55 protein-coding genes and 1 riboswitch (1 of these 56 only partly in view) are annotated in these 56,445 nt (G+C 68.3%); of the genes, 29 read left to right on the forward strand and 26 right to left on the reverse strand.

What is annotated here, in order from left to right; genetic code table 11:
- The 4 genes from ACNJ7E_RS28385 to ACNJ7E_RS28400 all read left to right on the forward strand — a co-directional run.
- On the forward strand, window positions 1-1,761 hold a 1,761-nt coding region (locus tag ACNJ7E_RS28385; RefSeq protein WP_418341288.1), incomplete at its 5' end, for an acetyl/propionyl/methylcrotonyl-CoA carboxylase subunit alpha.
- Window positions 1,762-1,829: 68 nt separating this feature from the next.
- Window positions 1,830-2,240 (forward strand): DUF1707 SHOCT-like domain-containing protein, encoded by a 411-nt coding sequence (locus ACNJ7E_RS28390; RefSeq protein WP_105424003.1) that lies wholly within the window; start codon window positions 1,830-1,832, stop codon window positions 2,238-2,240.
- A gap of 1 nt (window position 2,241) precedes the next feature.
- Window positions 2,242-2,580 (forward strand): hypothetical protein, encoded by a 339-nt coding sequence (locus ACNJ7E_RS28395; RefSeq protein WP_418341560.1) that lies wholly within the window; start codon window positions 2,242-2,244, stop codon window positions 2,578-2,580.
- A 2-nt stretch (window positions 2,581-2,582) separates the two neighbouring features.
- On the forward strand, window positions 2,583-2,915 hold the full coding sequence (locus ACNJ7E_RS28400; RefSeq protein ID WP_280782731.1) for a VanZ family protein: 333 nt from the start codon (window positions 2,583-2,585) through the stop codon (window positions 2,913-2,915).
- On the opposite strand, the gene ACNJ7E_RS28405 is transcribed toward ACNJ7E_RS28400, so the two are convergent.
- From ACNJ7E_RS28405 to ACNJ7E_RS28415, 3 genes are all read right to left on the reverse strand, one after another.
- Window positions 2,879-3,667, reverse strand: a complete 789-nt coding sequence (locus tag ACNJ7E_RS28405; RefSeq protein ID WP_280782725.1) for a tyrosine-protein phosphatase — start codon at window positions 3,665-3,667, stop codon at window positions 2,879-2,881. The two genes, ACNJ7E_RS28400 and ACNJ7E_RS28405, sit on opposite strands and share 37 nt — an antisense overlap.
- Window positions 3,664-5,007: an L-lysine 6-transaminase gene (gene lat, locus ACNJ7E_RS28410; RefSeq protein WP_418341561.1), complete on the reverse strand. Its 1,344-nt coding sequence runs from the start codon at window positions 5,005-5,007 to the stop codon at window positions 3,664-3,666. The genes ACNJ7E_RS28405 and lat overlap by 4 nt, the downstream gene beginning before the upstream one ends.
- A gap of 65 nt (window positions 5,008-5,072) precedes the next feature.
- Complete coding sequence (locus ACNJ7E_RS28415; RefSeq protein WP_011598229.1) at window positions 5,073-5,537, reverse strand: Lrp/AsnC family transcriptional regulator; 465 nt, start codon at window positions 5,535-5,537, stop codon at window positions 5,073-5,075.
- Window positions 5,538-5,748: 211 nt separating this feature from the next.
- Between ACNJ7E_RS28415 and amaB the strand changes: the two genes are divergently transcribed.
- Together amaB and ACNJ7E_RS28425 are read left to right on the forward strand one after the other, a co-directional pair.
- Complete coding sequence (gene amaB, locus ACNJ7E_RS28420; RefSeq protein ID WP_280782723.1) at window positions 5,749-7,266, forward strand: L-piperidine-6-carboxylate dehydrogenase; 1,518 nt, start codon at window positions 5,749-5,751, stop codon at window positions 7,264-7,266.
- A 30-nt stretch (window positions 7,267-7,296) separates the two neighbouring features.
- Window positions 7,297-8,301, forward strand: a complete 1,005-nt coding sequence (locus tag ACNJ7E_RS28425) for an acyl-CoA dehydrogenase family protein (protein WP_418341562.1) — start codon at window positions 7,297-7,299, stop codon at window positions 8,299-8,301.
- Here ACNJ7E_RS28425 and ACNJ7E_RS28430 read toward each other — a convergent pair.
- Both ACNJ7E_RS28430 and ACNJ7E_RS28435 read right to left on the reverse strand, forming a co-directional pair.
- Window positions 8,298-8,570 (reverse strand): LiaF domain-containing protein, encoded by a 273-nt coding sequence (locus ACNJ7E_RS28430; RefSeq protein WP_280782721.1) that lies wholly within the window; start codon window positions 8,568-8,570, stop codon window positions 8,298-8,300. The genes ACNJ7E_RS28425 and ACNJ7E_RS28430 overlap by 4 nt on opposite strands.
- Window positions 8,571-8,802: 232 nt before the next feature.
- Window positions 8,803-10,371 (reverse strand): HNH endonuclease signature motif containing protein, encoded by a 1,569-nt coding sequence (locus tag ACNJ7E_RS28435; RefSeq protein WP_418341563.1) that lies wholly within the window; start codon window positions 10,369-10,371, stop codon window positions 8,803-8,805.
- A 102-nt stretch (window positions 10,372-10,473) separates the two neighbouring features.
- Here ACNJ7E_RS28435 and ACNJ7E_RS28440 point away from each other — a divergent pair, with 102 nt between their 5' ends.
- Both ACNJ7E_RS28440 and ACNJ7E_RS28445 read left to right on the forward strand, forming a co-directional pair.
- On the forward strand, window positions 10,474-14,982 hold the full coding sequence (locus ACNJ7E_RS28440; protein WP_418341564.1) for an ATP-dependent helicase: 4,509 nt from the start codon (window positions 10,474-10,476) through the stop codon (window positions 14,980-14,982).
- Window position 14,983: 1 nt separating this feature from the next.
- A complete protein-coding gene (locus ACNJ7E_RS28445) occupies window positions 14,984-15,733 on the forward strand; it encodes a DNA-formamidopyrimidine glycosylase family protein (RefSeq protein ID WP_418341565.1) in 750 nt (249 codons plus the stop codon).
- On the opposite strand, the gene ACNJ7E_RS28450 is transcribed toward ACNJ7E_RS28445, so the two are convergent.
- Together ACNJ7E_RS28450 and ACNJ7E_RS28455 are read right to left on the reverse strand one after the other, a co-directional pair.
- Entirely contained in the window at window positions 15,730-16,461 is a 732-nt protein-coding gene (locus ACNJ7E_RS28450; RefSeq protein ID WP_280782716.1) for a DUF1353 domain-containing protein, read from the reverse strand. The genes ACNJ7E_RS28445 and ACNJ7E_RS28450 overlap by 4 nt on opposite strands.
- A 7-nt stretch (window positions 16,462-16,468) precedes the next feature.
- Window positions 16,469-17,047 (reverse strand): TetR/AcrR family transcriptional regulator, encoded by a 579-nt coding sequence (locus tag ACNJ7E_RS28455; protein WP_418341566.1) that lies wholly within the window; start codon window positions 17,045-17,047, stop codon window positions 16,469-16,471.
- 53 nt (window positions 17,048-17,100) lie between these two features.
- Here ACNJ7E_RS28455 and ACNJ7E_RS28460 point away from each other — a divergent pair, with 53 nt between their 5' ends.
- Both ACNJ7E_RS28460 and ACNJ7E_RS28465 read left to right on the forward strand, forming a co-directional pair.
- Complete coding sequence (locus tag ACNJ7E_RS28460) at window positions 17,101-18,060, forward strand: oxygenase MpaB family protein (protein WP_283333044.1); 960 nt, start codon at window positions 17,101-17,103, stop codon at window positions 18,058-18,060.
- A gap of 184 nt (window positions 18,061-18,244) precedes the next feature.
- Window positions 18,245-18,781, forward strand: coding sequence for a hypothetical protein (locus ACNJ7E_RS28465; RefSeq protein ID WP_418341567.1), 537 nt, complete (start codon window positions 18,245-18,247; stop codon window positions 18,779-18,781).
- Here the strand turns inward: ACNJ7E_RS28465 and glpD are convergent.
- Entirely contained in the window at window positions 18,759-20,501 is a 1,743-nt protein-coding gene (gene glpD / locus ACNJ7E_RS28470) for a glycerol-3-phosphate dehydrogenase (RefSeq protein ID WP_280782712.1), read from the reverse strand. The two genes, ACNJ7E_RS28465 and glpD, sit on opposite strands and share 23 nt — an antisense overlap.
- A gap of 50 nt (window positions 20,502-20,551) precedes the next feature.
- Between glpD and glpK the strand changes: the two genes are divergently transcribed.
- The gene (glpK, locus tag ACNJ7E_RS28475; protein WP_280782711.1) at window positions 20,552-22,045 is read left to right on the forward strand and encodes a glycerol kinase GlpK; all 1,494 of its coding nucleotides are present in this window, start codon (window positions 20,552-20,554) and stop codon (window positions 22,043-22,045) included.
- On the opposite strand, the gene ACNJ7E_RS28480 is transcribed toward glpK, so the two are convergent.
- The gene (locus ACNJ7E_RS28480) at window positions 22,030-23,214 is read right to left on the reverse strand and encodes an aminotransferase-like domain-containing protein (protein WP_280782710.1); all 1,185 of its coding nucleotides are present in this window, start codon (window positions 23,212-23,214) and stop codon (window positions 22,030-22,032) included. The two genes, glpK and ACNJ7E_RS28480, sit on opposite strands and share 16 nt — an antisense overlap.
- Window positions 23,215-23,383: 169 nt before the next feature.
- Entirely contained in the window at window positions 23,384-24,787 is a 1,404-nt protein-coding gene (locus ACNJ7E_RS28485; protein WP_283353417.1) for an NAD(P)H-quinone dehydrogenase, read from the reverse strand.
- A 116-nt stretch (window positions 24,788-24,903) separates the two neighbouring features.
- Between ACNJ7E_RS28485 and ACNJ7E_RS28490 the strand changes: the two genes are divergently transcribed.
- Entirely contained in the window at window positions 24,904-25,365 is a 462-nt protein-coding gene (locus tag ACNJ7E_RS28490) for a gamma-glutamylcyclotransferase family protein (protein ID WP_005239924.1), read from the forward strand.
- A gap of 19 nt (window positions 25,366-25,384) precedes the next feature.
- Here ACNJ7E_RS28490 and ACNJ7E_RS28495 read toward each other — a convergent pair whose 3' ends face one another.
- Genes ACNJ7E_RS28495 through ACNJ7E_RS28505 form a run of 3 tightly spaced genes read right to left on the reverse strand, consistent with a single transcriptional unit; the run spans window position 25,385 to window position 28,404 of the window.
- Window positions 25,385-26,536, reverse strand: a complete 1,152-nt coding sequence (locus ACNJ7E_RS28495; RefSeq protein ID WP_317569253.1) for a M20 family metallopeptidase — start codon at window positions 26,534-26,536, stop codon at window positions 25,385-25,387.
- Window positions 26,533-27,693: a M20 family metallopeptidase gene (locus tag ACNJ7E_RS28500; protein ID WP_011598215.1), complete on the reverse strand. Its 1,161-nt coding sequence runs from the start codon at window positions 27,691-27,693 to the stop codon at window positions 26,533-26,535. Before ACNJ7E_RS28500 ends, ACNJ7E_RS28495 begins: the two co-directional genes overlap by 4 nt.
- 12 nt (window positions 27,694-27,705) lie before the next feature.
- Window positions 27,706-28,404 carry an enoyl-CoA hydratase/isomerase family protein gene (locus tag ACNJ7E_RS28505; RefSeq protein ID WP_280782707.1) on the reverse strand — a complete coding sequence of 233 codons (699 nt, stop codon included), beginning with the start codon at window positions 28,402-28,404 and terminating at the stop codon, window positions 27,706-27,708.
- A 20-nt stretch (window positions 28,405-28,424) separates the two neighbouring features.
- Between ACNJ7E_RS28505 and ACNJ7E_RS28510 the strand changes: the two genes are divergently transcribed.
- Both ACNJ7E_RS28510 and ACNJ7E_RS28515 read left to right on the forward strand, forming a co-directional pair.
- The gene (locus ACNJ7E_RS28510; protein WP_105420591.1) at window positions 28,425-29,207 is read left to right on the forward strand and encodes a purine-nucleoside phosphorylase; all 783 of its coding nucleotides are present in this window, start codon (window positions 28,425-28,427) and stop codon (window positions 29,205-29,207) included.
- Window positions 29,204-30,793, forward strand: coding sequence for a phospho-sugar mutase (locus ACNJ7E_RS28515; RefSeq protein ID WP_418341568.1), 1,590 nt, complete (start codon window positions 29,204-29,206; stop codon window positions 30,791-30,793). Before ACNJ7E_RS28510 ends, ACNJ7E_RS28515 begins: the two co-directional genes overlap by 4 nt.
- Window positions 30,794-30,801: 8 nt before the next feature.
- Here ACNJ7E_RS28515 and upp read toward each other — a convergent pair whose 3' ends face one another.
- The gene (upp, locus tag ACNJ7E_RS28520) at window positions 30,802-31,425 is read right to left on the reverse strand and encodes a uracil phosphoribosyltransferase (RefSeq protein ID WP_283333037.1); all 624 of its coding nucleotides are present in this window, start codon (window positions 31,423-31,425) and stop codon (window positions 30,802-30,804) included.
- A 132-nt stretch (window positions 31,426-31,557) separates the two neighbouring features.
- Between upp and ACNJ7E_RS28525 the strand changes: the two genes are divergently transcribed.
- The 5 genes from ACNJ7E_RS28525 (at window position 31,558) to ACNJ7E_RS28545 (ending at window position 35,178) form a co-directional block, all read left to right on the forward strand.
- Window positions 31,558-31,881, forward strand: coding sequence for a type VII secretion target (locus tag ACNJ7E_RS28525; protein ID WP_283333036.1), 324 nt, complete (start codon window positions 31,558-31,560; stop codon window positions 31,879-31,881).
- Between the two features lie 2 nt (window positions 31,882-31,883).
- On the forward strand, window positions 31,884-33,074 hold the full coding sequence (locus ACNJ7E_RS28530) for a C40 family peptidase (RefSeq protein WP_418341569.1): 1,191 nt from the start codon (window positions 31,884-31,886) through the stop codon (window positions 33,072-33,074).
- 8 nt (window positions 33,075-33,082) lie between these two features.
- Window positions 33,083-33,427, forward strand: a complete 345-nt coding sequence (locus ACNJ7E_RS28535) for a hypothetical protein (RefSeq protein WP_283333034.1) — start codon at window positions 33,083-33,085, stop codon at window positions 33,425-33,427.
- Window positions 33,424-33,729, forward strand: coding sequence for a YbaB/EbfC family nucleoid-associated protein (locus tag ACNJ7E_RS28540; RefSeq protein ID WP_105420508.1), 306 nt, complete (start codon window positions 33,424-33,426; stop codon window positions 33,727-33,729). The genes ACNJ7E_RS28535 and ACNJ7E_RS28540 overlap by 4 nt, the downstream gene beginning before the upstream one ends.
- Window positions 33,730-33,933: 204 nt before the next feature.
- Window positions 33,934-35,178, forward strand: a complete 1,245-nt coding sequence (locus ACNJ7E_RS28545) for a primosomal protein (protein WP_418341570.1) — start codon at window positions 33,934-33,936, stop codon at window positions 35,176-35,178.
- A gap of 19 nt (window positions 35,179-35,197) precedes the next feature.
- On the opposite strand, the gene ACNJ7E_RS28550 is transcribed toward ACNJ7E_RS28545, so the two are convergent.
- The 3 genes from ACNJ7E_RS28550 to ACNJ7E_RS28560 are packed head-to-tail and all read right to left on the reverse strand — an operon-like array spanning window position 35,198 to window position 37,985.
- Window positions 35,198-36,283 (reverse strand): adenosine deaminase, encoded by a 1,086-nt coding sequence (locus ACNJ7E_RS28550; protein WP_280782702.1) that lies wholly within the window; start codon window positions 36,281-36,283, stop codon window positions 35,198-35,200.
- Window positions 36,284-36,292: 9 nt separating this feature from the next.
- Window positions 36,293-37,588, reverse strand: coding sequence for a thymidine phosphorylase (locus ACNJ7E_RS28555; protein WP_283333031.1), 1,296 nt, complete (start codon window positions 37,586-37,588; stop codon window positions 36,293-36,295).
- Window positions 37,581-37,985: a cytidine deaminase gene (locus tag ACNJ7E_RS28560; protein WP_280782700.1), complete on the reverse strand. Its 405-nt coding sequence runs from the start codon at window positions 37,983-37,985 to the stop codon at window positions 37,581-37,583. The genes ACNJ7E_RS28555 and ACNJ7E_RS28560 overlap by 8 nt, the downstream gene beginning before the upstream one ends.
- A 255-nt stretch (window positions 37,986-38,240) precedes the next feature.
- Between ACNJ7E_RS28560 and sdhC the strand changes: the two genes are divergently transcribed.
- The 6 genes from sdhC (at window position 38,241) to ACNJ7E_RS28590 (ending at window position 44,186) form a co-directional block, all read left to right on the forward strand.
- Window positions 38,241-38,645: a succinate dehydrogenase, cytochrome b556 subunit gene (gene sdhC, locus ACNJ7E_RS28565; RefSeq protein ID WP_005239889.1), complete on the forward strand. Its 405-nt coding sequence runs from the start codon at window positions 38,241-38,243 to the stop codon at window positions 38,643-38,645.
- Window position 38,646: 1 nt separating this feature from the next.
- The gene (locus ACNJ7E_RS28570) at window positions 38,647-39,090 is read left to right on the forward strand and encodes a succinate dehydrogenase hydrophobic membrane anchor subunit (RefSeq protein ID WP_005239887.1); all 444 of its coding nucleotides are present in this window, start codon (window positions 38,647-38,649) and stop codon (window positions 39,088-39,090) included.
- Between the two features lie 15 nt (window positions 39,091-39,105).
- A complete protein-coding gene (gene sdhA, locus ACNJ7E_RS28575) occupies window positions 39,106-40,857 on the forward strand; it encodes a succinate dehydrogenase flavoprotein subunit (RefSeq protein WP_005256984.1) in 1,752 nt (583 codons plus the stop codon).
- On the forward strand, window positions 40,857-41,636 hold the full coding sequence (locus ACNJ7E_RS28580; RefSeq protein WP_141475391.1) for a succinate dehydrogenase iron-sulfur subunit: 780 nt from the start codon (window positions 40,857-40,859) through the stop codon (window positions 41,634-41,636). The genes sdhA and ACNJ7E_RS28580 overlap by 1 nt, the downstream gene beginning before the upstream one ends.
- A 155-nt stretch (window positions 41,637-41,791) precedes the next feature.
- A complete protein-coding gene (locus tag ACNJ7E_RS28585; protein ID WP_418341571.1) occupies window positions 41,792-42,787 on the forward strand; it encodes a malate dehydrogenase in 996 nt (331 codons plus the stop codon).
- 118 nt (window positions 42,788-42,905) lie between these two features.
- Window positions 42,906-44,186 (forward strand): D-alanyl-D-alanine carboxypeptidase family protein, encoded by a 1,281-nt coding sequence (locus tag ACNJ7E_RS28590; protein ID WP_418341589.1) that lies wholly within the window; start codon window positions 42,906-42,908, stop codon window positions 44,184-44,186.
- Between the two features lie 18 nt (window positions 44,187-44,204).
- Here ACNJ7E_RS28590 and yhjD read toward each other — a convergent pair whose 3' ends face one another.
- From yhjD to ACNJ7E_RS28615, 5 genes are all read right to left on the reverse strand, one after another.
- Window positions 44,205-45,227, reverse strand: coding sequence for an inner membrane protein YhjD (gene yhjD, locus ACNJ7E_RS28595; protein WP_280782698.1), 1,023 nt, complete (start codon window positions 45,225-45,227; stop codon window positions 44,205-44,207).
- 5 nt (window positions 45,228-45,232) lie between these two features.
- Window positions 45,233-46,267, reverse strand: coding sequence for a tryptophan--tRNA ligase (trpS, locus tag ACNJ7E_RS28600; RefSeq protein WP_280782697.1), 1,035 nt, complete (start codon window positions 46,265-46,267; stop codon window positions 45,233-45,235).
- Between the two features lie 52 nt (window positions 46,268-46,319).
- Window positions 46,320-47,126, reverse strand: coding sequence for an exodeoxyribonuclease III (locus tag ACNJ7E_RS28605; protein WP_418341572.1), 807 nt, complete (start codon window positions 47,124-47,126; stop codon window positions 46,320-46,322).
- A 35-nt stretch (window positions 47,127-47,161) separates the two neighbouring features.
- Complete coding sequence (locus tag ACNJ7E_RS28610) at window positions 47,162-48,385, reverse strand: MFS transporter (RefSeq protein ID WP_280782696.1); 1,224 nt, start codon at window positions 48,383-48,385, stop codon at window positions 47,162-47,164.
- A gap of 198 nt (window positions 48,386-48,583) precedes the next feature.
- Window positions 48,584-49,807, reverse strand: coding sequence for an NADP-dependent isocitrate dehydrogenase (locus tag ACNJ7E_RS28615; protein WP_418341573.1), 1,224 nt, complete (start codon window positions 49,805-49,807; stop codon window positions 48,584-48,586).
- Window positions 49,808-50,080: 273 nt separating this feature from the next.
- Window positions 50,081-50,201: riboswitch (SAM riboswitch) on the forward strand.
- 117 nt (window positions 50,202-50,318) lie between these two features.
- Between ACNJ7E_RS28615 and ACNJ7E_RS28620 the strand changes: the two genes are divergently transcribed.
- On the forward strand, window positions 50,319-51,602 hold the full coding sequence (locus ACNJ7E_RS28620) for a bifunctional o-acetylhomoserine/o-acetylserine sulfhydrylase (protein WP_105420521.1): 1,284 nt from the start codon (window positions 50,319-50,321) through the stop codon (window positions 51,600-51,602).
- Window positions 51,599-52,723 carry a homoserine O-acetyltransferase MetX gene (metX, locus tag ACNJ7E_RS28625; protein ID WP_280782693.1) on the forward strand — a complete coding sequence of 375 codons (1,125 nt, stop codon included), beginning with the start codon at window positions 51,599-51,601 and terminating at the stop codon, window positions 52,721-52,723. The genes ACNJ7E_RS28620 and metX overlap by 4 nt, the downstream gene beginning before the upstream one ends.
- Before the next feature lie 31 nt (window positions 52,724-52,754).
- Here metX and ACNJ7E_RS28630 read toward each other — a convergent pair whose 3' ends face one another.
- The 3 genes from ACNJ7E_RS28630 to ACNJ7E_RS28640 are packed head-to-tail and all read right to left on the reverse strand — an operon-like array spanning window position 52,755 to window position 54,540.
- A complete protein-coding gene (locus ACNJ7E_RS28630; RefSeq protein WP_005239865.1) occupies window positions 52,755-53,039 on the reverse strand; it encodes a DUF3017 domain-containing protein in 285 nt (94 codons plus the stop codon).
- Window position 53,040: 1 nt separating this feature from the next.
- Entirely contained in the window at window positions 53,041-53,901 is an 861-nt protein-coding gene (locus ACNJ7E_RS28635) for a bifunctional methylenetetrahydrofolate dehydrogenase/methenyltetrahydrofolate cyclohydrolase (RefSeq protein ID WP_198602216.1), read from the reverse strand.
- A 33-nt stretch (window positions 53,902-53,934) separates the two neighbouring features.
- Window positions 53,935-54,540 (reverse strand): pentapeptide repeat-containing protein, encoded by a 606-nt coding sequence (locus ACNJ7E_RS28640; RefSeq protein WP_280782692.1) that lies wholly within the window; start codon window positions 54,538-54,540, stop codon window positions 53,935-53,937.
- A gap of 43 nt (window positions 54,541-54,583) precedes the next feature.
- Here ACNJ7E_RS28640 and ACNJ7E_RS28645 point away from each other — a divergent pair, with 43 nt between their 5' ends.
- The gene (locus ACNJ7E_RS28645; RefSeq protein WP_025432262.1) at window positions 54,584-55,051 is read left to right on the forward strand and encodes a tRNA (cytidine(34)-2'-O)-methyltransferase; all 468 of its coding nucleotides are present in this window, start codon (window positions 54,584-54,586) and stop codon (window positions 55,049-55,051) included.
- On the opposite strand, the gene ACNJ7E_RS28650 is transcribed toward ACNJ7E_RS28645, so the two are convergent.
- Entirely contained in the window at window positions 55,032-55,976 is a 945-nt protein-coding gene (locus tag ACNJ7E_RS28650; RefSeq protein WP_280782691.1) for a LysR family transcriptional regulator, read from the reverse strand. The genes ACNJ7E_RS28645 and ACNJ7E_RS28650 overlap by 20 nt on opposite strands.
- 89 nt (window positions 55,977-56,065) lie before the next feature.
- On the opposite strand from ACNJ7E_RS28650, the gene ACNJ7E_RS28655 reads away from it, so the two are divergent.
- A protein-coding gene (locus tag ACNJ7E_RS28655) for a TDT family transporter (protein ID WP_280782690.1) crosses the window boundary here: on the forward strand, window positions 56,066-56,445 show its start. It continues 670 nt past the right edge of the window; the window shows 380 of its 1,050 coding nt (coding positions 1-380); the start codon lies at window positions 56,066-56,068; the stop codon falls past the right edge of the window.

Here is a 56,445-nt window from a genome sequence, read left to right on the forward strand (position 1 = left end):
AAGGTGCTCGTCGCGAACCGCGGTGAGATTGCAGTGCGGGTGATCCGGGCCGCAGCCGATGCCGGCCTGGCCAGCGTCGCCGTCTACGCCGAACCCGACGCCGACGCCCCGTTCGTGCGCCTGGCCGACGAAGCATTCGCCCTCGGCGGGCAGACCTCCGCCGAGTCCTACCTGGTGTTCGACAAAATTTTGGACGCCGCCGCCAAGTCCGGCGCCGACGCCATCCACCCCGGCTACGGCTTCCTCTCCGAGAACGCCGACTTCGCGCAGGCCGTGATCGACGCCGGCCTGATCTGGATCGGCCCCTCCCCGCAATCGATCCGCGACCTCGGCGACAAGGTCACCGCCCGCCACATCGCCGAAAAGGCCAAGGCCCCGATGGCCGCCGGCACCAAGGACCCCGTCAAGAACGCCGACGAGGTCGTCGCCTTCGCCAAGGAATACGGGGTCCCCGTCGCCATCAAGGCCGCGTTCGGCGGGGGCGGGCGCGGCATGAAGGTCGCCCACACCATCGAGGAAATCCCCGAACTGTTCGACTCCGCCACCCGCGAGGCCGTCGCCGCGTTCGGCCGCGGCGAATGCTTCGTCGAACAGTATCTGGACAAGGCCCGCCACGTCGAAGCCCAGGTCATCGCCGACCAGCACGGCAACGTCATCGTCGCCGGCACCCGCGACTGCTCCCTGCAACGCCGCTTCCAGAAACTCGTCGAGGAGGCCCCCGCCCCGTTCCTCACCGACGACCAACGCCACCGCATCCACACCTCCGCCAAGGCCATCTGCAAAGAGGCCGGCTACTACGGCGCCGGCACCGTCGAATACCTCGTCCAGGGCGACACCGTCTCCTTCCTCGAGGTCAACACCCGCCTGCAGGTCGAACACCCCGTCACCGAGGAAACCGCCGGCATCGACCTGGTCCTGCAACAGTTCAAGATCGCCAACGGCGAACACCTCGACCTCACCGAGGACCCCACCCCCCGCGGCCACGCCTTCGAATTCCGCATCAACGGCGAGGACGCCGGCCGCGGCTTCCTGCCCGCCCCCGGCCCGGTCACCAAGTTCGTGCCCCCCACCGGCCCCGGCGTCCGGATGGACTCCGGCGTCGAAACCGGCTCGGTGATCGGCGGCCAGTTCGACTCCATGCTCGCCAAACTCATCGTCACCGGCGCCACCCGCGACGAGGCCCTGGCCCGCGCCCGCCGCGCCCTCGCCGAATTCCAGGTCGAAGGACTGGCCACGGTCATCCCGTTCCACCGGGCCATCGTCTCCGACCCCGCCTTCATCGGCGACGGCACCTCATTCGACGTCTACACCAAGTGGATCGAAACCGAATGGGACAACCAGATCGAACCGTTCACCGGCACCCAGCCGATCGACGAGGACGAGACCGGGCCCCGGCAGAACGTCGTCGTCGAGGTCGGCGGCCGCCGCGTCGAGGTGTCCCTGCCCGGCCAGTTCACCCTCGGCACCGGCGCCGGTGCCGCGGCCGGGGCGGTCCGCAAGAAGCCCAAGGCCCGCACCCGCGGCGGCGCTCACGGCGGCGCCGCCTCCGGTGACGCCGTCACCGCCCCCATGCAGGGCACCGTCGTCAAGGTCGCCGTCGAAGAAGGCCAACAAGTCGCCGAGGGCGACCTCATCGCCGTCCTCGAGGCCATGAAGATGGAAAACCCCGTCAACGCCCACAAGGCCGGCGTCGTCACCGGCCTCGCCGTCGAACCCGGCGCCGCCATCACCCAGGGCACCGTCCTCGCCGAACTGAAATAGGCGCCTGCACCACTCGTGAGTCCTTCTCGGCCCCCGGGGTCGAGAAGGACTCACAGTAGTCTGTACGCATGTCTGACGTTCCCGAGATCCGCATCGGCACTGCCGAACGCGAGCAGGCCCTGAACGTGTTGAGCGAACATTTCGCGGCGGGCCGTCTGACGGTCCCCGAATTCGACGAGCGCAGTCTCGCGGTCACGAATGCCACCACCCGCGGCGAGCTCGATCGAGTGTTCACCGACCTCCCCGCGACCGCGGTCGGCACGCCCGCCAAAGCCGAATCGGCCGGTGCCGACAACGACCAGAACTGGCGTCGCATCGTGATGTCGGTGATCCCGCTCGTCGCTCTCGTGCTGTTCTTCGTCGTTCCTGTCGACAACAGCTGGCTGTTCTTCCTGATGATCCCTGCCGCCGGCGCCATCCTGTTCGGCACCCGCGACGACCGCCACGGCCGGGATCGCCGCCGAGACCGGGACCGCTGACGTGGAACCTGTCGAGGTCAATGCGGGTGGCTGGTACCTGCGCGCGCTGCGGGCGGACGAACGGGTCGACGATCGTCCGGCGCTCGCGGACGGTGGAATCACCGAACCCGAGTACGTCGCCCGCCGCACCGCGCAGTGGCTGAGCGACGAGCACTATTCGTGGGCGATCTGCCAGCCCAACACCGGCGAACTGCTCGCCGAGGTGGGGCTCACTCCGTCCGGGGACTCCGCCACCCTCACCGGCTGGGCGCGCACCGGCCACGAAGACGCGCTCGCGAGCGGATCGGATGCGGTGCAACGGTTTGCGGAGGGAGCGTTGGGGTTGACGGTCCAGCGGTGAGTATGCGATCCGTTCCGGTGGCAGCCCTCACCGTGCTGGCACTGGTCATGCTGCTGTCCCCGGCGTCCGCGACGCCGTCGGGTCCCGAGCATGCCGACAAGGTGGTGCACGCCCTGCTGTTCGCGGCGCTGGCGGCCGCCTCGCGGTATGCGCTCCTGACGCCACGGATCACCGTGCTCTGGCTCGCGGCGTTCGCGGTGATCACCGAGATTCTGCAGGGCGTGCTTCCGATCGGCCGGCACGGATCGGTCTGGGATCTCTGCGCCGACATGGTCGGTGTGGCGCTCGGCTTGTCCGCTCAGTCCGCGATCATGCGCTCCCGCAGCAGGGTCTGAACCCCGGCGTCGAGGCCGAGTCCGTCGGAGAAGTACCGCTCGACGGTCCCGTACTGCTCCCGCATGACGGCCAGGGACACCTCCAGATACTGCTCGCGGACTCCGAGCACGGGCTCGAGCAACGCCGGATCTCCACCCGCGTCGACGAACTTCTCGAACACGCCCGCGAACGACGGAAGCAGGAGTTCGTTGGTCAGCAGGTAGTCGTGGAACACGTCTTCCTCGCTGACTCCGAGGAGCAGCAGCAGTGCCGCCGTGGCCCATCCTGTCCGGTCCTTGCCGGTGGTGCAGTGCACGAGGGCAGGCGTGTTGTCGTTCGAGGCCAGGCCGCCGAACAACTCCCGGTACGAGGAGACCGCGCTCGGCATCATGACGAAGTCGCGGTAGCTGCCCTCGAAGTATTCGATCGCGCGCCCGCCGCCGAGTTCCCGTTCGGCGATCATCGGGTCGGCGATCACCTGGAGCATCTGCGCGGGAATCGACCGGATCCCCTTGTCGGCCAGGACGTCCAACGCGACGGCGCGGGCCCCGTCCGGGAGTGTGTCGGGTGCCGCGTCACGCTCGTCCGCGGTGCGCAGGTCGTACACCGTCCGGATCCCGAGGCCGTCGAGCAGCGGCATGTCCGTGTCCGTGACCCGGCTGAGATCGGTCGAACGGAAGTACACGCCGGTGCGTACTTTCGCGCCGTCCCGGGTTCGGTAGCCACCGACGTCTCGCAGATTGGGCACGGACGTGAGCGGTATCGGCGTCATGCGTCGACGGTACCGCCCAGCACTCGGGCCAGTGCATCCACGGCGGCGTCGAGTTCGGCGGTCGTCACCGTCAGAGGTGGGCGGAACCTGATCCCGCGCTTGCCGGTCGGCAGGATCAGCACCCGCTCCCGGTCCCTGAGGTCGGCGACGACGCGGTCCCGCCGCTGCGGGGTGGGGAGCGTGATGGCGCACATGAGGCCGCGTCCCCGCGGCTCGGTCACCTCGGCGTTCGCGCGTGCGAGTTCCCGCAGTCGTTCGAGGAGATGCGCCCCGGTCATCCGGGCTCGGTCGACGAGCCTGTCCTCCTCTACGATCTCGAGGATCCGGCGGGACCGCACCATGTCGGTGAGGTTGCCACCCCAGGTGGAGTTGATCCGGGAGCTCACGGCGAACACGTTGTCGGGGATGTCGTCCACCCGGCCGCCGGCCATGATGCCGCAGACCTGAGTCTTCTTGCCGAACGCGACGACGTCCGGGTGCACTCCCAACTGCTGGTACGCCCAGGCGGTGCCGGTGAGACCGCACCCGGTCTGCACCTCGTCGAATATGAAGAGGGCGTCGTTCTCCCGGCAGAGCGCCTCCATCGCCTGGAAGAACTCCGGGCGGAAGTGGTGGTCGCCGCCCTCACCCTGGATCGGTTCGGCGATGAAACACGCCACGTCCGAGGGGTTCTCGGCGAACGCGCGCCGCGCCTGGTTCAGCGCGTGGCGCTCGGCTTCCACGACGTCCCGCCCGTCCGTGAGGTATGGGGAGTCGATGCGCGGCCAGTCGAACTTGGGGTACCGCGCCACCTTGCCGGGCTCGGTGTTGGTCAGCGACATGGTGTATCCACTGCGCCCGTGGAACGCCTCGGTCAGATGGAGCACCTTCGTGCCGAGCGCCGGGTCGAGGCCTCGGCTCTCGTTGAGCCTGCTCTTCCAGTCGAACGCCACCTTCAGAGCGTTCTCGACGGCGAGTGCGCCACCGTCGATGAAGAAGAGATGCGGCAGTGCGGGATCGCCCAGCACCCGGGCGAACGTCTCGACGAACCGTGCCATCGGGACGGTATAGATGTCGGAGTTGCTCGGTTTGTTGATCGCCGCCGCTGCCAGTTCCCGGCGAAAGGCGTCGTCCTCGGCCAGCGCCGGATGGTTCATCCCCAGCGCCGACGAGGCGAAGAATCCGAACATGTCCAGATAGCTGGTGCCGTCCCGCTGGTCGACGAGATGCGTACCGCGTGAGCGTTCCAGGTCGAGCACCAGGTCGAAACCGTCGACCAGAATGCGCTCGCGCAGCACGTCGTGCACCTGGCTCGCCGGCAGCTCGCCCCCATCTCCGGTAAATCGCATCGCTGTGCTCATACCGAGAGATTACGTCAAAATTCCTGTGAACCGGCGACGATTCAGCAACATATCCGGAACAGAGCTCACCTGTCGTAAAATGTTTGCAAGATGATGGTGCTGCGCGTGTGTACGTTGGCGGTGGCACGGATCTCCTGCAGCAGGTGTTCCAGCTCCCGTGGGGAGGCGACGCGCACCAGCAGCACGTAGCTCTCCTCCCCCGCGACCGAGTGACACGCTTCGATCGCGGGGAGGTTCCGCAACCGGGCGGGGGCATCGTCGGGCTGCGACGGATCGAGAGGGGTGATCGCGACGAATGCGGACAGACCGTGCCCGAGCGCATCCGGATCGATCTTCGCGGTATACCCGCGGATCACTTTGCGGGCCTCGAGCCTGCGCACCCTGGACTGCACGGCGGAGATCGACAGCCCCGCCTTCTCGGCGAGTGTCGCCAGAGTCGCCCGGCCGTCGGCCACCAACTCCTGCATCAGTACCCGATCGATGTCGTCGAGAGGAGTATGGGGTGCGTCGCTACGAAAAGAATCCACCACCAGCGCAGGCTAGCCCAGCGGAGGTGCCTCATGGTCGAAACGTCAGAGCTCCGCGCCCGCGTTGCCCGGGCGCGGAAGCCGAACGCGAGACGAGGGCGCCGGCGTACTTCACCCACCGACCGCGCCTCGCCGAGACACTCCGCCGGCCCGTGCACGACCCGTTCACGCTCCACCGACAGCAGCAGGATCGAACCCGAGAGAGGACAGCATCGTGAACCTTCCCGCCCCCGAGGAGTTGTGCCGACGCGCCGAGGAAGCACTGATCCGGTGCGGCGCCGAGATCACCGACGCCGGTGGACCGCTCGTCGCGCGCACCCCGATCACCGGGACCGAACTGCGCACGGTGACCGCGAGCAGCGCGGACGACGTGGACCGGGCGATCACCGCGGCGCACGAGGCCTTTCTCGAGTGGCGTACCGTCCCCGCACCCCAGCGCGGCGCGGTGGTGCGTCGCCTGGGTCAGCTTCTGACGGAACACAAGACGGATCTGGCGGAACTCGTCACCCTCGAGGCGGGCAAGATTCCGTCCGAGGCGCAGGGCGAAGTGCAGGAGATGATCGACATCTGCGAATTCGCGGTCGGTCTGTCACGCCAGTTGTACGGCAGGACGATGGCGTCGGAACGTCCGGGACACCGGCTGATGGAGACGTGGCACCCGCTGGGAGTCGTCGGGGTGATCTCCGCATTCAACTTCCCCGTGGCCGTGTGGTCGTGGAACACCGCCGTCGCGCTGGTCTGCGGCGACACGGTGGTGTGGAAGCCGTCGGACCGGACTCCGCTCACCGCAATCGCCTGCGATGCACTGCTGGCGCGCGCTGCCCGCGACGTCGGTGCACCCGCGGGGATCCATGCCCTGGTCCAGGGCGCGGGGGACGTCGGTGAGCGTCTCGTCGACGATGCACGCGTGGCTCTGGTCAGCGCCACCGGGTCGGTGCGGATGGGTCGCGCCGTGGGTCCGCGCGTCGCCGCGCGGTTCGGCAAATGCCTGCTCGAACTGGGCGGCAACAACGCAGCGGTGGTGGCCCCGTCCGCCGATCTCGACCTTGCCGTGCGGGGAATCGTCTTCTCCGCCGCGGGCACCGCGGGCCAGCGCTGCACGTCACTGCGCCGGCTGATCGTGCACTCGTCCGTCGCCGACGAACTGGTGCAGCGCATCTCTTCGGCGTACGGCCAGTTAAAGGTCGGGAATCCGTTCGACGACGGCGTCCTCGTCGGTCCGCTGGTGAACGGCTCCGCGTTCGAGGCCATGCAGACCGCGTTGGACAAGGCCCGCGCCGACGGCGGGACCGTCGTCTGCGGCGGCGAACGCAGCGGAGGTAGCGACTCCGCCTACTACGTCTCGCCCGCCCTCGTCCGGATGCCCGCGCAGACGTCGGTGGTGCAGGAGGAAACGTTCGCACCGATCCTCTACGTCCTCACCTACGACGACTTCGATCAGGCGATCGCGTTGCACAACGAAGTACCCCAAGGCCTCTCGTCGTCGATCTTCACCACCGATCAGCGGGAGGCCGAGAGATTCCTTGCGGCAGACGGTTCCGACTGCGGCATCGCGAACGTCAACATCGGCACGTCGGGTGCGGAGATCGGCGGGGCGTTCGGCGGCGAGAAGGAGACGGGCGGCGGACGCGAGTCCGGATCCGACGCATGGAAGGCGTACATGCGTCGCGCGACGAACACCGTCAACTACTCCGATCGACTCCCGCTCGCGCAGGGGGTGGAGTTCACCTGATCGGCGGCGTCGACCGGCTACTCTCGGGGCGTGAGCAACTGGACCGAGATGGCGCGTGAGATTGCCGAGAACGTGTTGTTCCCGGTGGCCGACAGCGTCGATGCCGACGGCGAGATTCCCGACAGTCACTTCGAGACTCTCGCCGCCGACGGCTTCTACGGACTCGCGGCACCGGGCGAAGAAGGTGTGACACCGTCGGTGCTGGTCGACGTGATGGAGACGTTGTGCGGTGGTTGCCTCGCGACGGCGTTCACGTGGATGCAGCATCACGGCGTCGTCGCCGGTCTCGCCGCGTCCCCGAACACTGCCCTGCAGGATCGCTATCTCGACGGACTCGTCGACGGCACCGTGCGGGCCGGTGTCGCCCTGGCCGGCGCGATTCCCGTCCCGCCCACGCTGTGGGCACGCAGCGTCGACGACGGCTATGTGCTCGACGGGGTGTCGCCGTTCGTCACCGGCTGGGGCATCGTCGATCTGCTTCAGGTGTCGGCGCGCGACGAATTCGACGACTCCATCGTGCACGTCATCATTCCCGCACAACCACTTCGGGGACTCGCCGCCGAGGAACTCCCGCTGATCGCGGCCCGCGGGTCCAACACCGTCCGGTTGAAATTCGACGGGCTCGCCGTGCCACGCGATCTGGTGAGTGCCGTCGTCTCCCCCGAGGATTTCGCGAAAAGCCAGCTGTTCGGGTCGTGGATCAACGGGTGCATGGCTATGGGGATCACCCGGCGGGCGATCAGCGAACTGGAGGCTCTCGGCGTCGACGCCGACCCGTTCGAAGAGCAGGCCGCCCGGGCACGACTCGACCTCAACGCCGCCCTCGAAGGCCGGGCGGAGATCGCCGAAGCACGGGCCCGCGCTTCGGAACTCGCCATCCGCACCGCCACCGCCCTCGTCACAGCGAAGGGCAGCTCGTCACTGCTCGCCGGGAACACCGCCGAACGTCTGATGCGTGAAGCCACCTTCACGCTCGTCGCGGCGGGACGTCCGGCGATCAAGTCGGCGTTGCTGGAGCGCCTCGGCCGCGACTAGCGGGTGCGGACCCGCAGATCACCGAACAGCGAGTACGACACGATGCGGATCGTCGGGGCTCCAGGCCCGGGATCCTGTGCACCGGCGTCGAGTTCGCGGTCGCCGAAGAGGTCGAAACCACCCACCTCGACATGCACGCCCTCCGGAACGGTGACGGTGCTGTCACCGAACAGTGTGACGAGTGTGATCGTCGACGTGCGGGCGCCGATCACGGCCGACCGGAGGTCGAGCTTCACGTCCCCGAACACGAGCAGGGCCAGTGTCTTCACGGCGAGCGACCAGCGGCCGGAACGCTTGGTGTCGCCGAAGACGCTCGACGTCGGCGTCGCGAGACCAGACGATCGCGGCGTGCTCCGAATACTCCTCCCTCCACCGTAGCTGTCGGTGCCCTCGTCTACGGTCTGACGGCTACACCCGTGACACACCGCCCCTTCGACCGAAGCGAGACAACGTGTTCAGGATGATCCGCGCAGTTGCTCTGGCGCTGCTCGCTGTGGGCGCCTACGTGGTGGTCTCCGAGCACGAGCCCGCCACCGTCGAGTTGCCGTCGCCGTCGTTCGTTCCGGCGACGCCGGAACTCACGACAGTGTGAGGGGCGGCGCACGGTGAGGGCACTCCGCCCGCGGCTCGTGCCCGGTCGCGGGCTTTCCGACGAGCGCGAGCGATCAGCTCACCGGCGTGATGTCGGTGATTGATTCGTGGGTTTCTGACCGGGTCGATGTGCGGTGGTGGAATCCATTCGGTGCGCCCCGCATACGTGTCACCGGCTGGCGGGCTGGTGGTCGCCCAGCCTGTAGGCCCGTCGTGGACCTGGGCGTGGCAGGCATCGCACGCGAGCGTCAGTGAGTCGATGTCGGTGTATCCGCCGTTGCGCCACTCCTGCACGTGGTGCACCGCGCACATGCTGGCCGGGGCCGCGCAACCAGGTCGTGTGTATCCGCCTTCGGCGGCGATGAGAGCGAGGCGTTGATCCGCGCTTGCCACTCGTCGGCGCCGTCCCAGATGCAGGGGCCGGCCGTCGTGGTCGAACAGAACGAGCACCGGGTGGGCGCGCTCGGCGAGCTTCAACGCGTCGCCGAGGGGAAGGAGTCCGCCGGTGGCCGTGGTGGTCACGCCGCCCGCCGCCTTCTCGAGTTGGTCGAGGGTCATGGTGATGATCACCGTGACGGGCAGACCCCGATGCCGGCCCAAGATCCCGGATTCCAGCATGACCCGGAATATCGCGCTGAGGGCGTCATGGTTTCTCTGAGCAGCAGTGCGAGTGTCACGCGCTGCTGCCGCTACCAGTGCTTCACGGTCGATCGACGGATTCTCGGCGTCGCCGGACGGTGACTCCGGGTCGTCCGGGTTCTTCATGCCGGGGCGAGCCCATTTCGCGAGAACCGGGTCGAGCGGAGCGCGCGCTGTGGGGACGAGCTCACCGGAGATCTTCGACATCAGTTCGGAATCTTGACGGCCCAACGAAACACCACGCCGCCGAGAGCGATCACGATCGTCACCCAGGTTTCCGTCGGGATCGAGATGAGCGAGGAGGCGGTGGCCGGCACTCTCGACATCTTCGGGCGTACCTCCTCTCGCACACTGCGCCAGGATCGACTCAGCCAATGCGACGTCGGCGTTGGTGACCGCATGCGGGATCTTTCGCATGATTTTCCGGATTACGCGTGCATGGTCGGCACCGATGTCGCCATCCCGTTGCGCGGATGCGGTTTCCGGCAGCGCTGCCTCCATCTGCTCGCCCGAAGTTGTATGAAACAGACCGAGGTGGCGGGCGGCCGCTACCCGTGCCGACGCGTCTGCCGCCGACACGCGCAGCACCTCGACCAGGAGCTTGTTCAGTGAGTTGCAACCGAGCGTCGCGGGTAACGAGCGTTCGGCACACTCGACGATCAGCCGCAGCGAGACTGCACCGGCGCGGCGGAGGGACTTCTCGAGCTGCTGCATGATCAGCACCACATCAGAATCCGACACAGCATCGAGGTCTGCGTCGAGCAGGCCTGACACGGCATCGTCCAACGCAGTCAGGTGTTCCATCACCTGATCTGCCGCCAACCCCCCGGTCGAACTCATGTGCGAACAATACTGCGCCACACTGACACATTCGCCGATCGGGATTGTGGACTGCACGGTATGTTCCCGCTGCCTGTCGTACCCCCGGTGCACTATGGAACGGTGACCGACGTCCTGGGCAGGTTTTCCGCTGCCACCCGCGAGTGGTTCGACGGCGCCTTCCCGGCGCCGACGGCCGCGCAGCTCGGTGCGTGGGAGTCGATCGCCAGCCGCGCGCACACGCTCGTCGTGGCCCCGACCGGTTCGGGCAAGACGCTGTCCGCGTTCCTGTGGTCCCTCGACCAACTCGCCGCCACCGACGGAAAGGACCGCAAGACCAGGGTCCTCTACATTTCCCCGCTCAAGGCCCTGGGTGTCGACGTCGAACGCAACCTGCGCGCCCCGCTCGTCGGGATCACGCAGACGGCCAAGCGGCTCGGGCTCTCGCCGCCGGAGATCTCGGTGGGGGTCCGCTCCGGCGACACACCGGCAGGCGACCGGCGCGCCCTGATCAAGAATCCGCCCGACATCCTCATCACCACCCCCGAGTCGCTGTTCCTCATGCTCACATCCGCCGCGCGTGAGACGCTGACCCAGGTCGACACGGTCATCGTCGACGAGGTGCACGCGGTGGCCGGCACCAAGCGCGGCGCCCACCTGGCCCTGTCGCTCGAACGCCTCGACCAGCTTCTCGCCACCCCGGCGCAGCGCATCGGGCTGTCGGCGACGGTGCGCCCGCACGAGGAGGTCGGCCGGTTCCTGTCCGGTTCGGCGCCCATCCGGATCGTCGCACCGCCGTCGCCGAAGACGTTCGACCTCACCGTGCAGGTGCCGGTCGAGGACATGACCGAACTCGGCCTCGCCGAACCCGCCGAGGGTTCCGCGTCGGCGACCCCGCAGGCGGGGTCGATCTGGCCGCACGTCGAGGAACAGATCGTCGACCTCGTCCTCGCGCACCGGTCGTCCATCGTGTTCGCCAACTCGCGGCGCCTCGCCGAGCGCCTGACCGCTCGGCTCAACGAGATCTACGCCGAACGCGCCGGGACCGCCGTCGACAAGAACCCGAAACCGGCCTCGCAGATCGGCACGCCGTCCGAGGTCAATTTCGGCGCGGACCCCCTGCTCGCCCGCGCCCACCACGGATCGGTCAGCAAGGACCAGCGGGCCCTCATCGAGGACGACCTGAAGTCGGGGCGACTGCGATGCGTGGTCGCGACGAGCAGCCTCGAACTCGGAATCGACATGGGCGCGGTCGATCTGGTGATCCAGGTCGAGGCACCACCGTCGGTGGCGAACGGCCTGCAACGGGTCGGCCGCGCCGGACACCAGGTCGGGGAGATCTCCCGGGGTGTCGTGTTCCCGAAGCACCGCACCGACCTCGTGCACTGTGCCGTCACCGTCGAGCGCATGGTCACCGGGAAGATCGAGGCGCTCGCCGTCCCCGCCAACCCGCTCGACATCCTCGCCCAGCACACGGTGGCGGCCACCGCACTCGAACCGCTCGACGTGGACGACTGGTTCGAGACGGTCCGGCGCAGCGGTTCCTTCGCGACGCTGCCGCGCTCGGCGTACGAGTCCACCCTCGACCTTCTCGCGGGCCTCTACCCGTCCGACGAGTTCGCCGAGCTCAGGCCCCGCCTCGTCTGGGACCGCGAGGCCAACACACTCACGGGACGCCCCGGCGCGCAGCGGCTGGCGGTCACGTCCGGCGGCGCCATCCCCGACCGCGGTCTGTTCACGGTCTACATGGTCGGCGAGAAGGCATCTCGCGTCGGCGAACTCGACGAGGAGATGGTGTACGAATCGCGGGTCGGCGACGTCTTCGCACTCGGGGCCACCAGCTGGCGGATCGAGGAGATCACGTTCGACCGGGTGCTGGTCAGCCCCGCCTACGGGCAGCCGGGACGGCTGCCGTTCTGGCACGGAGACGGCCTCGGCAGGCCGGCGGAACTGGGCGAGGCGCTGGGACAATTCCTGCGGGAGATCTCACTCGGGCACGAGACCGAGGTGCAGGAACGCTGCCGCACCGGCGGGCTCGACGACAACGCCACGAACAATCTCGTTCAGCTCGTCGCCGAGCAGAAGACCGCCACCGGGCAGGTCCCCACCGACCGCACCCTGGTGGTCGAACGATTCCGTGACGAGCTCGGCGACTGGCGCCTGATCCTGCACTCGCCGTACGGCCAGCGCGTTCACGCACCGTGGGCGCTGGCCGTGAGTGCGCGGCTGAGCGAGCGGTACGGCCTCGACTCGAACGCGACGGCGTCCGACGACGGCATCATCGTGCGTCTTCCCGACACCGAGGACACCCCGCCGGGCGCCGACCTCTTCGCCTTCGACACCGACGAGATCGAGGACATCGTCACCGAACAGGTCGGCGGGTCGGCGCTGTTCGCGTCCCGGTTCCGTGAGTGCGCGGCCCGGGCGCTGCTGCTGCCGCGCCGCACACCGGGAAAGCGTGCACCGCTCTGGCAGCAGCGGCAGCGGTCCGCCCAGCTTCTCGACGTGGCCCGCAAGTATCCGACGTTCCCTATCCTGCTCGAGACCGTCCGCGAGTGCCTGCAGGACGTGTACGACCTACCGGCCCTGAAGGACCTGCTCCGCCGGCTGGCGCGTCGCCAGATCCGCATCGTCGAGGTGGAGACGCAGTCGCCGTCACCGTTCGCCGGCGCGCTGCTGTTCAACTACGTCGGCGAGTTCATGTACGAGGGCGACAGCCCGCTCGCCGAACGCCGGGCGGCGGCCCTGTCCCTGGATTCGACGCTGCTGGCTGAACTGCTCGGCAGGGTGGAACTGCGCGAACTGCTCGACGCCGACGTCATCGCCCACGCCGAACTCGAACTCCAACGTCTGCTTCCCGACCGCAAGGCGAAGGATCTCGAGGGCGTCGCCGACCTGCTGCGCCTCCTGGGTCCGCTCACCTCCGAGGAGGTCGCCGCACGGTCGACCAGCGATCCCATCCCCTGGCTCGACGAACTCGTCCGCGCGAGGCGGGCGCTCGCCGTCTCCTTCGCCGGTCGCGAATGGTGGACGGCCATCGAGGATGCGGCGCGCCTACGCGACGGGCTCGGGGTGCCGCTGCCCATCGGTGTTCCCGCCGCGTTCATCGAACCCGTCGACGATCCGCTGGCCGACCTGATCAGCCGGTACGCCCGCACCCACGGTCCGTTCACGATCACCGACGCCGCCGCCCGTTTCGGGCTCGGTTCCGCGGTGGCCCGCGACGTGCTGCAGCGGCTCGCGCAGGGCAAGCGGGTGGTCGAGGGCGAGTTCCGTCCCGGCGCGACGGGGAGCGAGTGGTGCGACGCCGAGGTTCTGCGGCGTCTCCGCAGGCGCTCGCTGGCCGCGGCGCGTCAGGAGGTCGAACCGGTCAGCACCGCGACGCTCGGCCGCTTCCTCCCGGGTTGGCAGCATGTGGGGGGCACGTTGCGCGGCATCGACGGCGTCGCGACCGTGGTGGAACAGCTCGCCGGTGTTCCGGTGCCCGCCTCGGCACTCGAGTCACTGATCCTGCCGTCCCGGGTGGCCGACTACTCCCCCGCCATGCTGGACGAACTCACCTCCACCGGCGAGGTGCTGTGGTCGGGCGCGGGCAGCATCTCCGGGAAGGACGGGTGGGTGTGCCTCCACCCCGCCGACACCGCACCGCTCACACTGACCGCGCCCGCGGAGTCGGACCTGTCCGATATCCAGCGCCGGGTGCTCGACACGCTGTCCGGCGGCGGCGCGTACTTCTTCCGGCAACTCGCGGACACCCTCGAGATGTCCGACGACACCGCACTCGCCACGGCGTTGTGGGATCTGGTGTGGCTGGGCCACATCGGAAACGACACGCTCGCCCCGGTCCGCGCCCTGCTGTCGGACACGTCCAGGACCACCACGAGCCACCGGTCGCCGCGACGACCCCCGCGGGCCCGCGCGTACCGCAGCCTGACGGTTCCGGTGCGCACCGCACCGCCCACGGTCGGGGGTCGGTGGTCGATACTCCCCGCCGCCGAATCCGATGCCACGGCGCGTGCCAGCGCCACCGCCGAACTGCTGCTGGAGCGGTACGGGGTGGTGACGCGTGGGTCCGTGATGACCGAGAACGTGCCCGGCGGATTCGCGCTGATGTACAAGGTCCTGGGAACGTTCGAGGACAACGGCCGCTGCCGGCGCGGACATTTCGTCGAGTCGCTCGGCGGTGCACAGTTCTCCACTCCGCCTGTGGTGGACCGACTCCGCAGCTACGGCGACTCGCTCGAGGGCAGGCACACCACCCTGCCCGCCGTGACTCTCGCCGCCAGCGATCCCGCCAACCCGTACGGGGCGGCTCTCCCCTGGCCGAACCGCGGCGACGATGCGCCCGCGCACCGGCCGGGACGCAAGGCCGGCGGCCTGGTGGTGCTCGTGGAGGGTGAACTGATCCTGTTCGTCGAACGCGGCGGGCGCACGATCCTCACCTTCACCGACGACCCCGGTGTGCTCCGCACCGCGGCGGTCACGCTCGCCGGCGTGGTCAAGCGCGGCGGGATCGACAAGATCGTGGTCGAGAAGGTCGACGGCAACACCATCCACGGCAGCGACTTCGCGCCGATCCTGACCGAGGCCGGTTTCTCGCCCACCCCTCGCGGATTCCGGTTGCGAGCCTGAGATGCCCGAAGGCGACACCGTCTGGCGCACCGCCAACTCGCTTCGCGACGCCCTCGAGGGCAAGGTGCTGACCCGCTGCGACGTGCGCGTCCCCCGGTACGCCACCGTCGACCTGTCCGGCCGGCTCGTCGACGAGGTGGTCAGCCGCGGGAAGCACCTCCTCATCCGGGTCGGCGACTACTCGATCCACACGCATCTGAAGATGGAAGGCGCGTGGCACATCTACGCGCCGGACACGAAGTGGCGGCGCCCCACTCACCAGGCCCGGATCGTGCTCGCCACCGAAGACAGGGTGGCGGTCGGATTCTCGCTGGGCATCACCGAGATCCTGGAGCGTGACGACGAAGAGTCCGCGGTCGGCCACCTCGGCCCCGACCTGCTGGGACCGGACTGGGACGCCGACACGGCGATCCGCAATCTCCGGGCGGCCGGCGACCAGCCCATCGGTCTCGCCCTGGTCGATCAGCGCAACCTGGCCGGTCTCGGCAACGTGTACCGCAACGAAGTGTGCTTCCTCCGCGGCGTCCACCCGTACACCCCGTCGAGCGAGGTGGCCGACCTGCCCGCGCTGGTCACGCTCGCGCATCGGATGATTCACATCGACAAGAACAACTCGGTCCGCCATCGGCCGTGGGTGTACGGGCGGGCCGGAAAACGTTGCCGCCGTTGCGGCACGGTGATCGAAGGCCACGACCTCGGTCAGCAGCAGATCTTCTTCTGCACGCACTGCCAGCCCCCGGTGGTGGGCTAGCGAAGGACCGTGGTCGGCGGCCCGAGCGGCGGCGGCCTGCGAGTCCGTCTGCGGCCGAGCAACCACGCGGCACCGTCCGGCACCCACAGCACCGCGGCCGTGGCGATCGTCAGCAGATACGTCGGCGCGATGACGGGCAGGAGGATGCACCCGAGTAGCGCGACGGGAAAGTCTCTGCGCCACAACAGCGACAGGACGACCGGAACCACGAGAAAGAGCGCGGCCAGGCCGAAGTGCGAGGTCGCCGTCGCCCACGGGACGCCCACCACCCAGCACAACATTCCGAGTACCTGGTGCGCGATGAGGAGGAACCGGGCGACGTCGGTGAACGTCCAGAACCGGCCGACCTCGACGCCGACCCAGAAGATGCGGCTGCGGAACGGTCCGACGCCCTCGTCGAGCAGGGCGAGCCGGAACAGTTCGTCCGCGCGCCGGCGCAGCGTGTTTCCCTCCGGTCCCTGTGCACTCGCACGTTTGCAGAGGTCGTCGTGCATGATCGCGGGAAGGAGTTGCCGCCCGTACGGGGTGAGCAGGCCCTGCAGCGGCGCGGGGATCGATGCCAGGTCCGTGCGGAGAAGGCACGGCATGGGGGCGCAGCCGGGCACCGTCACCACCGTGTCGCCGTGGACGTAGACGAACTCGCCGACGAGTTGGAAGAACTTGCGGTCGAGTACCCGAAGCTCGGGTTGCGGGCGAGTCGGATCGTCCACGGATACCTGGAACGGCATGCGCACCTCACTCGTGGCCGGCCTTGTTTGCCTCCACCACCAGAGTGACGCAATGAGCGACGAATTGCTCGCGCGACGCGGCAACAGTTCCGTCGAGATATCCGATGAACAGCGTCGTGAGCGCGCCCACCACACCGACCGCGACGAGCTGCTTCTCCACCTCGTCGTCGACGGCGGACAGCTGGTCGTGCACGAGTGCGACGAAGCCGGGCATCAGGTCGATGCCGCGCCTGCTCAGCGCGGGTTCGGACAACGGTGCGAGCAGCAGCACGCGGCCCATGGCGGGATCGTCGACCATGAGTTTCACGAATGCATTCACGGCTGCCTCGGCGCGCTGCCGCGCGGTCTCGGTGGACGCCACCGCCTCCACGAGGGCGGCCTGCGCCTCGTCGCCCACCGCGGTGTAGACCGAGCGCACGAACTCGTCCCGGTCCCGGAACGACTCGTAGAAGTACCGTTCGGTCAGCGAGGCGGCGCGGCAGACCGCGCGCACGTTCACCGCGGGCCCGTCCGGGGCGCCGAGCAGCGCGATGCCCGCGCGGAGTAGCGAATTCCGCCGTGCTTCCCGCCGGTCCTCCAGCGTCACTCTTCTCGCTCCGATCCTTGACTACGTGTGTTGTCAGATCCTAGTCTGACAACGTGCGTAGTCACTTGAACGCGGACGGTACGCCCGTCCCGGCCTCCGCTCCCGTCCCCCTCGGCCCCGACTCGTTGACCTGGAAGTATTTCGGCGACTGGCGCGGAATGCTGCAGGGCGTCTGGGCCGGGTCGATGCAGAACATGCATCCCGGACTCGGCGCGGGCGTCGAGGAACACTCCCGTTTCTTCGACGAACGCTGGGAGCGGCTCTACCGGTCGCTGTACCCGATCGGCGGTGTCGTCTTCGACGGCGACCGTGCTCAGCAGACCGCCGAGCAGGTGCGGGGGTATCACGACACCATCAAGGGAATCGACAAACACGGCCGCAGGTACCACGCCCTGGACCCCGACACGTTCTACTGGGCGCACGCCACCTTCTTCATGGGCACCATCCTCACCGGCGACCACTTCATGGGTGGCCTCACCGAAGACCAGAAGCGCCGGCTGTTCACCGAGCACATCCAGTGGTACCGCCTGTACGGAATGAGCATGCGCCCCGTCCCGGAAACCTGGGAGGCGTTCCAGGAGTACTGGGATCACATGTGCCGCAACGTGCTCGAGGACAACAAGGCCACCCGCGACGTCCTCGACCTGTCCGGTCTCGGCGTTCCCCCGTTCCTGTCGTGGCTACCCGACCCGATCTGGGCGATCCTCCGCATCCCGGTGGCGAAGGGTTTCGTGTGGCTGACGGTCGGCATGTACGACCAACCGGTCCGCGACCTCCTCGGCTACCGCTGGACCACACGCGACGAGCGCCTGCACACCCTCGCCGGCCGCGCCGTGGGCGCCGTCTTCCGGCTCGTGCCCTGGCGCTACCGCTACCACCCGCGCGCCCGCGCTGGCTGGGACCGCGAGACCGGACGCGCCCCCGCGCACGCTCCGCTCGTCCACACACCCCGACGCAATCTTCCCCCGCTCGGCAGGCGCGACGACCCCCAGCACTACAGCCCGAAGGTCTGAGTTCCCAGGGAGCTCACAGACAACGCCCACACCGCTCACGGGTTCCGGGACGATGCTCGGTCACATGGAATACATCGCTGTCGCAGCCCTCGTCGTCATGGCTCTGTCGGGAGTCGTCGCCACCCACGCCCCGAAATCGCTCGTCCACACCCGCTGACCGACGAGATCGTGGAATGCTCGGAGGATGGACTGGGACCTTCCGAGGCTCTTGAATCGCCCGCCGCTGATCGGCGACGAACCGCTGTCGCCCGACCACGCGGCGAGCCGCATCAGCGCCTACATCTACGGCAACATCCTGGTGCTCGCCGCGCTCATCCCGGTGACCAAATCCCAGGAGACCCTGGGCATCGCCATCGTCGTCGGTGCCGCCCTGTCCACGTTTCTCGCCCACGTGTTCGCCGAGTCGGTAGGCCAGTCGCTCCGCCTGGGCAGAACACTGTCCAGCACCGAACGCCTACGGGAACTGCGGGACAGTGTCCCCGTCCTGACGTCCGCCGTGGTGCCTTCCGTGATCCTCGGCACGGCCCTGCTGGGCTGGCTGGAGCCGAGAACGGCGCAATTGACCGCCGAGATCGTGATGATCGCCCGTATCGGCTCGATCAGTTACGTGATCAGCCGTCTCCGCCGCGAAAGAGTCACGAGCGGCACGCACCTCGCCGCGTTCGGCCTCGCCGTGATCGCGACGATCATCGTGGTCATCAAGGTATTTCTGACACACTGACCGGTGGTTCGAGCAGTTCGACCCGCGACTCGGGCGCCGCCGCCCGCAACGCGTCGGCCGACAGGTCGTCCGGCTGGGCCTGCGACTGCACCTCCGCCTCCACCCGCGCCTGATACGTCTTCACCTCACGGTCGACGGCGTCGGCGTCCCAGCCGAGGACGGGGGCCACCAGTTGCGCCACCTGCTCGGCGCAGTTCACACCCCGATGCGAGTACTCGATGGCGATGCGCGTGCGCCGGGCGAGGATGTCGTCGAGATGCAGGGCGCCCTCGGCCGCCGCCGCATACACGACCTCGACCTGCAGGTAGGCCGGTGCGTCCGTAATGGGCTGGAGTAGTTCCGGCTTCCCGCTCGCCTGGTCGAGCACCTCGTCGATCAGCGAACCGTACCGGTCCAGTAGATGCTTCACGCGGTACGGGTGCAGGCCGTACATCTCCCCGAGATGGACGGTCTGATTGACGAGCGCGAAATAGCCGTCCGCACCGACGAGCGGCACCTTCTCCGTGATGGACGGTGCCATCCGCGCGGGAATGTCTTCGGCGGCGAGATCCACGGCGTCCTCGGCCATCACCCGGTAGGTGGTGTACTTGCCGCCCGCGATGGCAACGAGACCCGGCGCCACGCGCGCGACGGCGTGTTCCCGCGAGAGTTTCGACGTCTCGTCGCTCTCCCCCGCGAGCAGCGGGCGCAGACCCGCGTACACACCGTCGATGTCGTCGTGAGTCAGCGACGTCACCAGCACCTTGTTGACGTGACCGAGGATGTAGTCGATGTCGGCCTTGGTGGCCGCCGGGTGCGCGAGGTCGAGATTCCAGTCCGTGTCGGTGGTGCCGATGATCCAGTGGCTACCCCACGGGATCACGAACAGCACCGACTTCTCGGTGCGGAGGATGATCGCGGCGTCACTCACGATCCGATCGCGCGGCACCACGATGTGGACGCCCTTCGACGCGCGGACGCGGAACCGGCCGCGTTGCCGCGACAACGCCTGGATCTCGTCGGTCCACACCCCGGTGGCGTTGATGACGACGTGCGCCTTCACGTCCGCGGTGCGACCGTCCTCGCAGTCCCGGACGCGCACTCCGGAGACCCGGTCCGCCTCCCGGAGGAATCCGACCACCTGTGTGGACGTGCGGACGACCGCTCCGTAGTGAGCGGCGGTGCGGGCGACGGTCATGGTGTGGCGGGCGTCGTCGACCACGGTGTCGTAGTACTGGATGCCGCCGGTCAGCGAGTTGCGCTTGAGTCCCGGCGCCATCCGCAGCGCACCCGCGCGCGTCAGATGCTTCTGCGCCGGAACCGATTTGGCGCCGCCCATGCGGTCGTAGAGGAAGATGCCCGCCGCCATGTAGGGGCGCTCCCACACGCGGTGGGTGATCGGGAACAGGAACTTGAGCGGCTTCACCAGGTGCGGCGCGAGGGTGGTCAGCGACAGTTCACGTTCCCGAAGAGCCTCCCGGACCAGCCCGAACTCGAGCTGCTCGAGATAGCGCAGACCGCCGTGGAACATCTTCGACGAGCGACTCGACGTCCCGGACGCGTAGTCGCGTGCCTCCACCAACGCCACCTTCAGCCCGCGGGTGGCCGCGTCGAGCGCCGCACCGGCTCCGACCACACCACCGCCGATCACGACGACGTCGAACTGTTCGGTCTGCAGCTTGTCCCATGCGGCATCACGCTGCCGGGGACCGAGGAACTGCACACCTGGCTGACTACTCAACTCGGGCTCCTGTGAGATGACGACGGATTCTCTGCCAGGCTAGTAGCTTCATGCGTGTGATTCAGTACATCGCCGCGATAGACCAGGGCACCACCTCCAGCCGCTGCATGATCTTCGATCACGACGGCGCCGTGGTCAGCGTCGCCCAGAAGGAACACGAGCAGTTCTTTCCGCGCGCAGGCTGGGTGGAGCACGACCCGAAACAGCTGTGGATCAACACCCGCGAAGTGGTGGCGTCCGCGCTCGCGAAGGCCGATCTCACCAAACGCGACATCGCCGCGATCGGCATCACCAATCAGCGGGAGACGGCGGTCGTGTGGGACCGCAACACCGGAGAACCCGTGTACAACGCCATCGTCTGGCAGGACACGCGCACCGACGAACTGTGCACGGAACTCGGCGGCGACGAGGGCCCCGGCCGGTACCAGAAGCGCACCGGGCTGCCGCTGTCCACGTATTTCTCGGGGCCGAAGGTCCGGTGGATTCTGGACAACGTCGACGGCGCCCGAGAGAAGGCGGACGCGGGTGAGCTCTGCTTCGGCACGATCGACAGCTGGATTCTGTGGCACATCACCGAGGGCACCCACGTGACGGATGTCACCAACGCCTCCCGCACCCTTCTGATGAATCTCGAGACCCTCGACTGGGATCCGGAGATCTGCGCCGATTTCGGTATCCCGATGTCGATGCTGCCCGAGATCCGCAGCTCCTCCGAGGTCTACGGCGTCGGACGCCCCCACGGGACGCTGCCCGGTGTGCCGGTGGCCGGAATCCTCGGCGATCAGCAGGCCGCCACGTTCGGTCAGGCCTGCCTGTCGGAGGGCGAAGCGAAGAACACGTACGGAACGGGGAACTTCCTGCTGCTCAACACGGGGACCACTCCCGTGCACAGCAAGCACGGCCTCCTCACCACCGTCTGCTACAAGATCGGTGACGCGCCGGCCGTCTACGCACTCGAGGGATCCGTGGCCGTCACCGGCTCACTGGTGCAGTGGTTGCGCGACAACCTGGGAATCATCGAGTCCGCCAAGGACATCGAAGATCTGGCCAAGTCGGTCGACGACAACGGGGGCGCCTACTTCGTGCCCGCGTTCTCCGGATTGTTCGCCCCGCGCTGGCGGCCCGACGCCCGCGGGGCCATCGTCGGGCTCACCCGGTTTGTGAACAAGGGCCACCTCGCCAGGGCCGCCCTCGAGGCCACCGCATATCAGACCCGCGAGGTGATCGAGGCGATGCGCGCCGATTCGGGCGTCGAACTCGCCTCCCTCAAGGTGGACGGCGGCATGGTCGTCAACGAGACCCTCATGCAGTTCCAGTCCGACATTCTCGCCGTGCCCGTCATCCGTCCCGTCGTCAACGAGACGACGGCGCTGGGCGCCGCGTACGCCGCGGGGCTGGCCGTCGGTTTCTGGGAGAGCGAGGACGACATCCGCGCGAACTGGGCCGTGGACAAGACGTGGGAACCCGCGATGGACGAGGCCGAGTCCACCCGGCTCTACGCCGAGTGGAACAAGGCGGTCGAACGGACCTACGACTGGGCGTGAGCGGTGTACGCGTCGCCGAGTCTCGCCACCGCACCCGCCAGCACGTCCTCCGAGCAGGTCGCGAAGCACAGCCGCACAGCGCTCCGGTGCTCCGCGGCGACGCCGAAAGCCGATCCGGGGACGAAGGCGACGCCGTGGTCCACGGCGGTCTGCAGCAGTGCCGCCGTGTCGAGGTCCGCGTCCGTGAACTCGGTCCAGCAGAACATCCCGCCCGCCGCCGAGGACACGCGGACGCGGTCGCCGAACGTCGAGGTGACGCCGTCCGCGAGCGCCCGGGCCCGGGACCCGTAGCGGGCCCGCAGCGTCTCCAGGTGCAGGTCCAGCCACGGCTCGTCCGACAGCAGTCCGGCGGCAATCTGGTGCGTCAGCGACGACCCGCAGAGGTCCGCGCCCTGCTTGAGCAGCTCGACGGCCTCGCACACCCGCCGGTCGCCGTGCAGCCACCCGACCCGCAGCGCCGGCGCCAGGATCTTCGACGCGCTGGACAGCCGGATCACCCGGTCCGACAACGCCGCGACGGGCGCGGGCGGTGGTCCGTCGAAGAAGAGTTCGCCGTACGGGTCGTCCTCGATCACCCAGAACCCGTAGCGGTCGGCCAGTGCGGCCAGGTGTTCCCGGCGGCCGGGCGTCAGGACGACGCCGCGCGGGTTGTGGAAGTTGCTCACCGTGTGGACCACGGCAGGCCGCAGTCCGTCCTCGAGCATGCCCTGCAGGGCGGCGGTGTCCATCCCGTCGGCGTCGAGTGCGACGGACCGGACGTCGGCTTCGGCGGCCCGGAACACCTGGAGCGCTCCGGTGTAGGCGGGTTCCTCGACGATCACGACGTCGCCGGGATCGAGCAGCACCTGCGCGAGCAGGCTCAGGGCCTGCTGCGAGCCGTGGGTGACGACGACGTCGGCGGCGCCCAGCGGCCGGCCGATCTTGGCACCCTCCCGTGCGGCGAGCACGTCGCGGAGCCGGCGCAGCCCGGTGGTCTCGCCGTACTGGACGGACGCCGGATCCGTGAGCGCGAGTTCGGCTTCCTTCCGGATCCGTTCCCGCGGAATGAATTCGGGGTCGGGAAGCCCGCCTGCGAGGCTGACCACATCAGGCCGGGCGGTGAGGGTGAGAAGGTCACGGATGGCGGAGCTGTGCAGACCATCCATGCGGCGGGCAAGTGATTGCGGCATGTCGACTCCCAGGAGGCACGTCAAAGCAGGGATCAGGTGAGGAACACCCTGTCCGTCCTGGGTCTGCGGGGCGGGAGAGCGCCGAGGCACGGGTCGATGATTTCGAACCGTGCCTCGACTATCTCACCGGAGGAGCCACTATGTGAAATGCGTATCCCACACTTCGGGATCAGTCCAGGTCGTCGTGCCGCATCAGCTGGCGTGCCGCCTCGGTGATCGACCCGGTCAGCGACGGGTACACCGAGAACGTCGCGGCAAGGTCGTTGACGGTGAGGTTGTTCTGCACGGCGATGGCGATGGGCAGGATCAGCTCCGACCCGCTGGGGGCGACCACCACGCCGCCGATGACCACACCGGTGGCCGGACGGCAGAAGATCTTCACGAAGCCGCGGCGCAGACCGGACATCTTGGCGCGCGGGTTGGTGTTGAGCGGGAGCATGACCGTACGGGCAGGCACCTCGCCGTCGTCGATCGCGGCCTGGCTGACGCCCACGGTGGCGATCTCGGGGCGGGTGAACACGGCCGAGGCCACGGTCTTCAGCTTGATCGGGCTCACGCCCTCACCGAGCGCGTGGTACATCGCGATGCGGCCCTGCATGGCGGCGACGGACGCCAGCGGCAGCAGTCCGGTGCAGTCACCCGCGGCGTAGATCCCGGACACCGGCGTCCGCGACACACGGTCCACGCGCAGGTATCCGCCCTTGTCGAGCTCGATGCCGACCTTCTCCAGTCCGAGACCCTGGGTGTTGGGAACCGAACCGACGGTCATCAGCGCGTGGCTGCCCTCGACCGTCCGGCCGTCCGCGAGCACGACGACGATGCCGTCCTCGGTGCGCTTCACGGCATCGGCCCTGGCGTGCTTGACCAGGGTGACGCCGCGTTCCGCGAGGACATCCTCGAGCACGAGGGCGGCGTCGGCGTCCTCACCGGGGAGGACGCGGTCGCGGCTGGACACCAGCGTGACCTTGACGCCCATCTCGGTGTAGGCGGACACGAACTCGGCGCCGGTCACACCGGAACCGACGACGACGAGGTGCGTGGGCAGCTCGTCGAGGTCGTAGAGGTCGCGCCACGTCAGGATGCGCTCGCCGTCCGGCTCCGCCCCGGGGATCACCCGGGGGCTCGCACCGGTGGCGATGAGGACGACGTCCGCGTCGAGTGTCTTCTTCTCGCCGTTCTCGAGCGTGGCACACACCTGGTGGGACGCCATGCCCAGTCGTGGGTCGGTGATCTCGGCGGTGCCCGACAGCAGTTCGACACCCACCGTCTGCAGGCGGGTGCGGATGTCGGAGGACTGCGCCTGCGCAAGGCTCTTCACGCGGGCGTGGATCTGCGGCAAGGCGACCGTGGCCTGCTCGGGATCGAGCGCAATGCCCAGGTCGGTGGCGCGCCGCATGTCGGTGCGCACGCCGGTGGAGGCGATGAAGGTCTTGGACGGCACGCAGTCGAACAGAACGCAGGCGCCGCCCACCCCGTCCGAATCGATCAAGGAGACGGAGGCGCCGTGCTGTGCGGCCACCAGCGCTGCCTCGTATCCGGCAGGCCCGCCACCAATGATCACGATTCGGGTCATCTGTCCTCCAATTCAACTGTCGACCGGGGTCTCCGGCCGGCTTTTTCTGCGATCGCAGCGCGTCGTGTCGTGCACTGCATGCAACAGATTACTAGCCACCGTTTAGGCTTGCCGCCGTGTCGATCTATGCCGCCTACGGGTCCAACATGCATCCCGAGCAGATGTTGCAGCGCTGCCCACACTCGCCGATGGCGGGGACGGGCTGGCTGCACGGCTGGCGACTGACGTTCAGTGGCGGGGACATCGGCTGGGAGGGCGCACTCGCCACCGTGGTCGAGGACCCCGATTCCAAGGTGTTCGTCGTGCTCTACGACGTCCCCGAGGAGGACGAGGTCAGCCTCGACCGATGGGAGGGCTCCGAACTCGGCATCCACCGCAAGATCCGCGTCCGCGTGGACACCGAGGGCGAACCCGTTCTCGCCTGGTTGTACGTGCTCGACGCGTACGAGGGCGGCCTGCCGTCCGCTCGCTACCTCGGGGTGATGGCCGACGCCGCAGAGATCGCCGGGGCCCCCTCCGACTATGTGCGCGACCTGCGCACCCGCAACAGCCGCAACGTCGGACCGGGCACCGAATAGAACCGCCTGGCGCCGCGCCTCAGCCCAGGACGAGGCTCGACAGCACCCGCACCCCGATGCCCAGCGCCCGCTCGTCCAGATCGAACGTGGGCTGGTGGATGTCGAGTTGCTCGCCGACGCCCGACCAGACGCCGAGCCGGGCCATCGCACCGGGAACCTCTTCGAGGTACCAGGAGAAGTCCTCGCCGCCGCCGGACTGCGGCGTGTCGGCGAGGGCGTCCGGGCCGACCGTGCGGATGGCGTCCTCGAACATGCGCGTCGACACCTCGTCGTTGACGACGGGCGGAACGCCGCGGCGGTAGTTGAGCTGGTACCGCACCCCGGTGGGCGCGAGCAGACCGTGGACGATCTCCCGGACCAGTGGCTCGAGCATCTCCCACGTCTCGTGATCGCCGGTCCGCACGGTGCCGGTCATCATGCCGGTCTGCGGAATGGCGTTGGGTGCTCGGCCTGCGCTCACGGCGCCCCACACCATCACGGTGCCCGTGCGCGGGTCGATCCGTCTGCTGAGCATGCCCGGCAACCCGGTCACGACCGTACCCAGCGCGAACACGAGGTCGGTGGTCAGGTGCGGACGCGACGTGTGTCCGCCCGGCGAGTCGAGCACCACCTCGATCGTGTCGGCCGCGGACGTGATCGCACCGAGCCGCACCCCGACCCGCCCGGCCGCGAGCCGCGGATCGCAGTGGAGGGCGAAGATCCGCGACACCCCCTCGAGCCGTCCGGCGGCGACGACCTCGAGCGCACCGCCGGGCATGACCTCCTCGGCGGGCTGGAAGATCAACCGGACACCCACCGGGAGGTCGGGGATCTCGCTGAGCGCCAGACCGGTTCCCAGGAGGATGGTGGTGTGGGCGTCGTGGCCGCACGCGTGCGACACGCCCGGCACCGTCGACGAGTACGTGGCGCCGGTCAGTTCCTGCAACGGGAGGGCGTCGATGTCGGCGCGCAACGCGATGCGGGGACCGTTCGACGGTCCGAGATCACACGTGAGGCCCGTTCCGCCGGGCAGCAGTTCGGGTGACAGACCGGCCGCGGCCAGCCGGGTCGCCACGAATTCCGTCGTCGCGTATTCGTGTCGCGCGAGTTCGGGATTGGCGTGGATGTGTCGACGCCACTGGGAGAGTTCGTCGGTGTGAGCGAGAATCCATTTGTCGACTGCCGCGTTCACCGGCGATCAACTCCTTCCAACAACCGCACCCGCTGTGTGTCGTCCGTTGCCGCGCGAACTGCCGTGCGAGCCAGCGCAATCGCTCCGTCGATCACGGCGCGGTCGGCGGACTCGGTGATGCATGCCGCCGCGAACCGAGGCTGATGCGTCACCGCGCCGTCCGAATCGAGGCCGATGACCGGATGAATTCCGGGCAGGACGTTGGTGACGTTGCCCATGTCGGTGCTGCCCAGCGGACGGACGCCCTCCCACTCGAGCGGCAACGGTGTCCGTCCCATGTCGATGATCTGCTCCCGGTACGTCGCGACCAGCCACGGGTCCGGCGTCAGTTCCGTGTACGTCGGCGACACGGTGCGGATCTCGTGCGTGCACCCGGTGGCGAGGGCGCCCGCCGCGAAACACGCCTCCGCGCGTGTCGTCAGCTCGGACAACGCCCACGCCGTCTCGGCGCGCAGGTAGTACAGCATTTCGGAGCGTGCAGGAACGATGTTGGGCGCGGTGCCGCCGTCGGAGACGATCCCGTGGATCTGCTGCCCCGGCGAGAGGTGTTGGCGCAGCAGGCCGATCCCGACCTGGGCGACGGTCGCGGCGTCGGCGGCGTTGCGCCCGAACTCCGGTGCGGCCGACGCGTGCGCTTCGCGGCCGGTGAACGTGACCGCGATGTCGGCCAGCGCGAGCGACGTCGCTCCGGTGATGTCGATCGGACCCGGATGCACCATCAGGGCGGCCGCGACATCGTCGAAGACGCCCTTCTCGAGCATGGCGATCTTTCCCCCGCCGCTCTCCTCGGCGGGCGTCCCGATGACCCGCACCGTGATCCCCAGCCGGTCGGCGACCGTGGCGAGCGCGACGCCGGCACCGACCGCGGACGCCGCGATGATGTTGTGCCCGCACGCGTGACCGATCTCCGGGAGCGCGTCGTACTCGGCGCAGATACCGATGACGAGGTCGCCGCTGCCGAACGTGGCGTCGAACGCCGTTGGCAGGTCCGCGATGCCCGACCGCACGTCGAACCCGCTGCGTTTGAGCAGTTCGGTGATCTTCGCGACGCTCCGGAACTCCTCGAACGCCAGTTCCGGTTCGCTGTGGATCGAATGGGACAGCGCGATCAGATCGGTCTCGATTGACCTGACCGCCGCCTCGACATCCGCATTCACGTGCTCATTCTCTCACCCGAAGCTGAAGTTGCTCTTGTCCGTCACCGTGGCGAGCGCGGCGAGGGCGTCGTGATGGATTCCGCGCTTGATCCCGGCGAGGTTGGCGCCGCGGGTGGCGGTGAGTGCGGCGGCCCGTGTCACGGCGGCCGCGAGGACGCCGTCGCCGTCCGCGATCTCGTCGACGATGCCCGCGGCGAGCGCGTCGGAGCCGCCGAAGCGGCGGCCCGTCGTCATCGCCTCGACCGCGGTCTGCTTGGGCAGACGGGTGTTCAGGAGCGCCGACATCCCCACGGTGAACGGCATGTTCAGCGACACCTCGGGGAGGCAGTAGAACCCGCGGTCGGCGCGCATCACCCGGAAGTCGTGCGACGTGGCGAGCATCGCGCCGGCACCGAAACTGTGCCCCTGAACGGCGGCGACGGTGGCCATCGGGAACGCGAGGAGGCGGCTGTAGATCGTGTGTACGCGGTCGAGATATTCGGGGAGCTTGTCCGTGTTCGCGAAGATCCACGTGGTGTCCAGGCCGTTCGTGAAGAACTTGCCCGTCGCGGTCGTGACCAGTGCGGCGGGACCCTCGTGGGCTTCCACCTCGTCCAGCGCGGCATGGGTGGCGTCGATCCAGTCCGGATGGAAGCGGTTCTCGTTGTCCGTCTCGCCCTCGTTGCCGAGGTACAGGATGAATACGTCGCCGTCGCGATCGAGATAGGGCATGAGTGGAAGACTATCGCCTCATGGGAACGCCAGACGCCGCGGCCGCCGCGCTCGCCGCGCACACGAACTGCGCCGAACACTCGATCGCCGTCGTCCTCGGATCGGGGTGGAATGCCGCCGCCGACCGGTTCGGCGAATCACTCTGCACCGTCCCGATGGCCGATCTACCGGGATTCACACCGCCGGCCGCCGCGGGTCACGCCGGGACGATCCGTTCCGTGGACGTGGGCGGCACACGGGTCCTCGTCCTCCTCGGCCGCACCCACGCCTACGAGGGCCATCCCCTGTCGTCCGTCGTCCACCCGGTACGCACGGCCATCGCCGCGGGAGCGACGACCGTCATCTTGACGAACGCCGCCGGGGGAATCCGCGAGGACTTCACCGTCGGCCAGCCCGTGCTGATCAGCGATCACCTGAACCTCACGGCCCGGTCACCTCTCGTGGGCGCGGAGTTCGTGGATCTCGTCGACGCGTACGACCCCGAACTGCGGGCCCTCGCCCGCGACATCGACGGGTCGCTGACCGAAGGCGTCTACGCCGGTCTGCCGGGTCCGCACTACGAGACCCCCGCCGAGATCCGCATGCTGCGGACGATCGGTGCGGACCTCGTCGGCATGTCCACCGTCCACGAGACGATCGCGGCGCGGGCGCTGGGCGCCCGCGTCCTCGGGATCTCGATGGTGACGAATCTCGCGGCCGGTATCACCGGCGAGCACCTGAACCACGAGGAGGTCCTCGCCGCGGGCCGGGCGTCCGCCGACCGCATGGGCGGTCTGCTGCGAGAACTGGTGGAACGCTTGTGAGCGATCCGATCGCGGACTGGATCGACGCCGATCCCGACCCCGAAACCCGGGCGGAACTCGCGAATCTCTGCGCCGACGAGCTCGCCGACCGGTTCGCCGCTCCGCTGAGTTTCGGGACCGCGGGTCTGCGCGGGCCGGTGCGGGCAGGCCCGAACGGCATGAATCTCGCCGTGGTGATCCGCACGACGGCAGGGCTGAGCGCGTGGCTGAAAGACCGGTGCCTGGGCGGCTCCACCGTCGTCGTCGGGCGCGACGCGCGGCACGGATCCGAGAAGTTCGCCGTCGCCGCCGCGGAAGTGCTGGCGGCCGCAGGATTCTCGGTCGTCCTCCTCCCCCGCCCGCTCCCCACGCCGGTCGTCGCGTTCGCGGTCCGCCGACTCCGCGCCGCGGCCGGCGTGCAGATCACCGCCTCCCACAACCCCGCCGCCGACAACGGGTACAAGGTCTACCTCGACGGCGGCGCCCAGTTGATCTCGCCGTCCGACCGGGAGATCGAAGCATCGATCACCCGGGTCGGGCCCGCGAACCTCGTGCCGCGCACCCCGGTGACACCGGCGTCCGAGGAACTCCTCGACCTCTACGTCGACCGGGTCGCGTCCCTGCCGACGGGACGGTCGCGGACACTGCGTATCGCGCTTACCGCCATGCACGGCGTCGGCGGCGAGACCGCGGTCACCGCACTGAAATCCGCCGGATTCACCGACGTCCACATCGTCGCCGCACAGTTCGACCCGGACCCGGACTTCCCGACCGTCCAGTTCCCCAATCCCGAGGAGCCGGGGGCCGCGGACGCCGTCCTGGCTCTCGCCGCGGAGGTCGGCGCCGACATCGCGCTGGCCCTCGACCCGGACGCCGACCGGTGCGCGGTCGGCGTGCGCGGGCCGGACGGGTGGCGGATGCTCCGCGGCGACGAGACGGGCGTCCTGCTCGGCGAGCACGTCCTCGCGTCCGCCCCGGCCGATTCGCTCGTCGCGACGACGATCGTCTCGTCCGCCCTCCTCGGAAAGCTTGCCGAGGCCCGCGGCGCCCGCTTTGCCCGCACCCTCACCGGTTTCAAGTGGCTCGTGCGGGCCGGCGAGGGTCTCGTGTACGCGTACGAGGAAGCGATCGGTCACTGCGTCGACCCGGAGTCGGTGCGCGACAAGGACGGTATCTCCGCCGCGGTGGTGGCCGCCGACCTCGCCGCGACGCTGCGGGCAGAGGGGTCGACACTCCGCGACAGGCTGGACGACTACGCGCTCGAATTCGGATTGCACGCCGGAGACCAGGTGTCGCGACGTGTCACCGACCTCGCGGACATCACCGCGATGATGCGACGCCTGCGGTCGGAACTGCCTGCCGAACTGGCCGGCGAACCCGTCGAGGCCACGGATCTGGCGGAACTGCGGGGGCAGTCCCGCACCGACGCGGTCGTACTCGCGGGGTCCATTGTCCGGATGGTCGTGCGTCCCTCGGGTACCGAACCCAAGCTCAAGTGCTACCTGGAGGTCGTTGTCCCGGTGCCCGATCGATCGGCGCTACCCGCAGCCCGCGAGAGGGCCGCGACCCGGTTGAACCTGTTGCGCGAGTTCGCCGAAGCCCTGTAGCCGCGGCGTCAGCGCGGTCCGAACTGACGGTCCCCGGCGTCGCCGAGGCCGGGGACGATGAACGCGTCCTCGTTGAGCCCCTCGTCGACCGCGGCGGTGACGAGTCGCACGGGATGACCCGACGCCGAGAGGGCGGCAACACCTTCGGGCGCCGCGACGACGCACACGGCGGTGACGTCCGTGGCGCCGCGGGCGACGAGCAACTCGATCGTGTGCACCATCGAACCGCCGGTCGCGAGCATCGGGTCGAGAACGTACACCGGGATCCCGAACAGATCCGCGGGGAGCGACTCGAGGTACGGCACCGGCAGATGCGTCTCCTCGTCCCGGGCCATGCCGACGAAACCGACTCGCGCCTGCGGGATCAGGCTGCTGGCCTGCTCGACCATGCCCAGTCCGGCGCGCAGGACGGGAACGAGCAACGGCGGATGGGTGAGCCGCACCCCGTCGGTCGTGGCGATGGGCGTGACCACGTCGAACGTCTCGACCGGAGCCTCGCGCATCGCCTCGTACACCAACATGTGTGTCAGCCGTCGCAAGGCGGCCCGAAATGTGGCATTGTCGCTGCGCGCATCGCGCATCGCTGTCAGGAGGACCGCTGCGAGTGGGTGGTCGACGACGTGCGTGTTCATGTTCGAAGAATAAGGGGGCGCGGGGCGAGATTTCGCAGGAGAGCGATTCTCGGCGTATCGGGGGTGGAACCGATTCGGACTCACCTGCGTCCAATATGGTGACCGGTATCAAATCCGACTGGGGGGATGACGATGAACGACTTGAGGGCGGATACCGCGAGTATCGCCGAGTTCGCGGCCACGGCCGCGACCATGTCAGCGCAGATGCAGGCCGCAGGTCTCGGGGCCGCCGCCGCGGGGCCGCTCCTGCTCGGACCGGTCTTCGGGGTGATCGGCGGCGATTTCGTCGCCGCGTTCGCCACGGCGCACGCCGCGCACCTGGCTTCCATCGAGAAACTGTCCGGCGTGCTCGGCGGGATCAGCGCCACCGCCCTCGCGAACGCCGCCGCGTACGAGGGCACCGAGGCCGCCACCACGGCCGCGCTCGCCGCGAATGCGGTCGGGCTGGAGGCCTGACCGTGAGCCCCATCGATCTCCTCACCCGCCCGATCCTCGATCTGCTCGGGGCGTTCGGCAGCGGCGTCCTTCCCGTCGGCGGACCGGCCGACGCCCTGCGCGCGTCCTCGGTCGCCATCGACGCCGTCCACGACACCGGGCGCACCGGCATCAGCTCCGTCTACGGCGACTGGCAGGGCAGGGGTGGCACGGGTGCGATCGTGAAGACCGAAGAGGCGCAGCGGGCGACGGTCGCGGTCTCCGATCGCGGCAACGACATGGCTGCCGTCGTCGCCGAGGCCTCCGAGATCGTCCGGGCCGGAATGGTCCAACTGGAGGAGATCCTGCAGTCGTTCATCTCCCTCGCGGTCGCGGCCGGACCCGCCCTGCCCACCCCGCCCGGTCAGGCGATGATCATCGCGGCGGCACTCGACCACCTCGGCAGGGCCACCGCGGTGGTCGCGAAGGTGCGGGCCGAACTCGGCGAGCAGACCGGCCGGATGGTCGCCCTCACACCGGCCGAAGACATCCCGGCCGCGCCCGCCGCCACCGCCCCCGCGAGCACGTCCGCGGCGAGCACGGTGCCCGCCTCCGCGGCCCCCGTCGCACCCGCGGGCTCCGACGCGGTGAGCCGCGCGGCCTCCGGGTTCGCGAGTTCCTCCGGCGCGTCACCGATGTCGGGCCTGACCAGCATCGCCGCTCCGGCCGCGCGCTCGTCGGGCGGACGCGGCTCGGGAGGATCCCGCGCGGATTCCCTCACCGGCAGGTCCGGAGATACCGGTCACGGGCCGTCCACCTCGGACTCCGCACGCGACGGCGAGGGCGTGGAGGTGGTCCTGCCCGACGGCAGCACCGCCGTCGCCCCCAACAAGGAGGCGGCGGACGCCGTCCGCAACGCCCTGTCGCAGCAGGGCGTCCCGTATGTCTGGGGCGGGACGTCCCCCGGCGAGGGCCTCGACTGCAGCGGGCTGACGCAGTGGGCGTACGGCGAAGCGGGCGTGGGTCTTCCGCGTCTGGCGCAGGAGCAGAACGTCGGCACCGCGGTCGACCCGGGCGACCTCATGCCCGGCGACCTCGCCGTCTGGGACGGCCACGTGGCCATGGTGATCGGCAACGGCCAGCTCGTCGAGGCCGGTGATCCCGTGCAGGTCGGTCCGATCCGAACCAGCAACAGCGGCATGGGCTTCTACGGCTTCTACCGACCCACGGAATGACAGGAATCATGTTTCCCCCCACCCCACCCCCGGCCGGCACCACGGCCGCAGTGAGCAACCGCTCCGGCACCGTCTCGGTCCGGACCACCGAGCAGGGCCTGCCGCTCGAACTCCGCATCGATCCGCGCGAGCTTCGGTACGGCGGCCAGCGGCTCGCTGACGAGATCCTGACGCTCTGCAGGCGCTCGGCCATGGAGGCCGGGGCGCGGCGACGCGACGAACTCGCCCGCGACGGCATGCCCGCCGAGATCCTCGACCAGCTCGGTCTGCCCACCCGCACCGACGTCGCCGCCGCGCAGGCGATCGAGGACGAGGAAGAACCCACCCCGACGAGCTGGATGCGACCACTGTGAGCGAACACGATATGGATGCGATCGTCGGGCGGGCCACCGAACAGGTGAATCTGCTCGAGGAGGCCCTCGCCGGGCTGCAGGCGATCAAGGCGCGCGCGTCGAGCGAGTCCGATCAGGTCACCGCCGAGGTCGACGGGAACGGCACGCTGACCGGTCTCTGGATGGACGACTCCATCTCGACGCTCGACGCCCGAACACTCGCGACGATGATCACGAGCACCACGCAAGAGGCCGCCCGGCTCGCCACCGAACAACGCACCCGGGTCATGACGACGCTGCAGGACGGGTTCGGGAGGGTGTGACCGTCACATTGCCGATCCGGAACATGCACCCTCCTCGAACGACTCGACGCACAGCGAAAGTCACGGTAGGGCTCCGATACGCACCGGTCGCCCTGTTCGGCCGACTCGGTCGCGGCTGTCGCGGCCCGGCGGCGGCGGGCACCGGAAACGGTCCGCACACAGCCCGGGTATAACTTTGGCCGCGGGGTCGATAGGCTTCGCGCCATGGCTGGAGACATCGTCCCGATCGAACTCGGTCTCACCGACGGCGACCTCGTGACACTGTGGGCACCACGGTGGCGTGAGGGCGACGACGAGTGGGAAGCATTCCTTGGTCACGAGGAAGACCTGTACGGGTTCGAATCAGTGGCAGAACTCGCTGCCTTCATCCGCACGAACACCGACAACGATCTCGTCGAGCACCCCGCCTGGAGTGTGGTGTCCGGGCTGTCCGCCGCCGAACTCGAACCCGACGAGAACTTCTGCTTCGATCTGATCGGGGTGCCGGAGCTGGCGGCGAGTGACCCCGAGGCTCTCGTCGTGAGCGAACTCGAAGACACGCTCAACATGGTGCGCAACATCGGTGAGGTCTGCGAACTGGACGCGGTCACCAAATTCTTCAACGCGAACCCCATCCTCGGCGCGCTGCCCGCAGGCGCCAGCGCATTCGAGGGCCGCGAGGGCGAGGAGCTGTGGGCCCAGATCGGCACCGCCATCGCGAAGGGCTGGGATGACGTCCTCGACGCCGTCGACAACATCGTCGCCACCCCCGAGGTGGATGCCGAGGCGGTAGCCGTCGCCGAGGCCGAACTGGTGGCCGCCGACGAGAACACCGTCGACGTGGACGACGTGGCCGAAGAGGCGGAGGAAGACGAGGAGTTCGTCGCGCTCGATCTCGACACCGAGGACGAGGACGAGGACGACTCGTTCTGGGGTGCGGTGGGTGTCGATCCCGTCAAGATCATCACGTCCGGGGAGACCTACTTCACGCTCCGCTGCTACCTCGACGACGACGCGCTCTTCCTCGGGCGTGACGGCGCGATCTTCGTCTTCACGTCCGAACGCGCGCTGGCCCGCTACCTCGCCGACAACCACGAGCACGCCCTCGCGCAGGTGAGCACGTACGAGGAGATCCGGGTGGCGGCCGTCGACGGCTCGCTCGAGGTCGAGGTCACCGACGAGAACGTGTACGTCCTCCCCGGTCTCGCCGACGACCTGGCCGCCGGTCCGGAGTCCGTCGACGCGGACCAGCTCGACCTTGCCGTCGAATTGTTCACCGATGCAGCCGATTTCGCCGATGACGATTCGGTGGAGACCGCACTCGCGACGTCCGAGCCCCTGGGCTGGTACGTCTCGTTCGTCCTCAACCCGGATCCGACGCGGATGGCGCCCAGCGCACCGTTCGACGCCGAGGCCGAGGCGTGGCGGACGCTCGAGCGGGAGTTCGAGGCCCGCCTGCGGAAGGTCTGAGCGCCCGCCCTCGGGCCGCTCAGCCCACCAGCACGGCGAATCCCGGCTTGATCACCTCGTCGATCAGCTGCAACCGCTGATCGAACGGGATGAAGGCCGATTTCATGGCGTTGATGGTGTAGCGCTCGAGATCCGTCCAGCCGTAACCGAACGTCTCGACGAGGCGGAGCATCTCCTGGCTCATGCTGGTGTCGCTCATCAGCCGGTTGTCGGTGTTGACGGTCACCCGGAACCGCAGCCGGGCGAGCAGGTCGAACGGATGATTCTCGAGCGCGTCCACGGCCCCGGTTTGAACATTGGAACTGGGACACAGTTCCAGGGGAATCCTCTTGTCCCGCACATAGTTCGCGAGCGCGCCCAGCACCGGGACGCCGTCGTCGCCGATCGTGATGTCGTCGGTGATCCGGACCCCGTGGCCGAGGCGGTCCGTGCCACAGAACGCGATGGCCTCGTGGATGGACGGCAGACCGAACGCCTCACCCGCGTGAATGGTGAAATGCGCATTGCTGCCCCGCATGTACTCGAAGGCGTCGAGGTGGCGGCTGGGCGGATTCCCGGCCTCGGCACCGGCGATGTCGAAGCCGACGACGCCGCGGTCCCGGAACCGGATCGCCAGTTCCGCGATCTCCCGGGACCGCGCCGCGTGCCGCATCGCGGTGAGCAGTACGCCGATCCGAATGTTCTGGCCGCGCACCTCCGCCGCCGACTCCCCTGCCTCGAATCCCAGCAGGACCTTTTCCACCACCTCGTCCAGGGTCAGCCCCTCCTCGAGGTGCTGCTCCGGGGCGAACCTGACCTCGGCGTAGACCACTCCGTCGTCGGCGAGGTCCTCGGCGCATTCACGGGCGACGCGTTCGAGCCCGACGGGTGTCTGCATGACCGCGACCGTGTGGGCGAACGTCTCGAGGTATCTCTCGAGCGAACCGCTGTCGGCGGCCTCCCGAAACCACGTGGCCAGCGCGGGCGCGGTGTCGGCGGGCAGCGCGTCGTAGCCGCAGTCGCGGGCGAGTTCGAGAACCGTCTCGGGCCGGAGACCTCCGTCGAGATGGTCGTGCAGCAACACCTTCGGCGCTCGGCGCAGGGCCGACAGATCCAGTGCGGTCATGCGTCGACGTTAGCGTGAGGGATCCTCTATCCGCTCGATGACGAGCGGCGTGGTCACCGACGGCGCGTCGGCCATGACGGTCCAGGCTTCGGAAAGTGCGGCTTTCGCCGCGGCGAACCGTTCGGGCGTGTCGGTGTGCAGCGTGACGAGCGGGGTGCCCACCGACACCGTCTCCCCCGGTTTCGCGTGCAACTCGATGCCCGCACCCGCCTGCACCGGCTCGCCCTGTCGCGCCCGACCGGCGCCGAGCCGCCATGCGGCGAGCCCGACCGCCATGGCGTCGAGACCGCACACCACGCCGTCCGACTCGGAGAGCAGCACCTCGGTGTGCCGGGCCGTCGGCAGCGGCGCGTCGGGGTCGCCGCCCTGGGCGGCGATCATCCTCCGCCAGCGGTCCATGGCGGACCCGTCGCGCAGTTTGTCGGCGGGGTCGACTCCGTCGATTCCGGCCGCCTTCAACATTTCTCGCGCGAGCTCGAGCGTCAGTTCCACGACGTCGGATGGGCCGCCTCCAGCCAGCACCTCCAGCGATTCCCGGACCTCGAGTGCGTTGCCCGCGGTGTGGCCGAGGGGCGCGTCCATCGCCGTGAGCAACGCCATCGTCCGCACTCCGGCGTCGTTCCCGAGGTCGACCATCGTCTGGGCGAGCTCCCGCGCGTCGTCGAGCTTCTTCATGAACGCGCCCGACCCGACCTTGACGTCGAGCACGAGCGCGCCGGTGCCCTCGGCGATCTTCTTGCTCATGATCGAGCTGGCGATCAGGGGGATCGATTCGACCGTCCCGGTGACGTCGCGGAGCGCGTACAACCGCCGGTCCGCCGGCGCCAGGTCTGCGCCGGCGGCGCAGACGACGGCTCCGACGGCGGGGTCGGACAGGATCTCGGCCATCTCGGAGGTGTCGAGGTCGGCGCGCCAGCCAGGGATCGACTCGAGCTTGTCGAGGGTTCCGCCGGTGTGACCGAGCCCGCGTCCCGACAGTTGCGGCACCGCGGCGCCGCATGCCGCGACCAGCGGTGCGAGCGGGAGCGTGATCTTGTCGCCCACACCACCCGTCGAGTGCTTGTCCACGGTGGGGCGGCCGAGGTGGGTGAAGTCGAGGCGTCGACCGGACGAGATCATCGCCGTGGTCCAGCGGCTCACCTCCTCGCGCGTCATCCCGCGGAAGTAGATCGCCATGGCCAGCGCCGACATCTGCTCGTCGGCCACGACCCCCCGGGTGAATGCCTCGACCACCCAGTCGATCTCTGCACCGGACAGTTCCCTGCCGTCGCGCTTGGCGGCGATGATCGACGAAGCGTCATGCATGGCTGATTCTCCCCTTCTCCTCCGGACCGAAAGCGTCCGGCAGCAGCTGTTCCAATGGGCGCACGCCGGCCCGGTGGTCGACGAGCAGTCCGGGGCCGCCGTGCTCGAAGAGAATCTGCCGGCAGCGTCCGCACGGCATGAGTATGTCGCCACTCGCGTCACAGCAGGTGAAGGCGATTAATCGCCCGCCGCCGCCCGCAAATAAGTTACCGACCAGTACGCACTCGGCGCAGAGCCCCAAACCGTATGAGACATTTTCCACATTGCATCCGACGACGATTCGTCCATCGTCCACCAGTGCCGCCGCCCCCACCGCGAACCCGGAGTAGGGCGCATAGGCTTGGCCCATCACCTCATGCGCGTTGGCGCGCAACAGTTTCCAATCGATCTCGACCATGGTTCCCCATCCAATCACGTGGGCTGAATGGATGCAGAGATTCGCCCGGTACGGCCCGATCCGCATTGGAGAGGCAAACCTAACTTCATTTGAAAGGGCCGTACGAACCCCGACTCGAATTAGTTCCCCCGTTTCCGTTGGGTTTAGAGTTCAGAGAAGTCGGTTCAGGATCACGTCGGGTCCCCAGTTGTGGTATGTCCGCAACGCTGCGCAGACTCGACACGTCCACCAATGACGTTGGAGGCACAGCACTCGATGAGTACTACGACTGAAGCCGCTCCGGCCAAGGAGCGCACACGGTCGCTTTACCGGGGCGACCCCGGAATGTGGTCCTGGGTTTTGCACCGGATCACAGGCGTAATGACGTTCTTCTTCCTATTCGTGCACGTGCTGGATACCGCGCTGGTGCGCGTGAATCCCGACACGTACGACAGTGTCATCGAGACCTACAAGAACCCGATCGTCGGGCTCATGGAGCTCGCGCTCGTCGCCGCGGTGCTGTACCACGCACTGAACGGTGTCCGGGTGATGCTGGTGGACTTCTGGTCCAAGGGACCGCAGTACCAGCGCCTGATGCTCTGGGTAATCCTCGCGATCTGGTTCCTGGTGATGATCCCGGGCGCAGGCCGCATCTTCTACAACATGTTTGCGGGGCACTGACATGACGACAGAAGCCAAGAGTCTCGGCAAGACCTACGACCGTCCCGCCAGCCTGGACAACCCGCGCTCTCCGCGCCGGACCTCGAAGAACAACTTCGAGCTGTACGCCTGGCTGTTCATGCGGTTCTCCGGACTCGCACTGATCTTCCTCGTGCTCGGCCACCTCTTCATCATGCTGATGCTCGACGACGGTGTGCACCGCATCAACTTCGCGTTCGTCGCAGGCCGCTGGTCCAGCCCGTTCTGGCAGTTCTGGGACCTCACCATGCTGTGGCTTGCCCAGCTGCACGGCGGAAACGGACTCCGCACGGTCATCGCGGACTACTCCCGCAAGGACTCCACGCGCTTCTGGCTGACCACGATCCTCGTTCTCTCGATGATCCTGATCATGGGCCTCGGCACGTACGTCATCTTCACCTTCGACCCCAATATCTCGGCGAGCTAGGGGAGCACAGACTTCATGCAGGAACACCGTTATGACGTGGTCATCGTCGGCGCCGGCGGCGCCGGCATGCGCGCAGCGATCGAGGCCGGTCCCCGCGCCCGCACCGCGGTACTGACCAAGCTCTACCCCACCCGCAGCCACACCGGCGCGGCCCAGGGCGGCATGTGCGCCGCGCTGGCGAACGTGGAGGAAGACAACTGGGAGTGGCACACCTTCGACACGGTCAAGGGCGGCGACTACCTCGCCGACCAGGACGCCGTCGAGATCATGGCCAAGGAGGCCATCGACGCGGTGCTCGACCTCGAGAAGATGGGTCTGCCGTTCAACCGCACGCCCGAGGGCAAGATCGACCAGCGTCGTTTCGGTGGTCACACCCGCGATCACGGTAAGGCCCCCGTGCGCCGCGCATGTTATGCCGCGGACCGCACCGGTCACATGATCCTGCAGACGCTCTACCAGAACTGCGTCAAGCACGACGTCGAGTTCTTCAACGAGTTCTACGCCCTCGACATCGCGATCACAGAGACGGAGAACGGCCCCGTCGCCACCGGCGTCATCGCCTACGAGCTGGCCACCGGCGAGATCCACGTCTTCCACGCGAAGTCCATCGTGTTCGCCACCGGCGGCTCGGGACGCATGTACAAGACGACGTCCAACGCGCACACCCTCACCGGTGACGGCATGGGCATCATCTTCCGCAAGGGCCTTCCGCTGGAGGACATGGAATTCCACCAGTTCCACCCCACAGGCCTGGCCGGGCTCGGCATCCTCATCTCCGAGGCCGTGCGCGGTGAGGGCGGCATCCTCCGCAACGCCGACGGCGAACGGTTCATGGAGCGCTACGCCCCCACCATCAAGGACCTCGCACCCCGTGACATCGTCGCGCGGTCGATGGTCCTCGAGGTCCTCGAGGGACGCGGCGCGGGACCGAACAAGGATTACGTCTACATCGACGTGACCCACATCCCCGAGGAAGTCCTCGACGAGAAGCTCCCCGACATCATGGAGTTCTCCCGCACCTACCTCGGTGTGGACCCGGTCAAGGAACCGGTGCCGGTGTACCCCACCTGCCACTACGTCATGGGCGGCATCCCCACCCGGATCAACGGTGAGGTCCTGCGCAACAACGACGAGATCGTCCAGGGCCTGTACGCCGCCGGCGAGTGCGCCTGCGTCTCCGTCCACGGCGCGAACCGTCTCGGCACCAATTCGCTGCTCGACATCAACGTCTTCGGACGCCGCGCCGGCATCGCCGCCGCCGAGCACGCCAACAACAGCGAGTTCGTCGACATGCCCGAGGCGCCCGAGAAGATGGTCGACGACTGGATGGCCACCATCCTCTCCGACCACGGTCACGAGCGTGTCGCGGACATCCGCAGCGAGCTGCAGCAGTCGATGGACAACAACGCCTCGGTGTTCCGTACCGAAGAGCGCCTCACCCAGGCGCTCAAGGACGTGCGCGCCCTCAAGGAGCGCTACAACCACATCACGGTGCAGGACAAGGGCAAGCGCTACAACAGCGACCTGCTCGAGGCCGTCGAGCTCGGCTTCCTCCTCGAGATGGCGGAGGTCACCGTCGTCGGCGCGCTGAACCGCAAGGAATCGCGCGGCGGCCACGCCCGTGAGGACTACCCGGACCGCAACGACGCCGAGTACATGAAGCACACGATGGCATACAAGGAGGGCGACGGCCTGCTCTCCGACATCCGTCTCGACTACAAGCCGGTAGTCCAGACCCGTTACGAGCCGATGGAGCGTAAGTACTGATGAGCGCACCTGCAGTCGACAAGAGCGAGAACAAGGCGGATCTCCCTCCCGTTCCCGAGGGCGCCGTCATGGTCACCCTCAAGATCGCGCGGATGAACCCGGAGTCCGGCGAGGGCCAGCACTGGGACAGCTTCCAGGTTCCGGCTCTGCCGACGGACCGCATGCTGAACCTGCTCCTGTACGTGAAGGGCTACCTCGACGGCACCCTCACGTTCCGTCGCAGTTGCGCCCACGGCGTGTGCGGTTCGGACGCGATGCGGATCAACGGCGTCAACCGTCTGGCCTGCAAGCTCCTCATGAAGGACATGCTGCCCAAGGACGGCAAGCCGGTCACGATCACCGTCGAGCCCATCAAGGGCCTGCCGGTGGAGAAGGACCTCGTCGTCGACATGGAGCCCTTCTTCGACGCGTTCCGCGCCGTGAAGCCGTTCCTCATCACCACCGGCAACGAGCCCACCCGTGAGCGCATCCAGTCGCAGCACGACCGGGCACGTTTCGACGACACCACCAAGTGCATCCTGTGTGCCTGCTGCACCACGTCGTGCCCGGTGTACTGGAGCGACGGCAGCTACTTCGGTCCGGCCGCCATCGTCAACGCTCACCGCTTCATCTTCGACAGCCGTGACGAGGGTGCGTCGGAGCGTCTCGACATCCTCAACGACAAGGACGGCGTCTGGCGTTGCCGGACCACGTTCAACTGCACCGACGCGTGCCCCCGTGGCATCCAGGTGACGAAGGCGATCCAGGAAGTCAAGCGCGCGCTGCTGTTCGCACGCTGACCCCAGGTCTGCCGAGCACGTTCCAGGGCGCCCCCGACCGCACCGGTCGGGGGCGCCCTGCGTCGTGTCCGACCTCACTGTCCGAGCGGTCCCACGGTGACATCTCCGCGCTACTGTCGAGAACAGATGCTCCCGACGGACAGTGAGGTTCACCCATGGCGCAGTCGCCCACTCCCGCAGTGGTCACGGTCACCGGAGCGGCAGGCAGCATCGGCTACGCGGCGCTGTTCCGGATCGCCGCGGGCGAGATGCTCGGGCCCGACATCCCGATCCGGCTGCGGCTCTTGGAGATTCCGTCGGCAGTGTCCGCCGCCGAGGGCACCGCGATGGAGCTCGACGACAGCGCCTTCCCTCTGCTCCGCGACATCGAGGTCCACGACGACCCGAAGCGGGGCTTCGACGGCACCGACGTGGCGCTCCTCATCGGATCGCGTCCCCGGTCCAAGGGCATGGAGCGTGGCGACCTCCTGGCCGCGAACGGGCAGATCTTCACCGTGCAGGGTCGCGCGCTCAACCAGGTTGCCGCGGACGGAGTCCGGGTGCTGGTCGTGGGCAACCCGGCGAACACCAACGCGCTGGTCGCCGCGAACAACGCCCCCGACATCCCGGCGGAGCGGTTCACGGCGTTGACCCGGCTCGACCACAACCGCGCGATCGCCCAGTTGGCACGGCACTCGGGCGCCGCGGTGAAGGACATCAGCCGCGTCGCGATCTGGGGCAACCACTCCAGCACCCAGTACCCCGACATCTTCCATGCGCGGGTCGGTGACCGGTCCGGTGCCGAGTTCGCCGCCGACCGCGAATGGCTTACCCGCGACTTCATTCCCACGGTCGCGAACCGTGGCAGCGCGATCATCGAGGCTCGCGGCGCATCCTCCGCGGCCTCCGCCGCCAACGCCGCGATCGATCACGTCCACGACTGGGCGCTCGGCACCCCCGAGGACGAGTGGACGTCCGTGGCGCTGCCCTCCACCGGCGCCTACGGCGTGCCGGAGGGACTGGTGAGCTCGTTCCCGGTTCGCTCGGTCGACGGGTCGTGGCAGATCGTGGACGGGCTGGAGATCGACGACTTCTCGCGGAAGCGGATCGACGCGTCGGTCGCGGAACTCGAATGCGAACGCGACGCCGTCCGGGGCATGGGTTTCATCTGATCCGACGTTCGTCTTCCGGAACGGTCGCGTGGACGTCACGAAATCGTGTCGACACGTGTCCGTTGTCGGAAGTCGACCGGTCGTCGCATACGCTGCCTCTTCGATGATGTGGCGTCGAGTGTGTACCGCGGTCGTGTCCGGAACCCTGCTGGCCGGACTCTCGGTGAGTGCTGCCGGGGCGATTCCGCCCGCGGCGCCCTCCTCCCCCACCTCCACACCGTTCGCCACCCCGAACACCGACAACTGCCCCAACCGGTCGGCCCCCGCGCCTGCGATCGACCTGTCGGAGGTACCCCAGCCGGGTGATCCGACACCGAGCGCCGTATCGGTGCCCGAAGAGCCGGTGGGCGGACCGAAGCTGGTCGAGTGCGGGGTGATCCTTCCCGACGATGCGCCGGCGCTGCCCGCCGACATCGCGGCGTCCGGCTGGGTGGTCGCGGACATCGACACCGGAGACGTGCTCGCGGCGAAGGACCCGCACGGCCGCTACCGGCCCGCGAGCACCATCAAGATACTGCTGGCTCTCGTGGCGCTGGGCGAACTGGATCTCGACAAGACCGTGACCGCCACCGCCGAGGACGCCGCGGTGGAGGGCAGCGCCGTCGGGATCGGCAAGAACGGTCAGTACACGAACCGGCAGCTGATGCAGGGCCTGGTGATGGCCTCGGGGAACGACGCCGCCCACCTCCTCGCCCGGCAACTCGGCGGCGACGCCGCCACGGTCGACAAGATGAACCACCTCGCCGACACCCTCGGCGCGCACGACACGAGGACCGCGACCCCGTCGGGGCTCGACGGCCCCGGCATGAGCAGCTCCCCGTTCGACCTCGCGCTCATCTTCCACACCGCGATGAAGAACCCGACGTTCGCGGAGCTGATCTCCACCGAGACGGTGCAGTTCCCGGGTTTCCCGAAGGATCCGGCGATTCCGGACGATCAGGACCGGCCCCCGTTCGCACTGGCCAACGACAATCAGCTGCTCTACAACTACGACGGCGCACTGGGCGGCAAGACCGGGTTCACCGACGACGCCCGCCACACCTATGTCGGCGGCGCCGATCACGACGGTCGCCGCCTGATGGTGACGTTGATGGGCGCCGAAGCCCAGCCGATCCGGCCGTGGGAGCAGGCGGCACGACTGCTGGATTACGGTTTCGCCCTCGACCGCGACGCCCAGGTGGGATCCCTCGAGGACCTGTATCCGGCCGACACCGGTTCCGCCGCGGTGCTTGCCGCACCGCCGCAACAGGATTCGGCCGCCGCGACGAGTTCCGTCGTCGCGTCGGGTTCCGACCACCCCGACAACACACTCGCCCTGCGGGCAGGTGTCGGGATCGTGGGGGCGGCCGTCGTCCTCATGCTGGTGCTCTGCGCGCGTCGGCTGTCCCGCAGGCGCTGACGAAAACCGGCGCCCGGCTCAGCGCTTGCTGCGGGTCAACAGTCCGGACAGTCCGAGCGCCGCGGCGGCGCCCACACCCACCAGTGCAAGTCCCCCACGCACACCCGGCCCCTCGTGCACCTCGATCCGGGGGTTGATGACGGCCGGATCCGGCGGCGGCACAAAGGCGAGCGCGAGGCTGGCGCGGGTGGTCGCGGCCCACGCCGTCGAGAAGAGCAGCATCCGGCACGTCAGGTAGATGAACACGAGCAGACCGATGATCGGACCGAACGCCACACCGGCGGGACCCGCGGTGACCGCCGAGAGGTAGATGGCACCGACCTGCTTGAAGATCTCGAACACCACGGCCGCGAGCAACGCCGCCTTGAGCGCACTGCGGAACGTGACGGGTTCGCGGGGCAATCGGGCGATCACCCAGGCGAACACCGCCCACGTCGCGAGAAGCGACACCACGGTCGACAGTGCGCGCAACCCGGCGTCGATCCCGGGAACGTCGTCGAGGTTCAGCACCTCGACCACCGTTCGGGCCACGGGACCGCTACTCAGCGCGGAGGATCCGAGAGAGACCACCATCGCCAGACCCAGCCCGAGCAGCGCGGCCGCGTCGCCCAGCTTGGTCCGGACGAATCCCTTGGACTCGCGCTGGCTCTCCCACATCGCCGTCAGCGCGTCGCGCAGGTTCGCCATCCACCCGAGTCCCGCGTACGCGGCACCGAGCAGACCGAGAACACCCACGCTGGCACGGGACGCGATCGCCGAATCGATGACCGTGTTGAGCGTGTCACCCAGACTTCCGGGAACGTTCTTGGTGATGCTGTCCTGCAGCTCCTGCAGCAACTCCGGCTGCCCGGCGAGGACGAAACCGGCGATGGCGAACGCGACCATCAGGATCGGAATCAGTGCGAGCACACTGAAATACGTGATCCCCGCCGCGTAGTAGTCGCCCTTCTGCTGCTGGTACCGCTGTGCGGCCCGCATCAGATGGTCGAACCAGGGGCGCGCTGCCCGCTGCCTGTCGAGAAAACTCGGTTCGTCAGCCACAGTGCTCATCCCTTCGGTGTCAGAAACCCAACCTTCTCGTACACGGCCGCCAGAGTCTGCGACGACACCTCGCGGGCGCGGTGAGCACCGGCTGCGATGATCCGATCGAGTTCTGCCTCGTCCGAGAGGTACCCTTCCACCTTCGCTTTCAACGGTGTCACGAACTCGGCGAGGACATCTGCCGTATCGGTTTTCAGGTCGCCGTACCCCTTGCCCTCGTACCCGGCCACCAACGTCTCGACCGGAGTCCCGGACAGCGCGGACTGGATGGTGAGCAGGTTGCTCACACCGGGCTTGGCCTGCGGGTCGTAGCGGATCTCCCGCTCGTTGTCGGTGACCGCGGACTTGATCTTCTTCGCCGACACCTTGGGGTCGTCGAGAAGGTTGATCAGTCCGGCGGGGCTCGGACCGGACTTGCTCATCTTCGACGTCGGATCCTGCAGGTCGTAGATCTTGGCGGTGCCCTTGATGATCTGGGCCTCGGGAATGACGAACGCCTTCCCGAACCGGGTGTTGAACCGCTGGGCGAGATCGCGGGACAGTTCGAGATGCTGACGCTGGTCCTCGCCGACGGGGACCCGCTGCGGACGGTAGAGCAGGATGTCGGCAGCCATCAGCACCGGATACGTGAACAGGCCGACGCTCGCGTTCTCACTGCCCTGTTTGGCCGACTTGTCCTTGAACTGCGTCATCCGGCTCGCTTCACCGAAACCGGTGATGCAGTTGAGGACCCACGCCAGCTGCGCGTGCTCGGGCACCTGGCTCTGCACGAACAGCGTGGCGCGGTCGGGGTCGATTCCGAGCGCCAGCAGCTGCGCCGCCGCGATCTTCGTACGACGGCGCAGCTCCTTCGGGTCCTGCGCCACCGTGATCGCGTGAAGGTCGGGGATGAAGTAGAACGCGTCGAAGTCGTCCTGCAGAGGCACCCACTGCTGCAGAGCACCCAGGAAGTTGCCGAGGTGGAACGAGTCGGCGGTGGGCTGGATGCCGGAGAGCACCCGCGGTTTCGCGATGGGTTTCTGAGCTGCAGGGGTCGACATGAGTACTGATCTTTTCACGTGCGCCGTGACGACACGAATCAGATACCGGCCGTCACCGGTACTGGACGGTGACCGGCGCGTGATCTGACCACCGCTGGTCGTAGGTTTCGGCGCGCTCGACGACGGCCTGCTTGGCCCGCTCAGCCAGTTCCCGGGTGGCGATCTGGTAGTCGATGCGCCAGCCGGAGTCGTTGTCGAACGCCTTCCCGCGGTACGACCACCAGGAGTACGGCCCGGCGACGTCGGGATTGAGGTGCCGGACCACGTCGGTCCAGTGCGCGTCCTCGGCGAACAGGGCGCCGAGCCACTCCCGCTCGTTCGGGAGGAAACCGGAGTTCTTCTTGTTGGTCTTCCAGTTCTTCAGGTCGAGTTCGGCGTGGGCGATGTTCCAGTCGCCGCAGACCACGACGTGCCTGCCTGCCGCGACGGCGGCCGCTGCGGTGTCGGTGAGGTACCGGGCGAAGGAGTCCATGAACCGCTCCTTCTCCTCCTGCCGCGGTGTCTGGGCCTCCCCGGAGGGCAGGTACAGGCTCGCGACGGTCAGGTCGTCGAAGTCGGCCTCGAGGTAGCGGCCCGCGGTCGCGAACTCGTCGTCACCGTGGCCGACGCGGAAGGCGTCGGCAGGTTTCCGGGACAGGATCGCGACGCCGTTGCGTCCCTTCGACGACGGCTCCGCGGACACCAGGTTCCATCCGCCCTCCAGAGCGGGCGCGAGCGTCTCGGCGAGCTGCTCGTCGGACGCCCGCGTCTCCTGCAGACACACGACGTCGGCCTCTGTGCGCTCGATCCACTCGGTGAGCCCCTTGCGGGCGGCGGCGCGAACGCCGTTGACATTGACGGTGGTGATGATGTGTGGCACGGCAAGCACCGTAGCGGACGCGTACGACAGCGCGGCTACCGAGACGAACGGGCGCTGCGGCGTTCCATCGCGACCGCCACGGTGAGGACCACGAGACCCGCCACGGCCAGCAGCGCACCGACCGCGGCGGGCGCCGTGTAGCCGTAGCCGGCCGCGATCACGACACCACCGATCCACGCCCCGAACGCGTTCGCGATGTTGAGGGCCGCGTGGTTGAGCGAGGCGGCGAGGGTCTGGGCGTCCGCGGCGACGTCCATCAGCCGGGTCTGCAACCCGGGAACCATCGACGCACCCGCCGCACCGACGAAGAACACCAGCAGCAGCGCCGTGTACGGGTTGTGGGAGGCGATCACGAAGACGCCGAGCAACACCCCGAGCGCCGTCATCGATACGAACAGGCCGGGAATCAGCGCCCGGTCGGCGAGTCGGCCGCCGATCAGATTGCCCGCGACCATGCCCAGGCCGTAGATCATCAGGGCCAGCGGCACCAGCGACCGCGACAGGCCGGCGACGTCGGTGAGCGTCGTGCTGATGTACGTGTAGACGGCGAACATGCCACCGAACCCGACCATGCCGATGATCAGCGTCATCCACACCTGCGCGCGGCGCAGGGCACCGAGTTCGGTGAGGGGATTCGACATCCGCATGGCGGCGAGCGCGGGCACCCACGACCAGATCGCGCCCAGTGTCACCACACCGATCACGGCCACGAGCGCGAAGGCGCTGCGCCAGCCGAGCGTCTGGCCCAGCCACGACGCGACGGGAACGCCGACGACGTTGGCCACCGACAGTCCCATCATCACGAGAGCGACCGCCCTGGCTCGCTGGCCGCGGTCCGCGAGGTGCGCCGCCACGAGGGCCGCGACACCGAAGTAGGCGCCGTGCGGCAGGCCCGCCACGAACCGCGCGGCCATCAGCACGCCGTAGTTCGGCGCGAACACCGTGGCGGCGTTGCCGATCGTGAACGCCGCCATCAACGCGATCAGCAGCGTCTTACGGGGCACCCGCGCGGTCAACGCCGCGATGAGTGGCGCGCCGACGACCACACCCAGCGCATACGCCGAGATGACGTGCCCGGCCGTCGGCTCGGTGATCCCGAGACTCGACGCCATCTCGGGCAGTAGCCCCATCGCCACGAACTCGGTGGTCCCGATCCCGAAGCCACCGAGCGCGAGCGCGATCATGGCGAGCTTGCGGACGGACGGATGTTGGGCGATGACACCGAGGTGCTCGGGGCGGACGGGGGTGGAAGTGCTCACAGCAGAACTTTCGACTAGGCGGGGAGACGGCTACGCGGCGCACGGCGCCTCGTTGCGCAACGACCCACATCGAAATTCTCTTCCCCGGATTCCGCTTTTCGCGCCGCGAGCGACCGTGAGATGACTCACCCGGCCCGGAAACCCCGAACGGGACGCCCCGTGAGGGGACGTCCCGCTCGTAACGCTGTGGCTCGGTGCCTACTGCTCGGCGATGGCCTTCTGGAGGTTGATGTCCAGCGCACCGAGGAACTCCTCGGTGGTCAGGTAGCCCTGGTCGCCGCCGACCAGCATCGCGAGGTCCTTGGTCATCTGGCCACCCTCGACGGTCTTGATGACCACGTCTTCGAGCTTCTGGGCGAAGCCGATGACGTCGGGGGTGTTGTCCAGCTTGCCGCGGTGCTCGAGTCCACGGGTCCACGCGAAGATCGACGCGATGGGGTTGGTGGACGTCGGCTTGCCCTGCTGGTGCTGACGGAAGTGACGCGTCACGGTGCCGTGTGCGGCCTCGGCCTCACACGTCTGTCCGTCCGGGGTCAGCAGCACGGAGGTCATGAGGCCGAGCGATCCGAAGCCCTGCGCGACGGTGTCGGACTGGACGTCGCCGTCGTAGTTCTTGCAGGCCCAGACGTAGCCGCCCTCCCACTTGAGCGCCGACGCGACCATGTCGTCGATGAGACGGTGCTCGTAGGTGAGTCCTGCCGCGTCGAACTCCGACTTGAACTCGGTCTCGTAGACGTGCTGGAAGATGTCCTTGAACGCGCCGTCGTACGCCTTGAGGATGGTGTTCTTGGTCGACAGGTACACCGGGTAGTTCTGCTGCAGGCCGTAGTTGAGCGAGGCGCGCGCGAAGTCCTCGATGGACTTGGTGAAGTTGTACTGACCCTGGACGACGCCGCCGCCCTCGGGGAAGTTCACCAGCTCGTGCTCGATCGGCTCGCTGCCGTCCTCGGGCGTGTAGGTGATCATCACCTTGCCGGGACCGGGGACCTTGAAGTCGGTGGCGCGGTACTGGTCGCCGAAGGCGTGACGGCCGATGATGATCGGCTTGGTCCAGCCCGGAACCAGTCGCGGAACGTTGGAGATGATGATCGGCGCGCGGAAGATCGTCCCACCGAGGATGTTGCGGATGGTGCCGTTGGGCGACCGCCACATCTTCTTGAGACCGAACTCCTCGACGCGTGCCTCGTCCGGGGTGATGGTCGCGCACTTGACGCCGACGCCGTGCTTCTTGATGGCGTTGGCCGCGTCGACGGTCACCTGGTCGTCGGTCTCGTCCCGGTGTTCGATGCCGAGGTCGTAGTACTCGAGATTCACATCCAGGTAAGGATGGATCAGTTTGTCTTTGATGAACTGCCAGATAATGCGTGTCATCTCGTCGCCGTCGAGTTCGACGACGGTGCCCTCAACCTTGATTTTGGACATGGGTGCTTCGCGTCCTCCTAGGAAGATTCCCTGGTTACACGGTTGCGGTCGCACTTTGTGAGTGGGTCCGCGAACGGTTCGCTTTTCAAACGTAGACGGTCAAGGCGGCCGCTGGGAGACCGCACGTAAACAAGACAAGCGTACTGCTATGCGCCACGCTCGCAACACCTGGGGCACGGAGGCCATCCCTACTCACGGGTAACTTTTCCCTGCTAGTGGCCCTGATCGGTGCCGTTTCCGGTCGTTCCACCCCAGCCGCTAAGATTCACTCCAGGTCATGAGTGCCAGCAACGAGCCCCGGCTAGCTGGCCGGCAACCCTCCACCGCGGTGGGGTGCCCCGGGTGATGACCTGGTTCCCTGATTCATACAACAGTCGGGTGACAAGCGCGGGTCCGACATCGGAGGTTCATGATGTGTTGTTGTTGTCGTAGATAGACCCCAGACAAGCCCTGCGCGCGAACGAACCAGCAACTCCGTCGCGCCTCGTCAGACCACTGGAGTAGACAGCACATGACCGAGAACTGGTCGTTCGAGACCAAGCAGATCCACGCCGGGCAGACGTCCGACGCGACCACCAAGGCGCGGGCGCTGCCGATCTACCAGACCACCTCGTACACGTTCGACAGCACCGATCACGCTGCCGCGCTGTTCGGTCTGGCCGAGCCGGGCAACATCTACACCCGCATCATGAACCCCACCCAGGACGCGGTCGAGCAGCGCATCGCCGCCCTCGAAGGCGGCGTCGCCGCCCTGCTGCTGTCCTCCGGACAGGCCGCCGAGACGATCGCGATCCTGAACCTCGCCGAGGCGGGCGACCACATCGTCTCCAGCCCGCGGCTGTACGGCGGCACCTACAACCTCTTCCACTACACGCTGCCCAAGCTCGGCATCGAGGTCTCGTTCGTCGAGGACCCCGACGACCTCGAGCAGTGGAAGGACGCGATCCGGGACAACACGAAGGCGTTCTACGGCGAGACCATCTCCAACCCCCGCAACGACGTCCTCGACCTGCCGGGCATCTCCGGGATCGCCCATCAGCACGGGCTCCCGCTGATCGTCGACAACACGGTGGCCACCCCCTACCTGATCCGCCCCCTCGAGCACGGTGCGGACATCGTGGTGCACTCCGCCACCAAGTACCTCGGTGGCCACGGCACGGCGATCGCCGGTGTCATCGTCGACGGCGGCACGTTCGACTGGACCCAGGGCCGCCACGGCAACTTCACCACCCCGGACCCGAGCTACCACGGCGTCGTCTACTCCGAACTCGGACCGCCTGCCTTCGCCCTCAAGGCGCGCGTGCAGCTGCTCCGCGACCTCGGCTCGGCGATCTCCCCGTTCAACGCGTTCCTCATCGCCCAGGGTCTCGAGACGCTGAGCCTTCGCATGGAACGGCACGTGTCCAACGCGACCGCCGTCGCCCAGTACCTGGAGGCGCGGCCGGAGGTCGTGTCCGTCGGATACGCCGGGCTTCCGTCGTCGCCCTGGCACGACCGGGCGAAGCAGATCGCGCCGCGGGGTGCGGGCGCGATCGTGACGTTCGAACTCGCCGGCGGCATCGACGCGGGCAAGAAGTTCGTCAACGCGCTCACCCTGCACAGTCACGTCGCGAACATCGGCGACGTCCGCTCGCTGGTGATCCACCCGGCGTCCACCACACACTCCCAGCTGACCCCCGAGGAGCAGGCCGCCAGCGGCGTCACCCCCGGACTGGTCCGCCTGGCTGTAGGCATCGAAGGGATCGACGACATCATCGCCGATATCGAGACCGGACTCACGGCGGCGGCATCTTGACCGTGAGCGCTGTACAGAACCTGCCCGTGGCGGACGGACGTCTCGGCACCATCGACATCGGATCGCTCGAGCTCGAGAGCGGAACAGTGATCCCGTCGGTGTCCCTCGCCGTGCAGCGATGGGGTGAGTTGTCCCCGAACCGGGACAACGTGGTGCTCGTCGAGCACGCCCTCACCGGCGACTCGCACGTCACCGGACCCGTCACCGACGAACACCCCTCCCCCGGCTGGTGGACCGGGATGGTCGGTCCGGGTGCGCCGATCGACACCGACGAATGGTGCGTCATCGCGACCAATGTCCTCGGTGGCTGCCGCGGCACCACCGGTCCCGGTTCGATCGCCGAGGACGGGCGCCCGTGGGGCAGCCGTTTCCCGGAGATCTCCATCCGCGACCAGATCGCGGCCGAGAAGAAGTTCACCGACCTGCTGGGCATCGACAAGCTGGCGTCCGTCGTCGGCGGTTCGATGGGCGGAATGCGCGCGCTCGAGTGGGCCGTCACCTACCCGGACCAGGTGGCGTCCGCGCTCGTTCTCGCGGTCGGCGCCCGCGCGACCGCCGACCAGATCGGCACACAGACCACCCAGATCGCGGCCATCACCAGCGACCCCGACTGGCAGGGCGGCGACTATCACGACACCGGCCGGATCCCCCGGGCCGGACTGCGCATCGCCCGCCGGATCGCGCACCTGACCTACCGCAGCGAGGCCGAACTCGACTCCCGGTTCGCGAACTCGCCGCAGGACGGCGAGGACCCGTGGCGCGGCGGCCGGTACGCCGTCGAGAGCTACCTCCAGCACCAGGCCGACAAGCTGGTCGGCAGGTTCGACCCGAGCACATACGTGCTGCTGTCCGAGGCCATGAACCGGCACGACGTGGGCCGCGGTCGCGGTGGCATCGCCGCGGCGCTGGGGACGATCACCGCACCCGTCATCGTGGGCGGCGTCGACTCCGACCGCCTGTACCCGATCCGCCTGCAGGAGGATCTGGCCAACGACATCCCCACCTGCGACGGTCTGCGGGTCCTCAACTCACGGGACGGCCACGACGGGTTCCTCACCGAGGCCGCCGCCGTCGCGAAACTGCTCTCCGAGACGATGCAACTGGCCCGCGCGGGGCGCTGACCCCCGTGCGGGACGACACCCGCTCGGACCGCTAGTCGGTTCCGAGCGGGTCGATCGACACGGCCAGCCACACGATTGCGCCCCCGACGGCCACCAGCGCACCCACGTCGAAAGGCTTGCTGCGCACCGCGAGCAGTCCGACGCGCTCCGACGGCATCATCAACCGGAATACCGCCGCGAGCAGCGTGGCGACGCCGAACACGAACGCGCCTCGTCGCCACCGATCCGCGAGCACGAACACGACGGCCACGACGATGACGACCAGGACTGCGAGCATCGGCAGATTCTTCTTCGCGAACTGCCCCCAGTCGGCCATCTCAGCCGAGAGACGCTGCGACACGCTCGGCCCGCTCCACGACGTTGGTCAGCAGGAAGGCACGGGTGAGCGGCCCGACGCCACCGGGGTTCGGGGACAGGAAGCCGGCGACCTCGGCGACATCCGCCGCAACGTCGCCGCGCAGTCCGTCCGCGGTGCGGCTCACACCCACGTCGAGCACCGCGGCACCGGGCTTGACCATGTCGGCCGTGACCAGACCGGGAACGCCCGCCGCCGCGATCACGATGTCGGCGCGGCGGACCTCCGCTCCGAGGTCTCGCGTACGGGTGTGGCAGAGGGTGACGGTGGCGTTCTCGCTGCGCCGGGTGAACAGCAGACCGATCGGGCGGCCCACGGTGACACCGCGACCGACGACGACGACGTGTGCCCCCTCGATCGGCACCTCGTACCGGCGCAGCAGGTGCAGGATTCCGCGCGGCGTGCACGGCAGCGGCGCTTCCTTGCCCAGCACCAGCCGGCCCAGGTTGACCGGGTGCAGGCCGTCGGCGTCCTTGTCGGGGTCGATGCGCTCGAGGGCGGCGTTCTCGTCGAGCTGCTTCGGCAGCGGGAGCTGCACGATGTAGCCGGTGCAGTCCGGGTTGGCGTTGAGCTCGTCGATGGTGGCGTCGAGCTTCTCCTGCGTGATGTCGCCGGGCAGGTCGCGGCGGATCGAGGTGATCCCGACCTTCGCGCAGTCGTTGTGCTTCCCGCGCACGTAGGCGGCCGACCCCGGGTCGTCCCCCACCAGAACGGTGCCGAGACCGGGCGTGATGCCCTTGTCCTTCAGGGCGCTCACCCGCACCTTCAGGTCTTCGAAAATCTCGTCGCGGGTCGCCTTGCCATCGAGGATCGTTGCAGTCACGTGCCCCATTCTCTCAGGTTCGCCATACACGCGTCAGGTCGGTTCCACCACGAGCCCGTTGGCGGTCGCGTACGCGATGGCCTGGGTGAGTTCGATCTGCGCCTTGTCCAGCGAGACCGCCGTCCACAGGTTCGCGTCGACGTGGGCGCCGCGCAGGTCCGCGCCGTCGAATTTCGCGCCGCCGGTGCGGGCGCCGAACAGATCCGCCGACCGGAGCACGGCGCGCCGGAGGTCGGTGCGGACGAGGTTGGCTTCCCGGAACCGGCAGTCCGTGAAATCGAGTCCGCGCAGGTCGGCACCGCCGAGCGACGCGAGCGTGAAATCGCATTCGTCGAAGACCATCGGGCGCAGCCGGCAGTTGTCGAACTCCGACCCGAGGAAGCTGCAGTTGCGGAACTCGCTGTGCCACAGCGTTGTTCTGGTGAACGAGCACGAGCGGAACGCCGTCTGCACATGATGTGACTCGGCGAGGTCGGCGCCCGTGAAATCGCAGTCGGTGAAGATCACCGACTCGGTGCGGAGTTCACTCAGGTCGGCGTCGCGGAAGTTGCATTTCGTGTAGTGCCGCCGCTGCCAGTTCTGCGCGGGGAGTCGTGCGTCGCCGTAGTCCTCACCCACCACCTCTTCTACCGGATCCATGCGTCCATCATGCCGCCTCGCGGTGTGCCCCTAAGCTGTGCGGGTGTTCCGAGTGATGTTCCACGAACCCCGAATCCCACCCAACACCGGCAACGCCATCCGCATGGTGGCAGGAACCGGGTGTGAACTGCACCTCGTGGGTCCACTCGGATTCGACCTGTCCGAGCCGAAACTCAAACGTGCCGGACTCGACTACCACGACCTGGCGTCGGTGACCGTGCACGAGAACCTGGAGGCGGCCTGGGCTGCGCTGGAGCCTGCGCGGGTGTACGCCTTCACCGCGCACGCCACCGTGTCGTACGCCGACATCGCCTACCAGCCCGGCGACGTTCTGCTGTTCGGTCCCGAACCCACTGGACTGTCGGAGGAGGTGCTGGCCGATCCCCACGTGACGGAGCGGCTGCGGATCCCCATGCTGCCCGGCCGCCGGTCGCTGAACCTGTCGAACGCCGCCGCCCTCGTCACGTACGAGGCGTGGCGCCAGCACGGATTCAGCGGGGCTGCGCTGTAGCTCCGACGGCTGCGGTCCCGACACCCGCGGCCGCGCCGGCACCGAGCGCGATGTCGAGGAAGTCGCGCGCCGCACCCTGGACGCCGCGCACCGGGTCCCAGACGGCGGAGAGCCGCCGCGGAAGCGTCAACCCCTCCACCTGAACGGAGGCGAGGCGGCCATCCGTCAAGTCGGCGGCCACCGCCAGCGAGGACAGCACCGCCGGAGCGTTACCCGCCACGACCGCTGCCTTCACCGCCGTGCACGACGTCAGCTCCAGCAACGGCGGAACGCACTGCGGCACCGCGTTCTCCAGGGTGGTGCGCGTCCCGGAACCGGACTCACGCTGGATCATCGGCGTCGCGGCGAGTTCGGACACGGGAATCGGTGACCGGCGGACCCATTCGTGCTCCGGCGGCACCACGACCACCAGGTGGTCGCGGCCGATCTCGCGTACCTGCAGTCCAGCCGGAATGTCCGGGCCCTCGACGAACCCGAGATCCGCCTCACCGGACAGCACCCGGGCGGTCACCTCGGACGAGTTGAGCAGCCGCACGTTGGTGACCACGTTCGGGTACTTGCGCCGCATCGCGACGGTCCACCCGGGAACCAGGTACTCGGCGATCGTCATGCTGGCCGCCACCGTCAGCCCGGCCTGCCGTTCGCCGCGCAGCGCCGCGACCCCCGACGCCAGTTCCTCGGCCGTGGCGAGGATGTGACTCGCCCATTCGAGGATGAGCGCGCCTTCCGACGTGGGCCGCACACCGCTGGCACCGCGGCTGAACACCTTGATGCCGAACTGACGCTCGGCCGACCGCACCCGGGCGCTGACCGCCTGCTGGCTGAGCCCGTGTTCACGCCCCGCCGCCCCCATGCTGCCGAGCCGCTCGACGGACAGCAGGACGTCGAGGGCACTGAGTTCGGGTACTCGGGGAGACAGCGGCACAACCCAAGGCTAGTCCCACAAACGCAATTTGTGGGTATTCAACGACAAGCCTTCTACCGGCCACGACGATGCGTCGGCAAGCTCTAGGTATGACCCCGAATTGGTTCGCAGCAGTGATGGGCACCGGCATCGTCGCAGTCGTCGCCGCGGCATTTCCGGCAGGCGGTCCGGTGGCCCGGACGGCCGCCGAGATCTTCTGGCTGATCGCCGCGACGCTGCTCGTGGTGCTGACGACCGCACTGGTGCGGCACTGGATCCGTCGCCGCGACGACGCACTCGCGGACGCGCGCAGCCACACGATGTTCCCGTTCTACGGCGCCGTGTCGATGGCGGTGCTGACGGTCGGCGCCGGCACCGGATCCGCGGGCCGCGCACTTCTCGGTGGTGTCGCTGTCGCCGCGTCGGCCACCCTGTGGACGATCGGAACCGTCATCGGGCTCGTCACCTACGTGGTGATGGCGCGCCGACT

The sequence above is a fragment of the Rhodococcus mengyinensis genome (assembly GCF_048381435.1).
Lineage (GTDB): Bacteria > Actinomycetota > Actinomycetes > Mycobacteriales > Mycobacteriaceae > Rhodococcus_F > Rhodococcus_F opacus_D.

Bases quoted from the DNA above. Each gene is read 5' to 3' on its own strand.
- ACNJ7E_RS28390 (WP_105424003.1), top strand. From the start codon at position 1,830: ATGTCTGACGTTCCCGAGATCCGCATCGGCACTGCCGAACGCGAGCAG.
- ACNJ7E_RS28400 (WP_280782731.1), top strand. From the start codon at position 2,583: ATGCGATCCGTTCCGGTGGCAGCCCTCACCGTGCTGGCACTGGTCATG.
- ACNJ7E_RS28405 (WP_280782725.1), bottom strand. From the start codon at position 3,667: ATGACGCCGATACCGCTCACGTCCGTGCCCAATCTGCGAGACGTCGGT.
- lat (WP_418341561.1), bottom strand. From the start codon at position 5,007: ATGAGCACAGCGATGCGATTTACCGGAGATGGGGGCGAGCTGCCGGCG.
- ACNJ7E_RS28435 (WP_418341563.1), bottom strand. From the start codon at position 10,371: ATGAGTTCGACCGGGGGGTTGGCGGCAGATCAGGTGATGGAACACCTG.
- ACNJ7E_RS28445 (WP_418341565.1), top strand. From the start codon at position 14,984: ATGCCCGAAGGCGACACCGTCTGGCGCACCGCCAACTCGCTTCGCGAC.
- ACNJ7E_RS28450 (WP_280782716.1), bottom strand. From the start codon at position 16,461: ATGCCGTTCCAGGTATCCGTGGACGATCCGACTCGCCCGCAACCCGAG.
- ACNJ7E_RS28465 (WP_418341567.1), top strand. From the start codon at position 18,245: ATGGACTGGGACCTTCCGAGGCTCTTGAATCGCCCGCCGCTGATCGGC.
- glpK (WP_280782711.1), top strand. From the start codon at position 20,552: ATGCGTGTGATTCAGTACATCGCCGCGATAGACCAGGGCACCACCTCC.
- ACNJ7E_RS28480 (WP_280782710.1), bottom strand. From the start codon at position 23,214: ATGCCGCAATCACTTGCCCGCCGCATGGATGGTCTGCACAGCTCCGCC.
- ACNJ7E_RS28485 (WP_283353417.1), bottom strand. From the start codon at position 24,787: ATGACCCGAATCGTGATCATTGGTGGCGGGCCTGCCGGATACGAGGCA.
- ACNJ7E_RS28505 (WP_280782707.1), bottom strand. From the start codon at position 28,404: ATGCCCTATCTCGATCGCGACGGCGACGTATTCATCCTGTACCTCGGC.
- ACNJ7E_RS28510 (WP_105420591.1), top strand. From the start codon at position 28,425: ATGGGAACGCCAGACGCCGCGGCCGCCGCGCTCGCCGCGCACACGAAC.
- upp (WP_283333037.1), bottom strand. From the start codon at position 31,425: ATGAACACGCACGTCGTCGACCACCCACTCGCAGCGGTCCTCCTGACA.
- ACNJ7E_RS28525 (WP_283333036.1), top strand. From the start codon at position 31,558: ATGAACGACTTGAGGGCGGATACCGCGAGTATCGCCGAGTTCGCGGCC.
- ACNJ7E_RS28535 (WP_283333034.1), top strand. From the start codon at position 33,083: ATGTTTCCCCCCACCCCACCCCCGGCCGGCACCACGGCCGCAGTGAGC.
- ACNJ7E_RS28545 (WP_418341570.1), top strand. From the start codon at position 33,934: ATGGCTGGAGACATCGTCCCGATCGAACTCGGTCTCACCGACGGCGAC.
- ACNJ7E_RS28550 (WP_280782702.1), bottom strand. From the start codon at position 36,283: ATGACCGCACTGGATCTGTCGGCCCTGCGCCGAGCGCCGAAGGTGTTG.
- ACNJ7E_RS28555 (WP_283333031.1), bottom strand. From the start codon at position 37,588: ATGCATGACGCTTCGTCGATCATCGCCGCCAAGCGCGACGGCAGGGAA.
- ACNJ7E_RS28560 (WP_280782700.1), bottom strand. From the start codon at position 37,985: ATGGTCGAGATCGATTGGAAACTGTTGCGCGCCAACGCGCATGAGGTG.
- sdhC (WP_005239889.1), top strand. From the start codon at position 38,241: ATGAGTACTACGACTGAAGCCGCTCCGGCCAAGGAGCGCACACGGTCG.
- ACNJ7E_RS28570 (WP_005239887.1), top strand. From the start codon at position 38,647: ATGACGACAGAAGCCAAGAGTCTCGGCAAGACCTACGACCGTCCCGCC.
- sdhA (WP_005256984.1), top strand. From the start codon at position 39,106: ATGCAGGAACACCGTTATGACGTGGTCATCGTCGGCGCCGGCGGCGCC.
- ACNJ7E_RS28580 (WP_141475391.1), top strand. From the start codon at position 40,857: ATGAGCGCACCTGCAGTCGACAAGAGCGAGAACAAGGCGGATCTCCCT.
- ACNJ7E_RS28585 (WP_418341571.1), top strand. From the start codon at position 41,792: ATGGCGCAGTCGCCCACTCCCGCAGTGGTCACGGTCACCGGAGCGGCA.
- trpS (WP_280782697.1), bottom strand. From the start codon at position 46,267: ATGTCGACCCCTGCAGCTCAGAAACCCATCGCGAAACCGCGGGTGCTC.
- ACNJ7E_RS28615 (WP_418341573.1), bottom strand. From the start codon at position 49,807: ATGTCCAAAATCAAGGTTGAGGGCACCGTCGTCGAACTCGACGGCGAC.
- ACNJ7E_RS28620 (WP_105420521.1), top strand. From the start codon at position 50,319: ATGACCGAGAACTGGTCGTTCGAGACCAAGCAGATCCACGCCGGGCAG.
- ACNJ7E_RS28630 (WP_005239865.1), bottom strand. From the start codon at position 53,039: ATGGCCGACTGGGGGCAGTTCGCGAAGAAGAATCTGCCGATGCTCGCA.
- ACNJ7E_RS28640 (WP_280782692.1), bottom strand. From the start codon at position 54,540: ATGGATCCGGTAGAAGAGGTGGTGGGTGAGGACTACGGCGACGCACGA.